Here is a 57,671-nt window from a genome sequence, read left to right on the forward strand (position 1 = left end):
GCGCACACTCATGTCATGAACGGCCCCCCAACATCCCGCCCGTCTCCCGCCGCCGCCCCGCCGGACGGGTCTTCGGCCCGCAGCCGTTTTGCCGCGCGCGCCCAGCGGTACTTCGCGCCGAGTACGGCCACCGGCTTCTCGGTCGTGTACGGGTAGGCCACGACCCCCCGCTCGTACAGGTACTGGCAGGCCTCCTCGACCTCGACGTCGCCCGCGAGCGACGCCACCACGGGCTTCTCGATGCCGCGTTCGCGGAACTCGGCCACCACGCGCGCGGTGAGTTCGGCGAAGACCATGGGAGGGGTCACGACGGTGTGCCAGTAGCCGAGGACGAGCGCGTGGACGCGCGGGTCCTGAAGGCCGAGCCGGATCGTCGCCTCGTACGTCGACGGCGGCTCGCCACCCGTGATGTCCACCGGGTTGCCCGCGGCCCCGAACGGCGGGATGAATTTCCGGAAGGACGCGTCGAGGTCCGGCGGGATCTCCATCAGGGACAGCCCGTTGTCGGTCACAGCGTCGGACAGCAGCACGCCGCTGCCGCCCGCCCCCGTGATGATCACGACGTTGTCGCCCCGGGGAGTGGGAAGCACCGGCAGGGCGCGCGCGTACTCCAGCATGTCGTTCAGCCCGGGAGCCCTGACGACACCGGCCTGCCGCAGGATGTCGTCGTAGACGGCGTCGTCGCCCGCCAGAGCGCCGGTGTGCGAGCCCGCGGCCCGCGCGCCGGCGGCCGTACGGCCGGCCTTGAGGACGACGACCGGCTTCCTCGGGACCGTGGCGCGGGCCGCCTCCACGAAGGCTCGGCCGTCCTTCAGGTCCTCCAGGTGCATCGCGACGCACGTCGTGTGCGGGTCCTCGCCGAACCAGGTGAGCAGGTCGTCCTCGTCCAGGTCCGCCTTGTTCCCGAGCCCGACGATCGCCGAGACACCCGTCTTCGTGGTGCGCGCGAACCCCAGGACGGCCATGCCGATGCCACCGGACTGAGAGGTGAGCGCGACACCGCCCTTCACGTCGTACGGTGTGCAGAACGTGGCGCACACGTCCTGCCAGGTCGAGTAGTAGCCGTAGATGTTCGGGCCCAGCAGCCGGACGCCGTACCGCTCGCCGATGGCCACGATCTCGTCCTGGAGCCCGTGTTCGCCGGTCTCCGCGAACCCGGACGGGATCAGGACCGCGTTGGGGATGTTCTTGCGCCCGACCCCCTCCAGGACCCGGGCCACCGCGGGGGCGGGGACCGCGAAGACCGCGACGTCCACCTCTCCGGGGATGTCCGCGACACTCGCGTAGGCCTTGCGGCCCTGGACGTCGTCGGCCCGTGGGTTCACCGGATGGATCTCGCCCGCGAAGCCCCCGTCGATGAGGTTGCGCAGCACCGCGTGGCCGATCTTGCCCGGAACGTCGGAGGCGCCGATCACGGCGATCGACGAGGGTCGCATCAGCCGGTCCATGGACGTGAGGATCTCCGCCCGGGTGTGGCGGCGCCGCCCGGCCGGAGCGCTCGGGCCGAGGAGCACGCGGATGTCGGCCGCGACCGCGCCCCGCGGGGTGGTGATCACCGGGTTGAGGTCCACCTCGGTGATCTCGGGGAAGTCCGTGACGAGTTCGGAGACCCGCCGGATCTGCTCGGCGATCGCCGGCCGGTCCACCGGCGGCGCGCCACGCACCCCGCGCAGGATCTCCGCCGCGCGGATCGAGTCCAGCATCGACAGCGCCTCGTCGGCGTTCACCGGCGCGAGCCGGAAGGTGACGTCCTTGAGGACCTCGACGAGCACACCGCCCAGTCCGAAGGCGACGACCTTGCCGAAGGCGGGGTCGGTGACCGCGCCGACGATGACCTCCTGCCCCGGCGGAAGCAGTTCCTGGACCTGCACGCCGTCGATCCGGGCGCGGGCGTCGTACGCCCGCGCGTTCTCGACGATCGTGCGGAAGGCGGCCCGTACGTCCGCCGCCCCCTCGACACCGACCAGCACACCGCCGGCCTCGGTCTTGTGCGGGATGTCGGGGGAGACGATCTTCATCACCACGGGGCCGCCGAAGCGCTCCGCGTGGGCCACCGCCTCGTCCTGGTCGTGGGCGATCTCCTCGCCGGGCACGGCGATCCCGTAGGCGTCGGCGAGCAGCTTGCCCTCGGGCGCCGTCAGCGCGGTCCGCCCCTCGCCCCGTATGCCGTCGAGGAGCGCCCGCACCCTCGCCACCCGGTCCTGGTCCGCCACGTCCTGGTCCGTCACCTCAGATCACCCCGCCCGACCTGAGCAACCGCAATTCCGCGTCGCCGAGGCCGAGTTCGCCGATGTAGATCTCCTCGTTGTGCTCACCCAGCAGCGGAGAGGCGGTGATGTCGACGGGGGAGTCGGAGAGTTTGAGCGGACTGCCGACGGTGACATAGGAGCCGCGTTCGGGGTGCTGGACCTCGACGACCATGTCGTTGGCGGCGAGCGAGGCGTCCTCGATGATCTCCTTGGTGGACAGGATCGGTCCGCACGGGATGTTCTGGGCGTTGAGTTTCTCCAGCACCCGCCATTTGGGCAAGGTGCTGGTCCATTCCTCGATGAGCTGGAACATCTTGGCGAGCTTGGGCAGCCGGGCCTGCGGGGTGGCCCACTCGGGGTCGTCGGCGAGCTCGGGGCGGCCGATCAGCCCGGTGAGCGGTGTCCAGCCGGTGGGCTGGACGATGACGTACACGTAGTCGTTGGGGCCGCCGGGCGCGCACTTGACGGCCCAGCCGGGCTGGCCGCCGCCGGAGGCGTTGCCGGAGCGGGGCACCTCGTCGCCGAAGTCCTCGTTGGGGTACTCGGCGAGGGGCCCGTACGCGAGGCGTTGTTGGTCGCGCAGTTTGACCCGGCAGAGGTTGAGGACGGCGTGCTGCATGGCGACGTTGACGCGCTGACCGCGTCCGGTGCGGGTGCGCTGGAGGAGGGCGGCGAGGATGGCGGCGACGGCGTGGATGCCGGTGCCGGAGTCGCCGATCTGCGCGCCGGTGGCCATCGGCGGCCCGTCCTCGAAACCGGTGGTGGCCATGGAGCCGCCCATGGCCTGCGCGACCACCTCGTACGCCTTGAAGTCGGTGTACGGACCGTCCCCGAAGCCCTTGATGGAGGCGTAGACGATCCGCGGGTTGATCTCGCGGATGCGGTCCCAGGTGAAACCCATGCGGTCGATCGCGCCGGGGCCGAAGTTCTCCACCATGACGTCCGAGCGGCGGATCAGCTCGGTCAGGAGCTGCTTGCCGCGCTCCGTCTTGGTGTTGAGGGTGATGCTGCGCTTGTTGCTGTTGAGCATGGTGAAGTAGAGGGAGTCGGCGTCCGGGATGTCCCGCAGCTGGGCGCGGGTGATGTCACCGGACGGTGCCTCGAGTTTGACCACGTCGGCGCCGAGCCATGCCATCAACTGGGTCGCCGAGGGACCGGACTGAACGTGCGTCATGTCCAGGACGCGGATGCCTTCGAGAGCCTTGGTCGTCACAGGTCACCTCACTTGTCCGTTGCCTTGAGCCGCCCCGATGCCGTCGGCGGTGGGCCAGGTTCGGCACATTGCATACAGTCGACGAATACTGTATGAAGATTGTTATCCCGCATCCGATGGGTGATGTCCAGGGGTCGTGCACCACTTTCAGGACAGGAGCCGAATCATGGACCTGTACGAGCACCAGGCGCGGCAGCTCTTCGAGGAGTACGGCATCCCGGTCCCGCGCGCCGAAGTCACGGACTCGCCCCGCGAGGCGCGCGGGATCGCCCGGGGGCTCGGCGGTCGCGTCGTCGTCAAGGCACAGGTCAGGACCGGCGGACGCGGCAAGGCGGGCGGCGTCAGGTTCGCCGAGGGCCCCGCCGCCGCCGAGCGGACGGCACGTCAGATCCTCGGCACGGACATCAAGGGTCACCCGGTCCGCACGGTGATGCTGGCCCAACCCGCGGACATCGAGAGCGAGTTCTACGTCTCGTACGTCCTCGACCGCGCCGCCGGACACTTCCTCGCGATCGCTTCGGCCGAGGGCGGCACGGAGATCGAGGAACTGGCCGCGACCAGGCCGGAGTCGGTGGCGCGCATCCCCGTGGACCCGGCCGAGGGCGTCACCTCGGCGAAGGCGAACGAGATCGTACGGGCTGCCGGGCTGCCGCCGCGGACCGCCGACATCCTGATGCGGCTCTGGCAGGTCCTCACCCGCGAGGACGCTCTCCTCGTCGAGGTGAACCCGCTCGTCCGTACCGCCCAGGGACACCTCCTGGCTCTCGACGGCAAGGTGACGCTCGACGACAACGCCCGTTTCCGCCAGCCGCGTTGGGGCGAGCAGGACGAACGGCACGACGACCCGCTGGAGGCGGCGGCCGCGGCCAAGGGCCTCACCTACGTGAAACTGGACGGCGAGGTCGGCGTCATCGGCAACGGCGCGGGCCTCGTCATGTCGACCCTCGACGTGATCGCCGGCTGCGGCGCCCGCCCCGCCAACTTCCTCGACATCGGCGGCGGAGCCTCCGCGCGGGTCATGTCCGACGGCCTGTCCGTCGTCCTCTCCGACCCGGACGTCAAGTCCGTCCTCGTCAATGTCTTCGGCGGCATCACCGCCTGCGACGCGGTCGCCGACGGCATCGTGCGGGCCCTGGACGCCGTACGCCCGACCAAACCGCTGTCGTCCGGCTCGACGGCAACAACGCCGTACGGGGCCGGGCCGTCGTCGACGACCGGGCTCACCCCCTGGTGCGGCAGACCACCACGATGGACGCCGCCGCCCGCCTCGCCGCCCGACTCGCCGACGCCGGCTGAAGGAGCAGGACATGGCCGTCTTTCTCACCAAGGAGTCCAAGGTCCTCGTCCAGGGCATGACCGGCGGCGAGGGCATGAGGCACACCCGGCGCATGCTCACGGCCGGCACGAACGTCGTCGGCGGGGTCAACCCGCGCAAGGCCGGCCGGACCGTCGGCTTCGACGTCCCGCAGAGCCCCGAGGGCCTGGGAAGCGCCCCCAGGGCCCTCCCTGTCTTCGGGTCGGTGCGCGAAGGGATCGAGGCGACCGGCGCGGACGTGAGCGTCGTCTTCGTCCCGCCCGCCTTCGCGCGGGCGGCCGTGTTGGAGGCCGCCGACGCCGGGATCGGTCTCGCCGTCGTCATCACCGAGGGCATCCCCGTCCACGACACCGTCGCCTTCCGCGCCCATGCCGCGGCCCGGGGCACCCGCGTCATCGGCCCCAACTGCCCCGGCCTCATCTCCCCCGGACAGTCCAACGCCGGCATCATCCCCGCCGACATCACCCGGCAGGGACGCATCGGCCTGGTTTCCAAGTCCGGCACTCTCACCTACCAACTGATGCACGAACTACGGCACATCGGCTTCTCGACCTGCGTGGGCATCGGCGGAGACCCCGTCGTCGGCACCACCCACATCGACTGCCTGGCGGCCTTCCAGGACGACCCCGACACCGAGCTGATCGTTCTCATCGGGGAGATCGGCGGCGACGCCGAGGAGCGGGCGGCCGCGTACGTCCGCGACCACGTCACCAAGCCCGTCGTCGGCTACATCGCCGGTTTCACCGCCCCCGAGGGCCGGACCATGGGCCACGCCGGCGCCATCGTCTCCGGCTCCTCGGGCACCGCCCGGGCCAAGAAGGCGGCCCTGGAGGCGGCCGGGGTGAGCGTGGGCGGCACCCCGACCGAGACCGCCCGGCTGGTCCTGGCCCGGCTGGCCGAGCCGGACACCCGGAGTGACGTCACTCATAGTTAATGTGAGGTGACTGCCGGAAACCGTACGACCTCACTACGTTCCCCCTACGTACGCGACGACTGTTCGCGCGGGCCCGTACGACCTGCCGCTCGGCAGAACCCGGGCCCCCCGCCCCCGACTGTGCACCGAGAGCGGAGACACCCATGACCACCCTCGACGCCAACCCGCTGGACCCCACCCCGCACCACCCCACCCCTCAGCACCCCGCCCCCCGCGACCCCACCCCTCTTGTCCTCAAGGCGGGTACGTCCTGGACCGACGCCTGGCGGCGGTGCCTCGCCGTCGCCCCCGAGGCGTTCCGCGACGACCGGGTCCTCAACCTCTGGAACTCCGGCTGGCAGGCGGACGGCCGGGCACTGCCCGCCACCAGCCCCGTCGACGGCAGCCCCATCGCGGGACCGCCACGGCTCGACGGCGCCACCGCCCGGCAGGCCGTCCGGGCCTCGCTGGACCAGCACCGGGCCTGGCGCCATGTGCCCATCGCGGAACGCCGGGCCCGCGTGGCGGCGACCCTCGACGCGCTCACCGAACACCGGGAACTGCTCGCCCTCCTGCTGGTCTGGGAGATCGGCAAGCCCTGGCGGCTCGCCCAGGCCGACGTGGACCGCGCGATCGACGGCGTGCGCTGGTACGTCGACGGTATCGAGCCCATGGTGGAGGGCCGGGCCCCGCTGGACGGACCCGTCTCCAACATCGCCAGCTGGAACTACCCGATGAGCGTGCTCGTCCACGCGATGCTGGTGCAGGCACTGGTGGGCAACGCGGTCATCGCCAAGACCCCGACCGACGGCGGCGTCGCCTGCCTCACCCTGGCCTGCGCGCTCGCCGTGCGCGAAGGCATCCCCGTCACCCTCGTCAGCGGCAGCGGGGGCGAGTTGTCGGAGGCGCTCGTGCGCGCGCCCGAGATCGGCTGCGTCTCCTTCGTCGGCGGCCGGGACACCGGAGCCGCGGTGGCCACCGCCGTCGCCGACCTCGGCAAGCGGCATGTCCTCGAACAGGAGGGGCTCAACACCTGGGGCATCTGGAACCACACCGACTGGGACGCGCTGACGGCCGTCGTCCCCAAGCTCTTCGACTACGGCAAGCAGCGCTGCACGGCCTACCCGCGCTTCGTCGTCCAGCGTGCCCTGTTCGACGACTTCCTCGCCGCGTACCTCCCGGCCGTCCGCACCCTGCGGATCGGCCACCCCCTCGCCGTCGAGCACCCCGACGACCCCTACCCCTCGCTGGACTTCGGCCCGGTCATCAACGCGGCCAAGGCCAAGGAACTCCACGACCAGGTCGCCGAGGCCATCGACCGGGGCGCCGTCCCGCTGCACCGCGGCAGGCTGTCCGACGCCCGCTTCCTGCCCGGCCAGGACACGGCCGCGTACGTCCAGCCCGTCACACTCCTCAACCCGCCCCCGTCCTCACCGCTGCACCACGCGGAACCCTTCGGCCCGGTCGACACGATCGTCCTGGTCGACACCGAGGCCGAGCTGCTCGCCGCGATGAACGCGTCGAACGGCGCGCTGGTCGCCACGCTGTCCACGGACGACGAGGCGACGTACACCCGACTCGCCCCGCAGATCCGCGCGTTCAAGGTCGGCCGCGGAAAGCCCCGCTCCCGGGGCGACCGCGACGAACTCTTCGGCGGCTTCGGCGCGTCGTGGCGCGGTGCGTTCGTGGGCGGGGAACTCCTGGTGCGCGCGGTGACCCGGGGGCCGGAGGGGGAGCGGTTGCCGGGGAACTTCCCGGAGTATCACTTGATGCCGTGAGCACGTGAGCACGTGAGCACGTGAGCACGTGAGCACGTGAGCACGTGGGCACGTGGGCACGTGAGTGCGTGAGCTCGTGAGGTCCGAGGGCGTCGGCCGGGATTCCCGCCGGTGCCGGGAACTCCGTGGATGAGTGCGGGCGGCGTCCGTAACAGGGCGCCGCCCTGCTGGGGTGGCCAGGCGCGCCGTGCCCCACCGGGTGGCCAGGTGCGCCGAGTCCGACCGGGGCGGGACGGCGTGCCGCGCTCCACCGGGGCGGCACGGCCGACCGATGCACCCGGCCGGCTATCCGATGCCCTGCCGGTCCGGGCGCAGGGCGAAGGCGCGGTCCGACGCCTCGGACACCGTGAGCTCCACGGCCTCGACGAGCAGCGCGCGGTGCCGCAGCAGCGGCTCGCGGCGGTCCGCGGGAGCGGTCATGGCCAGGTCGTCGAGCCCGGCGATGATGCGCCGGGTGACCTGCGGACTGCCCACCGCGCACCCCCGGATCTCGGCGAACCCGAGATCGACCAGCTCGGTCCACCCGGGCACGGGCTGCACCAGCCGCACGTTCCCGCGCCGGTCGCGATGGAGCGCCGCGTCGAGGGGGCGGCCGGCGACGGCGGAGAGGAACTGCACGATGCGGTCGATCGCCTGCACGGCCGTGGTCGGGTCGTTCACGGCGGCCGACAGGGCCCGCAGCCCGATGTCGGACAACTGGCGCAGCCCGAACGCGAAGTCCTGGTGGAAGGTGCGCTCGACACCGACGGACACGGTGTAGCTCAGGGACCGCCCCGAGGGAGCGGGACCTCCGTGCACGGCGAGCAGGGGCGTGCCCGGCACGACGAAGTCCCCGATCCGCGGGATCAGCCGCAGGACGACCCCCTGCTGCCGGGCCGCCTTCACCAGCCGGGCGATGTTCACGTCCCGCAGGACGCCGGCCCGCCCGTGATGGGCGACCCGGGCGGTCTCGGGGCCGAGCGCCTCCTCCTCGCCGGACGAACGGGCCACGGGCATCCGCGCGACGACCTTGAACGCCTCCCGGGTGATGCGGTCGATGACATGGCTGATGCGCATGAGCCGCAGGGTCTGGTTCACGTACATCACGAAGAGCAGGAGGCTCAGCCCCAGCATCAAGAGCGTCAGAACCGACTGCACCAGGGGGACCGAGGTCACCAGCCTGGCCTCGGCCTGCCCCTCGTACGAGGTCAGCACGAGGAGCGACAGCAGGAAGGTCGCGAGGAAGACGGCGAAGGTGGCCTTGGTGATCCGGCTGCGCACGAAGATCCGCACCACCCGCGGACTGAACTGTCCGCTCGCCATCTGCACGGCGACGAGCGAGATGCTGAAGACCACACCGATGAAGGTCATCATGGCCGAGCTGACCACGGTCACCACGGTCTTCGCGTCGTCGGCCAGGCGCAGCAGATCGTCGAGGGTGTCGTACTCTTCCGCCTTCTGCAGTGCCTCGACGATCGCGGTGTCGAGCTCGGACGCCACCGCCCACACCACGAAGACCAGCACCATGGCCGCGGTGGGCGCGAACCAGAACGTGTCCCGCAGATGCTCCCGCAACGGCGACAACGCCCTCGGCCGCCGCCCCTCCCGCAAACTCCCGGTATCCATCCAGTCACCCATGGTGAGACTGTATGTGCACCCCCACCTCGCGCCGCGGACCCGCTCCGGGGGCCCGGATATGCAGGTGAAGGGCACTCCGAAACCTTGGTATTGTTGTCCATGTCGCCGCGGGGAACACCCCCGGCCGGGCGGCAGACACCTAGTCCGGGTGGCGGAATGGCAGACGCGCTAGCTTGAGGTGCTAGTGCCCTTTAACGGGCGTGGGGGTTCAAGTCCCCCCTCGGACACTCTTACTCTTTGTAGCGATACACGAACGAGGATCACGACCGTCAGGTCGAGGTCCTCGTTGCGTTTTCCTGGCTCGAGGACTCCCCGGGGAGGCCGTCCGAGCGTCCCGGGCACCGGGGGCGGCGGCCGGTGGTGTGTCGGCCGCCGCCTGGCGGAAGGGACTCAGGCTCGCGTGCGCGAGTGGCGTGGCGTCAGTTCGAGGCGCTGCCCGAGACCCACTCGCTCCACGGCATGTTCCAGTCGCTGAGGCCGTTGTCCGGGGACACTGTGGCCTTGTCCGCGGAGTTCTTGACGATCACGACGTCACCGGTCATCGAGTTGTCGAAGAACCACGCGGCGGGCTGCTTGCCGTCGCCGGCGTTCCTGACGTCCTTCAGGCCCACGCAGCCGTGGCTGGTGTTGACCTTGCCGAAGACCGAGTCGCCGCCCCAGTAGTTGCCGTGGATGAACGTGCCCGAGGCGGTCAGGCGCATGGCGTGCGGTACGGCCTTGATGTCGTACGAGGGCTTGCCGTTCTTCTCCGTGAGGCCGACGGTCGCACCGTTCATGTGGATCTGCCGGTACTTCTCGGAGATGACCATCCGGCCGTTGTACGTCGGGTGCTCGGCGCTGCCGGACGAGATCGGGATGGTCTTGATCGTCTTGCCGTCCCGTACGACGGACATCTGCTTCGTTCTGGCGTCGACGGTGCTGATCTGGCTCCGGCCGATCTTGAACGTGACCGTCTCCTGAACGCCGTCGAGGCTCATCTTGACGGTGACGGTGGAGCCGGGCTTCCAGTAGTGCTCGGGGCGGAAGTCCAGGCGGCTGTTGTTGAGCCAGTGACCGACGACCTGCTCGCCGCTGCTGGAGCTGACCTGGATCTTCGACTCCACGGCGGCCTTGTCGCCGATCGCCTTGTCGAAGTTGAAGCTCACCGGCATGCCCACACCGACGGTCGAACCGTTCTCGGGGGAGAGGTGCCCGAGGAAGTCGTTGGCCGGGGAGACCGTGGAGATCGCGGCGTTCTCGGTGGCGGAACGGCCCTTCGCGTCCTCGGCCTCCGCGGCGACCTGATAGCGGGTGGCCTGCTTCAGCGGGCCGTTCGGCTGCCAGGACGTGCCGTCCGCGGACAGGGTGCCCGGAACCTCGGTGCCGGTCGCGATGGCGGTCATGGTCACCTTGGTGAGTCTGCCGTCGGTGACGGTGACGTTCACGGGGTCGCTGATCCCGAGGCCGTGGGCTTGGCCTGGCGTGATCTTTATTCGGGCGTCGGAAACGTCCTGGGTGTCCGCCTGATTCGCCGATGCCCGCGTGTCCGGGTGAGCCCCGGTGTCGTTGCTGGCCGCGTAGCTGGTACCGCCCAGCGCCGTGAGTGCGAGTGCGCCGACCGTAGCCGTCAGCCCGGTGCGTCGCTTGCGTACGGTGATCAAACGCTTCTCCCATGCCGCTGGTCGTTCAATCCCTCGGCTGATTGGCGGAGGGGTAATCAGCTCCAAAGAAGCATTTTTGCGCATTGGTCCGTTTTAGTGGGTGGATTGTGGTGGGTTTCACGCGTTACGCGCGTCGCTGAGACTCCGCCCGACGGCCGGATGGCGTGTGATCGATCCGCTCTCCCCGACCGGAGCGGGGCGTACGGCGACAGGGAGGCGAGAGGTCCGGCGTGACGGGCGACCGGCCCGCCACCGGCCCGCCCGGCCGTGGCCTCACCTGTCGGAGATCTCGGAGAGTCATGCCGTGTCCTCGGGGCCGGGCGCTTCGCGGCCGGATGCGGGAGCCGGCGGACCTCGCCCGTGCGCAGGGCGACCGTGGCCCGTGGCTGCATCGGCCCGTGCCCCCTGTCCATGAGCGGGGCGGGCCTCTCCGGGCCCTGCCCATGGATTCATCGACATGGCGACGTGGTCGCCGGGGGGCGCCTTCAGGTGACTGTGAGGTGGCACCTCGCGGCACCTCGCGGAGTCGAGCCATGCCCCTCGCGAAGTGGTCGGCGGGCGGCGGGAGTTCACCCATAGTCGTCGAGCTGGGGCCCCACCCTCGTACATGTGCCCGAACCCGACTCGACTCGCGACCGTCGGCTGGTAACTTCGTGTGTTCGGTCGGACACGTTCTGGTGGAGGAAGTCGCCAGGACCGGATGAACAGGTTCAACGACGGTGCATATTTCGCAGGTTCTGGACAAGGTCGACGCCGGAGACATCGCGCTTCCCGAGTTCCAGCGTGGCTATGTCTGGACGCGCGACCAGGTGCGCGGCTTCTTCCAGTCCCTCTATCGCGGATACCCCATCGGTGGCTTCCTGACCTGGAGCACCAAGGCCGACAGTGTGCAGACACGGGGCGGTGACTCGGGCCGGGACGGCTCGATCCACCTGCTGCTCGACGGTCAGCAGCGCGTCACCACTCTCTACGGAATCACCCGCGGCAGAGCTCCGAGCTTCTTCGAGGGCAATGCCTCGGCGCTGACCGGGCTGCACTTCAACCTCCAGACGGAGGCCTTCGAGTTCTACGCCCCGGCGAAGATGAAGGACAACCCGCTCTGGGTGGACGTCACCGCGCTCTTCCGGAGCGGACTGGCCGGCCAGCTCCTCGCCGTGACCCGGCTGGCGAACGGTGAGGCCGACCTCCAGGTCGCCTACATCGAACGCCTGAACCGCATCACCCAGATAAAGGATCGCAGTGTCCACATCGACGAGGTGACCGGCGAGGACAAGACCATCGACGTGGTCGTGGAGATCTTCAACCGGGTGAACTCGGGCGGTACCAAACTCTCCAAGGGTGACCTCGCCCTCGCCGCCATCTGCGCGGCCTGGCCGGCTGCCCGGCCGACCATGAACCGGGCGCTCCAGGATTGGTCGGCCGCCGGTTTCGGCTTCAAGCTCGACTGGCTGCTGCGCAATGTCAACGCCGTCATCACCGGTGAGGCACAGTTCTCCAAGCTCGCCGACGTGGATGTTCCGGCGTTCCGGTCGGGACTCGCCGAGACCATCGACTCCGTGTCGTATCTGCTCAACTCGCTCGGCGGACGGCTGGGGCTCGACCACGGCGCCGTTCTCAGCGGCCGCGGCGCCCTCCCGGTGATGAGCCGGCTGCTCCACCGCCATGGTGGATCGTTCCCCGACGCCATGACGCGCGACCGGCTCTTCTACTGGTACGTGCACAGCTTCCTCTGGGGCCGCCACGCGGGAGCCACCGAGACCGTCCTCAACCAGGACCTGCAGGCGCTCGACGACGGCGGGGTCGACCAGTTGATCAGCGTGCTGCGGCGCAGCCGCGGCGGCCATCTCGGGGTCGGCCCGGACGACTTCGTCGGATCCAGCATGGGCTCCCGCTTCTACCCGCTCCTCTACATGCTGACACGGGTGTACGGCGCCCAGGACTTCGTCAGCGGGGTCCCGCTGCGGGACGGGATGCTGGGACGTCTCAGCTCCCTCCAGGTGCACCACATTTTCCCCAAGGCGCTTCTCTACAAGCACGATCACAGCCGGGGAGAGGTGAACGCGGTCGCCAACTTCTGCTTCCTCACCCAGGACACGAACCTGAGGATCGGGGCGAAGGAGCCCGCGGACTATCTGGAGGAGATCGAGTCACGTATGCCGGGGGCGCTGGCGACGCAGTGGATCCCGATGGACCGTGACCTGTGGAAGGTGTCCAACTACCCGGACTTCCTCGCCGCCCGGCGCGCCCTGTTGGCCGGCGCCGCGAACGACTTCCTTCAGAGTCTGCACGACGGTCCGTCCCCCATGGCGTTGGCGGATGTGCGGGAGTCGCTGACCGCGGCCTCGTGCGCGGCCCCGTCCGGCACCGCGAAGGCCGACCCCGCCGACGAGGTCCCAGGTCTCCGCGCGCTGCTGTCCGACGTGCGCGAAGCCGATCTGGCCGAACCGGAGCTGGACAGCGAGGTCAGCGACCCGCGTACCGGCGCCGCCATCACCGTGGCAGCCGCCTTCTGGCCTCAGGGGCTGCGGGCGGAAGGCGGCGTGCCCGTCGTCCTGGTCCCTGACACGACCGAGGAGGAGCAGACGGCCCTCGAAGCCGGTGACTACCGCCTCTTCCACAGCGCGGACGCGCTGCGTGCGTACGTCAGGAATCTGTGCGCCGAGCAGTGAGTCCGGGACCCGCGGCCTGAACCGGGCCGCCGGTCGGATCGGTGGCGGTGCTGGACCCTGGCCGCCCGTCGGCGCGGGGCGGCCGAACCGGCTGCTGGTGTCCGCCTCCGGCCAGGGTCGAGGGCGGAGGACGAGGCCGTGCCCGGACGGACGATCCCACCCGGCCCGCGCGAGCGCGCCGTTCACGCGCCGGACGACTCGAGATCCGGCGGCGGACAGGCCCGCGCGCGGTTCGGGGGAGTGACACGACAACGCCTCGACGGAGACGGAGAGGGGTGGTCGGGGACATCAGCCTCCTCACCCCGGGATTGCATATCACATACATATCGCGGGTACGACCTTGTCCGTGATGTTCCCCAGGACCCCCAGGTGTCCCGCTCCGCGATGCGCGCCCGGGGTGTCGTCGCGTGGGGATGCTCACCGGTGCGGTCGTGTCCCCGGGGTGGCTCCGGTGGCCGCGACCGCGCGTCGGCGAGCCTGTGTTCGCGAGCCCGTGTTCGCGACGCGATGAGTGGTCCTTTCGCTGTCGACCGGAGTGAGGTAGCCCAGCATGTCGACTCCAGCACCCCGTCTCGCCCCGTCCGCCGACCCCCTTCCGGGCGGCGGGACGGTCATCGACCGGCTCGTGACGGCCAACCGCGCGTACGCCGCCGGGTTCACGGACCCGGGCATGGGTGCGCGCCCGGTCCAGCGCGTCGCCGTCGTGGCCTGCATGGACGCCCGGATCGACCTTCATGCCGCGCTCGGTCTCCAATTGGGGGACTGTCATACCGTCCGTAACGCGGGCGGTGTCGTCACCGACGACGCGATCCGCTCTCTGACGATCAGCCAACGCGCGCTCGGCACCCGCAGCGTCATACTCATCCACCACACGGGCTGCGGCCTGCAGACTCTGACCGAGGACTTCCGGCACGAGCTGGAGATGGAGGTCGGGCAGCGGCCCGCTTGGGCGGTCGAGGCCTTCAGCGACGTCGACCAGGACGTACGGCAGTCGATGCAGCGGGTGCGCACATCACCGTTCCTGCCGCACACCGACGATGTCCGAGGCTTCGTCTTCGATGTCACGACCGGGCTGTTGCGGGAGATCGACCCGCGGGCTTGAGGCGCCCCGCCCTCTCGCTGTCGGCGGGCGTCCGCGGGGAGAGGGCATCGTCCCACCCGGGCGTCGCCCTGGTCCGCCTCTTGGAATTCGTCCCGGCGGTCCTCTGGCGCATCTCAAGAGAGGACAGCATACTGTATGCAATTCCTGTGGGAGGTCGTTCCCGAGAAGGGGGTCGCCCCGTGTCGTACCGGAGTTCTCTCTCCGTCGTCCTGGCCGAAGTCGTCGCGCCCGCAGCCGAAGTGGCCGCGCGGGAAGGCAGGTTCCCCCGCTCGGCCGTGACCGCGCTCGGCCGTGCCGGACTGCTCGGGCTCACTGTCTCCCCGGAGTTCGGCGGAGGAGGGCTCGGGCTGCCGGAGGCCGCCGACGTGGTGGCGCGGACAGCGCGCGTCTGCCCCGCGACCGCCGCCGTGCTCGCGTCCCACTTCGCCGCGGTCGCCGCCGTCGAATCCTGCGGCGGTTCCTGGGTGCGCGGCGAGGTCGCCGCCGGACGGCACCTCGTCGGCCTCGCCCTGTCCGAGGGGGGATCCGGCGACCAGGAGAGGGAGGTCCCGTACGGGATACCGTCCTCGGTCGCCACGCGCTTCGCCGACGTCGTCGCCCTCCGGGGTCGAAAGCGGCAGGTGGTGGCGGCGGGCGAGGCCGACAGCTACCTCTGGTCCTCCCGGCCGCTCACCGGGCCGGACGGCCTGACGCTGTGGGTGGTTCCGGCGCAGGCCCCGGACCTGTTCGTCCCGGCCAGGCCCGGCGGGGGAGGGCCCAGCGGCAGCGCGACCTCCACGGTGTGCGCCGATCCGGTCCTGCTTCCCGCCGACGCGATGCTCGGACGGGACGGCGGAGGGCTCGACATGCTGCTGCGGACCGTGCGGCCATGGCTGCTGGAACTGAGGGCGGCTGTCGGCGCCGACGTCTTCGGCCCCGGCGCCGAGGGCTCCGGTGAGAAGGGCCCCGATGGGAAGGGCCCCGGTGCGGACGGCCCTGATGAGAAGGGGCCCGGTGACCAGGACCTCGCCCTTGGCCCCGGCCGCCGTCCCGTCGACTCTCTCGCGTCGACGTGAGGCCGGCCCGGCGGACGGCGTGACCAGGTGGGCGGCGTGATGAGTCCCGCGCGAACGCCCGTCCGGTCAGTCCTGGTTGGCCCCGGCGGCGAGCTGCTTGCCGTAGAAGCCCGTGGTGCGCTCGGTGTGCTTGCGCATGACCTCGCCGGCACGGTCCGCGTCACCCTTGGCGATGGCCCTGATCAGCTGGGCGTGCTCGTTCCAGGCCTCCTTGCCGCGGGGCCGGGCGATCGGCGTGTAGTACCAGCGGACCTTCTGGCTGACGCCCGCGATCAGTTCGGCCAGTACGGCGTTGTCGGCCACGGAGGTGATGAAGGCGTGCAGGGCGGTGTTGGCCGCGACCAGACGCTCGACATCGCTCGCGGCGAGGGCGTCGACGCCTTCCTGGTGCAACTCCCAGAGCCGTTCCACGTCCTCGGGCTTCGCGTGCTGGGCGGCGAGCTGGGCCGAGTAGGTCTCCAGGACCGCGCGGACACCGAGGAGTTGGGCGGCCTCCTGCTCGCTGGGGGAGTGGACGAAGGCGCCCTGGGCGGGGCGCAGGTCGACCCAGCCGTCGGTCTGGAGCCGTTGCAGGGCTTCGCGTACGGGCTGGCGGCTGACTCCGAGGTGCTCGGCGAGTTCCGCCTCGACCAGGTGCTGGCCGGGCTTGAGGGAGCCGCTGACGATCAGCTCGGTCAGGGCGTCGTACACGGCCTGCCGCAGTGGCGCCGGGCGGGTGACGCGCCGGGACGCGGCGGCCGTGAGTGCCTCACGCATGGGAGCCCCGTTCTGCCACCGGGCCCGCGGGGGGCCGACGGCTCTGCCGAGTGGTGGCCGCCGAGAGGGTCGCCGACGGCTGCGTCAGCATACAGGTTTTCGTATGCAGGATGGTGGCCGCTTCGGGAGTGATCCAGGTCGGCCGGAGGTATCACCGGAGTCGCCCTCCGGCCGTCTTCGAGCAGGTGGCAGGTGGCAGGTGTGTGCGGCGGCCGGTGGCGGCGGTGGACCCGGGTCCGTCCGCGCTTGAGGAGCCGTACGGGGTGCTCGCGTCGCCGGTCGCCGGCCCGGCCAAGTCCCGCCTCCGTGAAGAGGGTTGAGCCCGATTGAGTTCTGTATACAGAAGCCTGTATGGGGTAGTGTCTCAGTCTCCCCGAGCATCGCCGGGGACCCGCGTGACGGAAGGCGGAGCGATCATGACGACCAGCGCGAGTGACGTGACGGTCGAGAGCGTGGTCCGGAGGGTGGCGGCCGGTCATCGGGATCAGCGCGGTGCGCTGCTGCCCGTACTGCACGCCGTGCAGGCCGAGTTGGGCCATGTGCCGCAAGAGGCGATTCCGGTGCTCGCCGACGAGTTCAACCTCTCCCGGGCGGACGTCCACGGAGTGGTGACCTTCTACCACGACTTCCGCCGCGAACCGGCAGGACGCACCACCGTGCGCATCTGCCGGGCCGAGGCCTGCCAGGCCCTGGGCGCCGACGGTCTGGTGACCTACGTCCGTGAGGCCGGGCTGACGCCGGGGGAGACGACCGCGGACGGTGCCGTGACCGTCGAGCAGGTCTTCTGCCTCGGCAACTGCGCCCTCGGCCCGGCGGTCGAGGTGAACGGCCGGCTGTACGGACGTGTCGGGCCGGCCCGGCTGGGCTCGATCCTCGACGGGACGGTCTCGTCGTGAACGACACAGCGCACCCCGTGGCCACGGTCTACGTTCCCCGGGACTCGGCCGCCCGGTCCGTCGGCGCGGACGACATCGCGGAAGCCCTGCAGCAGGCGGCGACCCGCGGTGACTTCGCCCTCGACGTCGTACGCAACGGATCACGCGGCATGCTCTGGCTGGAACCCCTCGTCGAGGTGGTGACCCCGCACGGCCGCGTCGGATACGGCCCCGTGACGCCGTCCGACGTCGACGACCTGCTCGCGGCGGGCATGCTCGACGGCGCCGACCATCCCCTGCGGCTCGGCGTCGTGGACGAACTGCCCTGGCTGGCACGCCAGAACCGGGTCACCTTCGCCCGCGTCGGGGTCACCGACCCGCTGTCCACGGACGACTACCTGGCGCACGGCGGCCTCGCGGGACTGCGCGCCGCGCTGAAGCGACCGCCCGCCGACGTGGTCGCCGAGGTCACCGCGTCCGGACTGCGCGGCCGGGGCGGCGCGGGATTCCCCGCCGGCGTCAAATGGAAGACGGTGCTCGACTGCGCGGACGAGCTGAAGTTCGTCTGCTGCAACGCGGACGAGGGCGACAGCGGCACCTTCGCGGACCGGATGGTCATGGAGGGCGACCCGTTCATGCTCATCGAGGGCATGACGATCGCCGCGCACGCCGTCGGCGCGAGCGAGGGCTACCTCTACATCCGCTCGGAGTACCCGGACGCGGTGGCCACCCTGCGCGCCGCGATCGGCATCGCCCGCGAACACGGCTGGCTCGGCAGGGGCATCCTCGGCTCGACGCTCGACTTCGACCTGCACGTCCGCGTCGGCGCCGGGGCGTACATCTGCGGCGAGGAGACCTCCATGCTGGAGAGCCTGGAGGGCAAACGCGGCACGGTACGCGCCAAGCCGCCGATCCCCGCGATCGAGGGCCTGTTCGGCAGACCGACCGTGGTGAACAACGTCCTCACCCTCGCCACGGTCCCCGTCGTGCTGGCGTCCGGTGCGCAGGCCTACCAGGAACTCGGCGTCGACCGCTCACGCGGCACCCAGGTCTTCCAGCTCGGCGGCAACATCGCGCACGGCGGCATCGTCGAGACCGCGTTCGGCGTCACGCTGCGCGAACTCGTCGAGGACTACGGCGCCGGCACCTTCTCCGGGCGCCCGGTGCGCACGGTGCAGGTCGGCGGGCCGCTCGGCGCCTACCTCCCGACATCGATGTTCGACCTGCCGATGGACTACGAGGCCTTCGCGGCGGCGGGCGCGATGGTCGGCCACGGCGGCGTCGTGGTCTTCGACGACACCGTCGACATGGCCGCGCAGGCCCGCTTCGCGATGGAGTTCTGCGCCGCGGAGTCCTGCGGCAAGTGCACGCCGTGCAGGGTCGGTTCGGTGCGCGGCATCGAGGTGATCGACAAGATCGTGGCCGGTCGGCACCGGGACGAGAACCTGGCGCTGCTGGAAGATCTGTGCGACCTGATGACCGACGGCTCGCTGTGCGCGATGGGCGGGCTGACGCCGATGCCCGTACGGAGCGCCCTCACCCACTTTCCCGACGACTTCCTCGCCCGCGGACCGGGCCGGGAGGTCGACTCCCGGCAGCCCAGCGGCGCGAGGACGGAGGGCACGGCATGACACTGCTCAAGGAACCCGACTTCGGAACTCCGGAACGACCCGGCGAGGCCACGGTGTCGGTCGAGGTGGACGGGCTGGCGGTGACCGTGCCCGAGGGGACGTCCGTGCTGCGCGCCGCGGCACAGGCCGGTGTCGACATACCCAAACTGTGCGCCACGGACAGCCTGGAGCCGTTCGGCTCCTGCCGTCTGTGCGTGGTGGAGATCGACGGCAGGCGGGGCACCCCGGCCTCCTGCACCACCCCGGTGGCGGACGGCATGAAGGTGAGCACCCAGACGCCGAAGGTGGAGAAGCTCCGCCAGGGCGTCATGGAGCTGTACATCTCCGACCACCCGCTCGACTGTCTGACCTGCCCGGCCAACGGCGACTGCGAACTGCAGGACATGGCGGGCGTGGTGGGCCTGCGGCAGGTGCGCTACGGCTACGAGGGCGAGAACCACCTCGACGCCGAGAAGGACACGTCCAACCCCTACTTCGACTTCGACCCCTCCAAGTGCATCGCCTGCTCCCGTTGCGTGCGTGCCTGCGGCGAGGTGCAGGGCACGTTCGCGCTGACCATCGAGGGGCGTGGCTTCGACTCCAAGGTCTCGCCCGGCGCCGCCGAGTCGTTCATGGACTCCGAGTGCGTCTCCTGCGGGGCCTGCGTCCAGGCCTGCCCGACCTCCACGCTCCAGGAGAAGTCGGTGGTCGAACTCGGCATGCCGACCCGGTCGGTGGTCACCACCTGCGCCTACTGCGGGGTCGGCTGCTCCTTCAAGGCCGAGCTGCGCGGCGACGAACTCGTGCGGATGGTGCCGCACAAGGACGGCGGCGCGAACGAGGGCCACTCCTGTGTGAAGGGCCGTTTCGCCTTCGGCTACGCCACCCACCCCGACCGGATGCTCAGGCCCATGGTCCGCGACAGGATCACCGATCCCTGGCGCGAGGTCGAGTGGGACGAGGCGATCGGCACGGTCGCCCGGCGGCTGCGGGACATCCAGAGCCGGTACGGACCGAGTTCGATCGGTGCGATCTCCTCGTCGCGGTGCACCAACGAAGAGGTCTACGTCGTGCAGAAGATGGTGCGCGCCGCCTTCGGCAACAACAACGTGGACACCTGCGCCCGCGTCTGCCACTCCCCGACGGGATACGGGCTCAAGCAGACCTTCGGCGAGTCGGCCGGCACCCAGGACTTCCGTTCCGTGGCGGAGGCCGACGTCATCATGGTGATCGGGGCCAACCCCACCGACGGGCACCCGGTGTTCGCCTCGCGCATGAAGCGACGCCTGCGCGAGGGAGCGGAGTTGATCGTCGTCGACCCGCGCCGCATCGACCTGGTGCGCTCACCGCACATCGAGGCCGCGCACCACCTCCAGCTCAGGCCCAGCACCAACGTCGCCGTGGTCAACGCCATGGCGCACGTGGTCGTCACCGAGGGCCTGGTCGACCGGTCCTTCGTGGACCGCAGGTGCGAGGGGTTCGACGCCTGGGCGGAGTTCGTCGCCCTTCCCGAGAACAGCCCGGAGGCCACCGAGGAGATCAGCGGGGTACCCGCCGGTCAACTGCGGGCCGCCGCCCGGCTGTACGCGAAGGCACCGAACGGGGCCATCTACTACGGCCTCGGCGTCACCGAGCACAGCCAGGGCTCGACCATGGTCATGGGAATGGCCAACCTCGCCATGGCGTGCGGCAACATCGGCCGCGACGGTGTCGGGGTCAACCCGCTGCGCGGCCAGAACAACGTTCAGGGCTCCTGCGACATGGGTTCCTTCCCGCACGAACTGCCCGGCTACCGGCATGTCTCCGACGACGCCGTGCGCGAGGTGTTCGAGAACCTGTGGGGCCGCACACTTCTCGCCGAGCCCGGCCTGCGCATCCCCAACATGTTCGACGCCGCGATCGACGGCACCTTTCGCGGTCTGTTCGTGCACGGCGAGGACATCGCGCAGTCCGACCCCAACCTCCAGCACGTCACCGCCGCGCTCGAAGCGATGGAACTCGTCGTCGTGCAGGACCTGTTCCTCAACGAGACGGCCAAGTTCGCGCACGTCTTCCTGCCCGGCGCGTCCTTCCTGGAGAAGGACGGCACCTTCACCAACGCCGAGCGCCGGATCAACCGGGTGCGCGCGGTGATGAAGCCGAAGACGGGCAAGCACGAGTGGCAGATCGTGTGCGAGATCGCCACCGCCATGGGCTACCCGATGGCGTACGACCATCCGAGCCGGATCATGGAGGAGATCGCCTCCGTCACCCCGACGTTCACCGGTGTCTCCTTCGACGTGCTCGACAGGCTGGGCAGCGTGCAGTGGCCGTGCAACGCCTCGGCCCCCGAGGGGACCCCCGTGATGCATGTGGACGAATTCGTGCGCGGCAAGGGAAGGTTCGTCGTCACCGCGTATGTGCCGACCAACGAACGCAGCACCCGGCGCTTCCCGTTGGTGCTCACGACCGGGCGCATCCTCAGCCAGTACAACGTGGGCGCGCAGACCCGGCGTACCGGCAATGTCGCCTGGCATCCCGAGGACATCCTGGAGCTGCATCCGCACGACGCCGAGGTGCGCGGCATCACCGACGGCGCGCTCGTGACACTGGCCAGCCGGGTCGGGCGGACGACGCTGCGGGCGGAGATCTCCGACCGGATGCCGGCCGGCGTCGTCTACACCACGTTCCACCACCCCGTGACCGGCGCCAACGTGGTGACCACCGAGAACTCGGACTGGGCGACCAACTGCCCCGAGTACAAGGTGACCGCCGTACAGGTCGGTCTCGTCCATCCGCTCGGACACGGCGACGAGGTGTCGGAGCGGGCCCGGGACGGAGAGTCGGAACGGACCCGGGACGGAGAGCCGGAGCGGACCGGGGACGACGTACTCACGGCGGTGGACTGAGGTGACGGCGAGCGTGCCGCCGGAACGCCGGATGGCGAACGACATCGCCGTGCATCTCGGGCACCTGCCGGGGGAATCGGCCGCCGAGGCGATCGCGGGTCACATCGGCCGGTTCTGGGACCCCCGCATGCGCTCCCGGCTCCTCGCGCACGTCGACGCCGGAGCCGACGGGCTGCACCCGCTGGTGATCGCGGCCGTACGGCTCCTGCGCTGAGCGGGGCCGTGCGCGAAGGGAGGCGGGACACGGCCGGCTCGGTAGGCTCTGGATGATCACGGGGCAGCCGGCCGGTGCGTCCGCGGTGCCGGTGGGCGGCGCGAGCGAGAGAGGAGCCGTTCATGCTGTTCCGGCAGCTCGAGTACTTCGTGGCGGTGGCCAGGGAGCGGCACTTCGCGCGGGCCGCGGAGTCCTGCTACGTCTCGCAGCCCGCGCTCTCGGCGGCGATCGCCAAGCTGGAGCGGGAGTTGAACGTCACCCTCATCAACCGCGGGCACAACTACCAGGGCCTCACGCCCGAGGGCGAACGGCTCGTCGTGTGGGCCAAGCGGATCCTCGCCGAGCAGGACGCGTTCAAGGCCGAGGTGGCCGCCGTGCAGTCGGGTATCACCGGGACGCTCCGGCTCGGGACGGACCCGACGGCCTCGACGACGCTGGCGATGCCCGTGGCCGCGTTCTGCGCGGCGCACCCGCTGGCCAAGGTGCAGGTCCGCTCCCGGTTGTCGACGAAGGAACTCCACCGCCAGTTGCGCGACTTCGAGCTGGACGTGGCCATCGCCCACTTCGATCCGGGCGACCAAGAGGGCCTTCAGGTGGTCCCCCTGTACCAGGAGAGATACATGCTGCTGGTCTCCGACGACCAGCTGATGTCCCAGACCACCACCATGACATGGGCGGACGCGGCGCAGCTGCCGCTCGCGCTGCTCACCCCGGACATGCGGATCCGCCAGATCATCGACGGCGTCTTCGCGGACAAGGGCTTCGTGGTGACACCGCAGGTGGAGACGGACTCCATCGCCGCGCTCTACGCGCATGTCGGCGGCGGCGACTGGGCGAGCATCGTGCCGCACACCTGGCTGCGCGCGATGCCGGTGATCGGCCGGACGCGCGCGCTGCCGCTGGTCGACCCGGAGGCGGGCGCCCAGGTGTCGGTGGCGATCCACGCGGCCACACCCGGCTCCGTCGCGGCCCGGGCCTTCGTCAACGCGGCCACGGGCCTGGCGCTGGACGACTTCTTCGGGCAGCCGCTGCCGAGCGAGCATCGCGTGCGCTGAGCCGGCGGACCACGCGGGAGCCGCCGCGGTCAGCGAACGTACCGGGCCTCGACCGCGAGCCGGTCGAGACCGCCCTTGGCGGTGTGCGGCAGCGCGGCGACGAGCTCCAGCCGGTCGGGCACCTCGTAGGCGGCCAGCCGGTCGCGGCAGTACCGCACGATCTCCTCCGGTCCGACGGTCTCGCCCGCGCGGACGGCCACGGCGGCGCCGACGCGCTGCCCGTACACCGGATCGGGTACGGCGAACACGGCCGCCTCGGCGACCCCGGGACAGCCGGCGAGGACGTCCTCGACCCGCTCGGGGGAGACCTTCTCGCCGCCCCGGTTGATGATGTTGTCGATCCGTCCCGTGAGGGAGAGATAGCCGTCGGCGTCCAGGGACCCCAGATCGCCGGTGCGCAGCCAGCCGCTCGCGAAACCGCGCGCCGTCCGCTCCGGTTCGGCGAGATAGCCGCGGGCGACCGTGGGCCCGCGCAGCCACACCTCGCCCTGGACGCCGACCGGGCACGACCGCCCGTTCCGGTCGGCCACCCGCACCTCCACCCCGGTCGGCAGGCCGACCGACCCGTGCTTGAGGACGCCGTGCTGGGGCAGCGGCTCACTGGTCGCCTGGTGCGTGGACTCGGTCATGCCGTACGCCGAGAGCAGCGGCGCGCCGAACGCGCGCTCCAGGGCTCGCTGTGTGGCCGGGTTCAGCGGGGCGCTGGAACTGCGCACGAAACGCAGGGGCGGCCCGTGCGGGACCGGGTGCTCGGACTCCGCCCGGTCGAGCAGGATCTCGTGCACGGTCGGGACCGCGGTGAACCAGGTGGCGCCCGCGGCCCGCATGTCGTCCCGGAACGTCCGCGCGGAGAACCGCCCGCCCGCGGGCAGCAGCACGCAGCCCCCGCCGGCCAGGGACGCCAGCAGCGCCGCGAGCAACCCGTGACCGTGGAAGAACGGCATCACCGCCACCGTCGCGTCGCCGGGCCCGAGCGTGTAGCCGGCGCAGATGCCCCGTACGGACGCGGCGACGTTCGCGTGTGTGAGCGGGACCATCCTGGCGCGGGCCGTGGTCCCGGCGGTGTACAGGACCAGGGCGTCGCCCGGAGTCAATTCCTCTGCCGCTCCCCGTACTTGACGCGCCGGCGGGCCGGTGTCGAGGACGACCGCCGCCGTCCCGGCCCGGGAGACGTCCACGCGAAGGGGCCAGGTGGGAACCCCCACGGGTGCGACCGGCGGGGCGTCGGCCGCGGGCCGACCGACCAGGACCGCCGGTGCGCCGAGCGCGTCGAGCCGGGCGGACAGTTCCGGTCCCGGCAGCGCGGGGTCCAGCGGCGCGACCACCAGACCGGCCCGCGCCGCCCCCAGTAGCGCGACGACGAACTCAGCGGTGTTGGCGCCGATCAACCCGATCGCGGCACCCCGGCGCAGCCCGGTGGCGCCCAGCCGCGCGGCCACGTCGTCGGCCAGCGCGGCGAGGGCCCGGTACGAGAGATGCACCCGGTCGGCGGTGACGATCAGGGCCCGGGCGTACGGGCGTTCACGCACCTGCCGGTCCAGGAGACCGGCGAGTCCGGTGACTTCAGGGGGTCGGTACCCGTCGGTGCCGCGCACCGATCCCGCGGCCGGAACGGCCATGACCGCACCTCCTCACGCCAGGTCCGATGAAGCGCCGACCGCCCGAGACGGCCGTCCACCGCTTCGGCGAAGCGGTCCTCTGCGAGCCTGCGGCGCCGCCCCGCGCACGTCCAATACGTACTGGCGAACGGCCGATAGCAGCTGTCTATCAAGGGAGTCGCGAGGCCCGGACCTGCCGTCGATAGACGCTGTTTATCGGCTGGTCGCCGATGGGTCTTGGACGCGGACGAGCGGGCTCTGGATGGTGGGAGAAGCAGCCGCACCGGCAGGATCTGCCCAAGGAGGACCTCGGACCATGACCGCCCCCTCGACACTGGAGACCGCGGCGAACGCCGACGTGACCGAGCTCACCGACGGGTACCACCTGGTCGTCGACGCGCTGAGGATGAACGACGTCGACACCATCTACGGGGTCGTCGGCATTCCGATCACCGACCTGGCCCGCCTCGCGCAGGCGCGGGGCATCCGCTACATCGGCTTCCGGCACGAGAGCAACGCGGGACACGCGGCGGCGGCGGCCGGCTACCTCACCAAGAAGCCCGGCATCTGCCTGACCGTGTCCGCGCCCGGTTTCCTGAACGGGCTGGTCGCGCTGGCGAACGCCACCACCAACTGCTTCCCCATGGTCCAGATCTCCGGCTCCAGCGAACGGCACCTGGTCGACCTCAGTCAGGGCGACTACGAGGAGATGGACCAACTCGCCGCCGCGCAGCCGTTCTGCAAGGCCGCCTACCGCGTGAGCCGTGTGGAGGACATCGGCCGGGGCATCGCCCGCGCGCTGCGCACGGCGGTCTCCGGGCGCCCCGGCGGTGTGTATCTCGACATCCCCGCCGCGGTGCTCGGCTCCATCATGGACGCGGAGGCGGGCGCGAAGACTCTGAGCCGCCTCGTCGACCCCGCGCCGCGCCAGCTGCCGGGGCCCGAGGCCGTCGACCGCGCCATCGAGCTTCTCGCGGGCGCCGAACGGCCATTGGTGGTGCTCGGCAAGGGCGCCGCCTACGCGCAGGCCGACGACCGCGTCCGCGAGTTCGTCGAGTCCACCGGCATCCCCTACGTACCGATGTCGATGGCCAAGGGCCTGCTGCCCGACGACCACCCGCAGTCGGCAGCCACCGCCCGTTCGCTGGCCCTGAAGAAGGCCGACGTCGTGATGCTCGTCGGCGCCCGCCTCAACTGGCTGCTGAACCACGGAGAGGCACCGCAGTGGAACCCCGACGCCCGGTTCATCCAGGTGGACATCGAGGCCAGGGAGATGGACAGCAACCAGCCCATCGCGGCCCCGCTCGTCGGAGACATCGAATCGGTGCTCGACGCGATCGCCGAACGGGCCAAGCCCGGCCGGATCGCGGCGCCCGCCGCCTGGCGCGAGGAACTGGCCGCGCGTTCAGCGCAGAACGTGGCGAGGATGGCGGAGCGGCTCAAGGCCGACCCGCATCCCATGCAGTTCATGGGTGCGCTGAAGGCGGTGCGTGACGTCGTGCACGAGCGCCCGGAGACGTACATCGTCAACGAGGGCGCGAACGCGCTGGACATCGCGCGGAACGTGATCGACATGCGGGTGCCGCGGCATCGCCTCGACAGCGGCACCTGGGGCGTCATGGGCATCGGCATGGGCTACGCGATCGCCGCCGCCGTCGAGAGCGGCGCCCCGGTCGTGGCCGTCGAGGGCGACAGCGCCTTCGGGTTCAGCGGCATGGAGCTGGAGACGATCTGCCGCTACGACCTGCCCGTGGTCACGGTCATCATGAACAACGGCGGTGTCTACCGCGGCGACGACGTCAATCCCCTCGGTGACGCGCCCTCGCCGACCACCCTGATGCTCGCGGCCCGCCACGACCGGATGATCGAGGCGTTCGGCGGCAAGGGCTACCGCGCGACCACGCCCGCCGAGGTCACCGCCGCCCTCACCGAGGCGCTGGCCTCCGGCGGCCCGGCGCTCATCGACTGCGTGATCGACCCCTCCGCGGGGACCGAGAGCGGGCACATCGCGCACCTGAACCCGAAGGGCATCACCGGCGGTTCCATCACGCCGGCCAGGAAGTGAACTCCGAACTCCCCTCCCGTACGGCCGACTTCCGCACCGAGATCATTCACGAGAAGGAATCCACCATGAGTGAAAAGCCGCTCGCCGGAATCAAGGTGATCGACTTCACCGGCGTCCAGGCCGGTCCCGCGTGCACGCAGCTGCTCGCCTGGTTCGGCGCCGACGTCATCAAGGTCGAGCGCGTCGGCGGAGGCGATGTGACGCGCCGTCAACTCCGGGACATCCCCGACCTCGACGCCCTCTACTTCACCATGCTGAACAGCAACAAGCGGTCCCTGGCCATCGACACCAAGTCCCCCGAGGGCAAGGAGGTCATGGAGAGGCTGATCCGCGAGGCCGACGTCCTGGTGGAGAACTTCGCGCCGGGTGCCATGGACCGGATGGGTCTCGGCTGGGACCACATCCACGCGCTCAACCCACGACTGATCTTCGGCTCGGTCAAGGGCTTCAACGACGACTCCCGGTGGAACGACCTCAAGGTCTACGAGAACGTCGCCCAGGCCGCCGGTGGCGCCGCGTCCACCACCGGGTTCTGGGACGGGCCGCCCACCATCAGCGGCTCGGCGCTCGGCGACAGCAACAGCGGCATGCACCTGATGATCGGCCTGCTCACGGCGATCATCCAGCGCAACGCGACCGGGCTGGGCCAGAAGGTCTCGGTGTCCATGCAGGACGCCGTGCTCAACCTGACCCGGGTCAAGCTGCGCGACCAGCAGCGCCTGGAGCGGGTCGGCCACCTGGAGGAGTACCCGCAGTACCCGAACGGGGAGTTCGGCGACGCGGTGCCGCGCGGGGGCAACGCGGGCGGCGGCGGACAGCCCGGCTGGATCCTGAAGTGCAAGGGCTGGGAGACCGACCCCAACGCCTACATCTACTTCACGGTCCAGGAGCAGAACTGGGTCCGCACCTGCGAGGCCATCGGCCGGCCGGAGTGGGCCGAGGACCCCGAGTACGACACCGCCCTGGCCCGTCAGCCGCACATCATGGACATCTTCGGCGAGATCGAGAAGTGGCTCGCGGACAAGACCAAGTACGAGGCGGTCGACATCCTGCGCACCTTCGAGGTGCCGTGCGCGCCGGTGCTCAGCATGAAGGAGCTCGCCGAGGACCCCGACATGCGCAAGAGCGGCACGATCGTCGAGGTCGAGCAGAAGGAGCGCGGCACCTATCTGACGGTGGGCAGCCCGATCAAGTTCTCCGGATTCAAGCCCGAGATCACCGGCGCACCGCTGCTCGGCGAACACACCGACGAAGTGCTCGCGGACCTCGGCTACGACGCGGACGCCATCCGCAGTCTGCACGAGGGGAAGGTCGTCGCCTGATCCGTACGTCCGACCCGTACGACCGACCCGTACGACCGACCCCTACGACCGACCTGTACGACCAAGTGCCCTGCGAACGGCGTCCGTTCGCAGGGCACTCCGGCACTCGGGCGTCGAGCGGGCGGCGGGCGCCCTCTCTCCTGACGAGGATCAGACGGTCGCGCGGTCTGCCTCGGACCGTCGCCGCGTCCTCTCCCGCTCGCGGGCGCGTCGCGCGGTGACGTCGCGGATCACGGCCCCGACGTACGGGGCTCCGTCGCTCCCGGCCAGCAGCACCACGCTGAACTCGATGGACAGGGTCCGGCCGTCCGCCGCCAGCGCGGGAACGGTCAGGAGGTCGGCCTCGCCGTACTTGGTGGCGCCCTGCTCCACGGCGGTGCGGAAGCCGTCCCCATGACGTCGGCGGTGCTTCTCCGGGATGACGATGTCCAGGCTGCGGCCGTCCGCCTCGGCCGCGGAGAACCCGAAGATGCGCTCGGCGCCCCGGTTCCAGTAGCGGATCAGGTTGTCACCGTCGACGATCACTACTCCGTCGGGTGCCTGGGCGGCCATGCCCATGATCACTTCGGGATCGAGCTTGTCCATGTCGCCTCCGAACCGGGCAGTGGTGTCGACAGTATACAGAATCCCATTCTTGGAGATCCCCTGCGTGCGGGGGCAGTTGACGAGGGGCGGGCGACGCGACGGACTGGTGGTACCGGAGAAGGAATCCGGCGCCAGGTCACGTCACCCGCCCGCTCCGAAGTGGCTGTTCGTGGTCTGACCGTCGTCCGTGACCGCCGCGGCGACGCAGCGGAACACCCGTAGCCCCTCGGCCCATTGCGCGGCCGTCGGCGGCAGGACGTCCACGTTCCAGCGGACGCCGTCCGTGCGGCCGGTGGACGTCAGGGAGTTCCGCATGACCTGCTGCGAACACAGAGTTCGTACGTCGGGATGCTTGGCGAGGTCCCTCGCGTTGTACGTCATCCCGTCCTTGGGCAGCGGGGCGACGGCGAAGGTCTCCCACACGTGCTCGATGTGGCAGTCGGCGCGGCTGACGGTGATCGACCCCGAGATGTCGGTGATGCCGCTCCAGCACTCGGCGGTCGAGACGCAGCGGCCGCCCACCCCCTCGACTTCCGCGGCCGCGCAGCCGCGACGGGTGGTCCGCACGCCGCCGAAGGCGTCGCCGCCCGGCGAGCCCTTGTCCGTGGCCTTGGGGGACGGGGACCCGGTGGACGAGGAGCCGGGGCCGCCCGGCGAACCGTACTGCTGGATCACCAGGGTGACGGACACGCTCACGGTGACCACGGCCGCCAACACGCCGATCAGTCCGGGCCGCCACCGTGAAGACCTGCGGCCCGCCGGCTCCGCGACCGTGCTCACCCCGCCGGGGGCGGAGCCGCCGGGCTCCGCGTCCGGCCCGCCGTTCCCGGCCGCCCGACCGGGTCGGCCGTCCGGAGTCACCGGGGCCGAAGGCGGCGGGGGAACGGTGCCGGGCGGGGTGTGAGGCGTGGGCGGCGCGTTCCGGTGCGCGGGAACGGTGGTGGCCACGCGGGGCGCGGGCCCGAACGCGCCCCGATCGGTGCTGTCGACGTCGAGGGCGGCCAGGGCGTCCCGCAACGTCGTCGCGTCCGGCATCCGGGACGCCGGATCCGTCGCCAGGGCTTGTCTGAGCACCTCGTTGAGGGTGCTCGGCACGCCCGGCAGATCGGGGTAGGGCCAGGTGTGCCGGACGATGAGTTCCGCGAGGCTGAGCTGGGTGCCGTCCTCGGGATGATGCGGCGGACGGCCGCGCAGGAGGGCGTAGAGCGTCGCGGCGAGCGAGTACACGTCGCCGGTCGTCGTCGGGTCGGCCAGGTGGAAGGCCTCGGGCGGCGCGTATGCCGGAGTCAGCGCCTCGCGTGTCACCGACAGTTCCCGGCCGGGCCTGGGGATGGCCGCCAGACCGAAGTCGGTGAGGGCGGCGGCGCCGTACCGGTTGACCATGATGTTGCCCGGCTTGATGTCGCGGTGCAGGACGCCGACCGCATGCGCCGCGGTCAGCGCGTCCGCGATGCCCAGCCCGATGTCGCGGGCTTCCTTGACGGTGAGCGGTCCCTGGCGGTGCAGGCGATCGCCGAGCGAGCCGCCGGGACAGAGCTCCATGACCATGTACGGGCGGTCGTCACCGAGGACGCCCGCGTCGTAGACCGGGACCACGTGCGGATGCCCGGACAGCTGCCCCGCCGCCGTGACCTCGCGCAGGAAGCGCTGCCGGTCACGGTCCGAGGCCAGCGCCCTGCCGTCCACCTTCAGCGCCACTTCCCGGCCCACCGCCACCTGGCGTGCCCGGTAGACCGTGGCGAAGCCGCCCCGGCCCAGGACGCCCTGGATCTCGTATCCGGAGAGTTCCACGTGTTCGTACCGCATGGTGCTGTCATCCCCCAGCGCGCAACCCCCCACGGCAGAACGTCAGACCGGGGGCCGCGCCGACTCTAGCCCAGTCGTGCGAGCCGGTGGGGCCTGCCGGTCGCGCGGTCACCGGGGAGGAAGGGAGGGGAAGGCCGACCCCGGCGTCACCCCTGCCGGGCCCCTGGTCAGCGGGGTGCGTGGACCCCGTCCAGTGCCACCGACAGGACGCGGTCGCGCTGGGCGTCGTCCAGGAAGTTCGTCGCCGTGATGCCGGCGACCATGCGCAGCAGGTCGTCGAAGGTCATGTCGGCCCGCGCCTCGCCCGCCTTCTGCGCGCGCTCGAAGAGGGGGCCGCCGGCCGCGTACATCGATTCCCGGCAGGCCAGGAAGATCTCCGACTCGTCGTTGAGGGCCTCGCGGATGGCCCGCTTGGTGACCGTGTAGTCCACGAAGCGGCGCAGCCACGACGTCAGCGCCACCCACGGTTCCAGGCCGGCGACCTCCTCGGCGACCCGGCACAGGTCGTCGACCTCGCCCGCGTAGACGCTCTCGAAGAGATGGCGGCGGGTCGGGAAGTTCCGGTACAGCGTGCCGATGCCGACACCCGCGCGCCGGGCCACGTCCTCCAGGGAGGCCTCCGCGCCGCTCTCCGCGAACGCCTCGCGGGCGGCCGCCAGCAGCGCGTCGTAGTTGCGGGCCGCGTCCTTCCGGTGCGGACGCCGGGACGCGACGATCTCGCTGACGGGGAACGGCTGTGCCGTCACTGCTGCCTCCCGGCTGGATCGCGATTGAAACGGAGGTATGCCTCCGCTACAGTGGAGGGGTACCTCCACTTTACCAGTCGGGGTGCGTTCGGCGTGGACGCGTGCGGCCGCACGCGGAGCCGACGCGCTCGTGCCCCCGTCCTCGATCCCCGGCGGAGCGTGCGGTGACCGCACCGCACGGCCCCACCCACCCCTGAGCGTCCGCTCCGCGACCGCCGTCGCGGTCGTCGGTGTGCCCGACGCCGCTCCACAACCCGCCCGTCCCGTACGACCGTGGCCCGACGACCTCGGCCGCATCCTGTCCGGAGAGGCTCTTCATGCCCCGCACGTCCACCCGCCTCACCTTCGCGGTCCTCGCGACCGGTGCCGGCGTGTTCGCCATGCTGCAATCGCTGATCGCACCGGCCCTGCCGACCGTCCAGCACGCGATGCACACCTCGCAGTCCACCGCGACCTGGGTGATGACCGCGTACCTGCTGTCCGCGTCGATCTTCACGCCCATCCTCGGTCGGGTCGGCGACCTGATCGGCAAGAAACGCACCCTCGTCGCCGTTCTCCTGGCCGTCCTGGCCGGCTGTCTGCTCGCCGCGCTCGCGCCCACCATCGGCGTACTGATCGTCGCCCGGGTCGTGCAGGGCATCGGCGGAGCCCTGTTCCCGCTGTCCTTCGGCATCATCCGGGACGAGTTCGCCGCGTCCCAGGTGAGCGGCAGCATCAGCAACCTGTCCGCCGTGATCGCCGCAGGCGGGGGAGTCGGCATGGTGGCGGCCGGTCCGATCGTGACCGCGCTCGACTACCGCTGGCTGTTCTGGATACCCGTCGCCGTCGTCGCGATCACCACGCTGATCGCCCTGCGTTACGTCCCCGAGTCGCCCAACCGGGCCCAGGGACGCGTCAATTGGCTCGGCGCCGTGCTGCTCTCGGGCTGGCTCGTGGCACTGCTGCTGCCGCTCAGCCAGGCGAGCCACTGGGGCTGGGGATCGGCCAAGGTGATCGGTCTGTTCGTCACGGCCGTGCTGCTCTTCGCGCTCTGGCTGGGCTCCGAGGCCCGCTCCCGCAGCCCGCTCATCGACCTGCGCATCATGCGGCTGCCCGCCGTGTGGACCACCAACACCGCCGCGCTGCTGTTCGGCGCGGGCATGTACGCGATCTGGTCCTTCCTCCCCGGGTTCGTCCAGACTCCGAGTTCGGCCGGCTACGGCTTCGGAGCGAGCGTGACCGCGGCGGGACTGCTCATGCTGCCGATGCTGATCGCGATGTTCTGCTCGGGCGTGCTGAGCGGCCGGCTGGAGCCCGTCCTCGGCGCCAAGAAGCTGCTGGTCGCCGGTGCCGCGCTCGGCGCGGTCGCCTGCGGATTCCTCGCTCTCTGGCACGCCCGGCCGTGGCAGATCGCCTTCGCCGCGGGTGTGTTCGGCCTCGGCATCGGACTCGCCTTCGCCGCGATGGCCAACCTCATCGTCGGCAGCGTCCCGGCCGAACAGACCGGCGCGGCCACCGGGATGAACGCCAACATCCGCACCATCGGGGGTTCCATCGGCGCCGCGGTGACCAGCGTGCTGGTCACCGGCCACCTCCAGTCCTCGGGCCTGCCGTACGAGTCCGGGTACACCCACGGGTTCACCCTGCTCGCCCTGCTCTGCCTGGCCGCCGCACTGGCCGCGCTCCTCGTCCCCGTCCGGCGCACGGCACGTCTCTCCGGCGCACCCCGGGCTTCGGGGCGGACCGTGGGCGGGGCCCCCGGTGCCGATGCCGGTGCGGCGACCGAAGCGGAGGCCGTCGCACCGGGGGCGCGGAACTGACGGCACGGGGTCCGGTGCCGCGCGGGGTCCGGCGTGAGCGCCGGGTGCGCGGTGCCGGGGCCGCTCAGCCGTCGTGGCCGATGTCGGCGAACTCTTCGAGCAGGGCCGACGCGACGGTCACATCGTCCGTGAGGGGTCGGTCCCGCATGTCCGGGTCCAGAGCCGCCGCCGCGCGCAGGTAGGCACGCCCCGCCGGGGTGTCCGGAGCGGGCGGGGTGCCGCGCAGCCGCAGCGCCCTTACGGCGGTGACGAGTTCGCAGGCCAGGACCAGCCGGTACGCCTGTGCCAGCCGCAGGGACTTGCGGGCCGCCTGGGTCGCGAAGGTCGCCGCCTCCTCCATGCCCTGGGACAGCACCACGTGCCCGAGCGCGGCCGGGGTGGCGCAGGCCTGTATCTCGGCGAGGGCGGACGCCGCGCTGTACTCCAGGATCATCATTCCCGACCCGGCGGAGGACGTGTCGGCCAAGTAGGAGCGCAGCCCGGTCAGTTCGGGGCGGCCGAGAGCGGACAGCCGCGCCGCCGAGAGCCGGGCCGTGCCGAGCACGGCGAGGCCCAGCTGGTCGAGCGCGAGGGTGAGCGGCGCGGCGAAGAAGCCGCCGTGATGCTGTGCGAGGGGGGCGCCCGTGGTCTCGTCCCAGCCGATGAGGGGGTTCTCGGTGGCGGAGTTGAGATCGATCGACAGCACCCGCTCCAGGCCCGACCACGCCTCCGTCGCGGGGCCGTGGACCTGCGGGAAGCAGCGGAAGCCGAAGGGGTCCTGTACCCGTGCCGCCACTCCGCCCGGCGGCTGCGGTACGACCGTTCCGTTCCCGGCCGCCCCACCGAGCAGTCCTCTGACCTGGGCCGCGGCCCGCCCGATCGCCGGGTGCGGATGGGCCCGGTGGACCTCGGGCGCGTACGCCTCTAGCGAGCCTCCCACCGCGTGCAGCGAGAGCGCGGCGACCAGGTGCGCGGCGCGGAGCGGGACACCGAGATCGTGCCAGGCGAGCGCGGACTGGCCGAGAGTGAGGGCGTTGCTGCTCAACAGGGCCAGCGCGTCGCCTCGTTGAAGGGAAAGACTCACCGGGAACGGACTCTCCGCGAACGGACCCTCCAGGAACGGACTCTCCGCGAACGGACCCTCCGGGAACGGACTCTCCGCGAACGGGCTCCGCGGAAGCGGGCTCCGCGGGAGCGTGAACGCGGAGAGGGGTCGCTCGGCCGGATGGCCCCCGGAGCCCGCCCGGTCCCGTGTCCAGGTGCCGTGGCCGAAGAGGGCAAGGCCCAGTTGGGCCAGCGCCGTCAGATCGCCGGTACCCACGGACCCGTACTCGGGGACCAGGGGATGCACTCCCGCGCGGAGCGCGTCCGTGACGGCCACCGCGATCTCGGGTCCCAACCCCGATCCGCCGGCGAGGAGTTGGTTCGCGCGCACCACCATCATCGCCCGGACCTGGCGTGCGGGCAGGGGCTCGCCCACGCCGCCCGCGTGACTGAGCAACAGCCGCAGATCATGGCCCGCGCCGTCGTGTTCCTCGACGGTCAGGCCCCGATGCGCGCCCACACCGGTACTGCGCCCGTAGACCCGGGCGCCCTCCGCCGCGAGCCGGCGCGCGGCACGGCGGGTGCGTTCCATCGCCTCGAGTGCCGCGGGATGCGGGGGAGGAGGTGTCGCTCCGTCGGCGATCCGGGCCACCGCGGCGGCATCGAGGCCCCGGCCGCGGAGTGCCGCACCGCGCGACGCGGTCCCGCCGGTGGGCTCGTCGATCGCGGAGCCGGTGGCCGCGTCGGCCGTGCGCTCGAGCATGACGGACGTTCACTCCTCAGCCGTACGTCGACAGAAGACAGCAGGGCGGGCCGGGGAAGGCTTCTCCCCGGCCCGCGGGCACCCGTCAGCCGGCTGCCGGTCCCGACGTCAGCTGAGTCCCGCCGAGGACAGCCACGTCTTCGCCACGTCCAGCGGGTCCTTGCTGCCCTCCTGCACCTCGCTGTTGAGCTTCACGAGGGTTTCGGTGTCGAGCTTCGCCGAGACGGCATTGAGGACGGAAACTCCGGCCGCCGGCAGTTCGCTCTTGTATGTCAGCGGAGTTACATTCTCGAATCCGAAGAGATTCTTCGGGTCCTGCAGCACGACGAACTTGTTCTTGCTGATTGTGGGGTCGGTCGAGAAGATATCCGCGGCCTGGATGTTGTTGTCCTTGAGGGCTGTCACGGTGATCTTGCCGCCCGCGTCCAGTGCCTTGAAGTTCTTGAAATTGAGACCGTAAACCGACTTCAGTCCCTTCAGGCCCTGCTGCCGGGTCTGGAACTCGGGGGAGCCGCCGATGACCAGGTCCTTCGCCACGTCGGCGAGGTCGGCGATGGTCGACTTGTCCGTGAGGCTGTACTTCTTGGCCGTGGCCTCGTTCAGGGCGATCGCGTCCTTGTCCTGGGCCTCGGACGGAGTCAGCAGGGCAAGCTTGGGGTCGAGTTTGGCCGAAATGGCCTTGCTCGTCTCCTCGACGGTGGTCGGGGTGGCCTTGGCGTCCAGGTAGGCGAGCAGTGCGCCGTTGTACTCCGGCAGGACCGTGATCGTGCCGTTCTTGATCAGGCCGTACGTGGTCTCGCGACTGCCGATGTTCAGCTTGTAACTGACCTTGACGCCCTTGGACTTGAGGGCCTCGCCGTAGATGTCGGCGAGCAGGATGCTCTCGGGGAAGTTGTTGGAACCGACAACGACCGTACCGCCCTTGGCGGCGTCACCCTGCAACGGGTCGTCCTTGCCGGAGTCGTCGGAGGAACCGCAGCCCGTCAGTGCGGCCGCGGCCACAACCAGCAGGGAAACGGCGTAAGTTGTAGAGGTTCGAGTGCTTCTGGCGATGGTCACGTTGGTCATCCAGACTTGGCAATGAGTGGGGCATCGGTGGCCGGTGGGCGCGGGTGTGACGGTCCTGACGATCCAATCGAGCCGCCTCAACTGCCGTCAAGGCACGAATAGATCACTGATGGGGACCGTACAGCTTCAGCCCGTAGGCACAACGTGACCAAAATCCGATCGAACCAGGCGCCTCCGCGTGCCACTTCTCGGTTGATCATGGCCGTACTCTTACGGCAACCGCTAGTGTTGGCCGCGTCGAGGGCCCCCTTCCACTTGTCGGCCCGACCGCGCTGTTCGTGACCATTGATCCATGCAGGCCTGCCTATGGGCTTCCAACGGGAAATGAAGTCAAGGAGGTTGGGTGCCCGCGCACAGAAAAGCCGCCTCGGGGCAGCCGTCCACGGCTCTTCGGACCGGCCGGACACCATCTCTGCTGGACCGTTGGCCTTTCCGCCGGAAACTCAATGTTCTGGTGACCGTGCCGCTCGCGGTGATATCCGTGATGCTCTCCTATGTCGTCTACGGAGAGATCGACCGGGCCCGGTCCGCCGCCGACACCGCCCAACTCGTGCGGGACAGCGCGCAGGTGACCAAGCTCATCGACGCCGTGCAGACCGAGCACCGGCAGGCGCTCCTGGTCTCCCTGCGCTACGAGGCGGCCCGCTCGGGAGAGCGGTCGCCCGACACCTCCGCCTACCTGGACGCGCAGGACCAGGTCGGCACCCACATCGAAGCCGTCCGGGCCGCCTACAGCGACCGGCTGCCCGACGGTGAGGCCCAGGCACTGAAGGAACTCGAGGGCCTGGACAGCCTCCGCAAGACCGTCGAGGAGGGGCCGATCCCCGCCGACAACATCGACCCGGCGTACGGAGCGGTGATCGAGGGCCTCATCAACGGCCTCGGTCTCGGCCAGTCCGGCAGCGACTCCTCCTCGTCCGCGGGCAATCTGCTCGACGCACTGCTGCGCGCCGACGCCGCCCACGCCTCCTTCGAGACCAGCGTCTTCGCGTCCCGCACCCGCGACTCCAACGCGCTCATCGAGTTCACCGGCGCGGTCGGCGACTACAACCAGTACACCTACCAGGCCGAGCGGTTCACCCGGTTCGCCAGCCAGGAACAGGGCACCGAGCTCGCCGGGATCGAGCACAGCCCGTTCCAGAGCGTCATCGCCCAGCACTGGGCCGCGCTCCAGGTCGACCCCGGCGGTCTGGTCGCCGAGAACGCGACGCAGCTGCGCGCGGCGCTCGACGACGCGCTGCGCGCCGACCCCACCTATGAACGGCAGGCCGAGAACCGCCTGAAGATCGTCCAGTCACTGATCGGCGAGATCGCCGCGGACGCCCAGTCCGCGTCGAACGGCGCCTGGTGGCGGGTGGCCTGGCTGGTCGTCGGCAACCTGCTCGCCTTCGCCGCCTGGCTGCTGTTCTCCGTGCTGACCCGCCGCTCGGTGGTGCGGACCGTGCGCACCCTCACGGCGGCGGCCCAGCACGTGGCCGGTGCCGCCGAGACCGAGCTCGCCCGCGTCGCCGACGACGACGCCGACGATGCGAGTCCGCCGCGGCTGGAAGCCGTGCCCGTGCCGGTGCGCGACGAGATCGGTGAACTGGCCGAAGCCTTCAACCAGGTTCAGGTCACCGCGAGCGCCCTGCTGGCACGCCAGGTCGTCAGCCGGCGCAACATCGCCGAGATGTTCGGCAACGTCGGACGCCGCGTCAGTAACCTGACGGCTCGTCAACTCGCCCTGATCGACTCCGTGGAGCGCGGCGAGACCGACCCCGAGGTGCTGGACCGGCTCTACCGCATCGACCACATCGCCGTCCGGCTCCAGCGCAACGCCGACAGCCTCATGCTGCTCGCCGGGATCAGCGAGACCGGCCTGAACACCGAACCGATGCGGCTCAGCAACATCGTCCGCGCCGCGCTCGGCCAGATCGAGGGCTACCAGCGCGTCACCCCGCACGCCGAGGGCGACGTCACCGTCGTCCCCGACATCGTCGGCGATCTGACGCTGATGCTCGCCGAACTGCTGGAGAACGCCGTGATGTTCTCCCCGGCGACCAGCGGCGTGGAAGTGGTCCTGCGGCCCCGGCACCAAGGGGGCGGAGCGCTCGTCGAGATCATCGACCACGGGCTCGGCATGAGCCCGGAGCGGCTGGCGCAGGAGAACGCCCGGCTGATCCGGCGCGAGCGCCTGGACCTGGCGCCGACGGAGGTCCTCGGTCTGTTCGTGGTCGGTGGCCTGTCCCGGCGCTGGGGCATCGAGGTCGTCCTGTCCCGCACGCCGGGCGGCGGTGTCACCGCCACCGTGGCGGTGCCCACGTCCCACCTCGTGCTCGCCGACCCCGGCCGTCCGGTGACCAGGGCCCCGCACATCCAGCCGCCCGCGCGCCGCTCCGGCCCGAGCGAGCCGCGGCCGGCACAGGTCGAGTCGCCGCCCGGACCCGCGGGCCTGCCCCGCAGGGTGCCCGCCCGCTCCCAGGACATCGAGTCCGCCGGCCACGCCCGCCGCGCGGAACCCAGGACGGACCCCGGCGCCGAGCGCGCCATGACACACGGCGGCGCCCGGCCCGGCACCGGAATCGACCCGGGCCAGGGCCCCACCGCCCCGGCGCGGCCCGGCGACGCCGGTCCCCTGCGCCGTCGGGTGCGCGGCGCGACGCTGTCGGCCGGCACGGCGTCGAGCCGGCTGCCCCGGCCCAAGGAACCCGTCACCCACCGTCGGCCGCCCTCCTGGGCGCCCACCGACGCCGAGGCGGCGCGTGACGAACTCGACGAGTTCGAGGCCGCCGTCCTGCGGGCCGAGCGCGAGAGCGCGGCCGAGGACGCCCCGGCCGGGGCGATCCTGCCGGGCGGCAGGCCCGGCGGCCCGGCCGTACCCGACACCCAGAACACGAGACCCTCTTCCCCGGAAGGCATGAGCACGTGACCATGTGGACAGGCGAGCCGGAGTCCCGAGCCGCGCAACCCGCGACGGACGTGAAGACCGCCGCTGCCGACTTCAACTGGCTGCTCAATCGATTCGCCACCGAGACAGCCGGGGTCGTCGACGTGATCGGTGTCTCCTCCGACGGACTGCTGATCGCGGTCTCCCAACTGCGCGGTCAGGCCGACTCCGAACGGCTCGCGGCGATCGTCTCCGGTATCACCAGCCTCGCCATGGGCGCCTCCGGCAACTACGGCCTCGGCAGCCTCAACAAGGTCATCATCGACCTGGAGGAAGGGCACGTCCTGGTGTCCGCCCTCGGTGCCGGAGCGGTGCTCGGAGTGGTGGCCTCGAAGGAGGCCAAGCTCGGCAACATCGCCTACGAGATGACCCTGTTCGCCAACCGGGCCGGTGCGGTGCTGAGTCCGCAACTGGTCATGGAGCTGAAGAACACCGTGGGCATCGCACCGACCGGTTGACGTCCGTCGGGGCGTCACATGACCGGTGACGCCCCGCGAGGTGAAGGGGGAGGACGTGATGACGTCCGGCGAGCCATTGGCCGGTGACGACGCCGAGTGGGGAGTGGAACGCCCCGCCTCGGTGGTCCGGCCGTTCCTGCTGACCGCGGGGCGGATCGCCGGAGGCGACAGCCTCGTACCGCCGATCCCGATCGAGACACAGGTGGTGGCCACCCGGGTGGGGCTGGCGGCGCTGGACGCGTTCGTCTTCGACCAGCACCGCGACATCATCTCGGTCTGCCGTGAGCCGCAGTCGCTCGCGGAGATCGCGGCGAAACTCCGGATGCACCTGAATGTGATCCGGGTCCTCGCCGACGATCTGCGCGCCGACGGTCAACTGGCCCTGTACGCACCGCAGGCCCACTCCAACCGCGATGTCACCGTTCTGCGAAGGGTTATCGATGGTCTTCGAGCTATCCCCGACTCCCGGGGCGCGGTCCGTGAGGGCTGACGAAGAGACGGCCCGGCCGCCGCTGCCCGTGAAGATGGTGATCGCGGGCGGCTTCGGCGTGGGCAAGACCACCACGGTGGGCGCCATCTCGGAGATCGAGCCGCTGACCACCGAGGCGTCCATCACCTCGGTCGCCGCGGGAGTCGACGACCTCACCCACACTCCGGAGAAGGTGACGACGACCGTCGCCATGGACTTCGGCTGCGTGACCCTCGACCCGACCCTGAAGCTCTACCTGTTCGGCACCCCCGGACAGGAGCGGTTCGGGTTCATGTGGGACGACCTCGTCGAGGGCGCGCTCGGCGGGCTCGTCATCGTCGACACCCGGCGGCTCGACGACTGCTACGCGGCGGTCGACTACTTCGAGCACCGCGAGATCCCGTTCGCCGTGGCCGTCAACGCCTTCGACGGCAGGATCGAACACGATCTGGACGACGTACGGTGGGCTCTCGACGTCGGCGACCATGTGCCGCTGACCGTGTTCGACGCACGTGACCGAGGGTCCGTGCGGGACGCGTTGCTCGTCGTCCTCGAACACGCCCTCGCCACGGCCGAACGCTGAGACGGGGACGGCCCGAAGGCCGTCCCCGCCGTGCTGGTAGCGCTCCTAGGCGGCCCGGCGTCTGCGCACGCCGGGAGAGACCGCCACCCGGCCCACGGCCCAGAACAGGCCGAGGACGAACAGCGCGAGGACGGCCGTGAGGGCCGCCCCGCCCGCCACCTTCTCGTAGTTGTGCTGGTACAGGCCGTCCAGGATGTACCGGCCGACCCCGCCGAGGGACACATAGGCCGCGATGGTCGCCGTCGAGACGATCTGGACCGTCGCCGAGCGCAGTCCGCTGAGGATCAGCGGCAGCGCCGCCGGGACCTCGACCTGGAACAGGATCCGGGTCGCCGGCATGCCCATGCCTCGGGCGGCATCGACGGGGGACGGGTCCACGGTGCGGATCGCCTCGTAGGTGGTGATGAGGATCGGGGGGACCGCCAGCACCACGAGCGGGATCATCACGGGCACGATGCCGAGCCCGAGCCAGACGAACATCAGGACCAGGAGTCCGAAGGTCGGCAGCGCGCGGGCGCCGGCGGACAGGAAGGCCAGCGTGTTGCCGCCGCGCCCGGTGTGTCCGGTGATCAGACCGACCGGCAGACCGATGGCGGCGGCGATCGCCAGGGCCCCGGCGGTGTACTGGAGGTGCTCCCACACGCGTTGCGGGATGCCGTCGTAGCCGTGCCAGTGGGCGCTGTCGCTGAAGAAGGACCGCATGAAGTCGAGTACGTTCACGACACGCCCCCCGGGGTGCGGGCGGCGACGTCCGCGGTCGTGGCCCCGGAGCGCCGCGCCGCGCGGGCGGACGGCGGTTCCCAGGGGGTGAGGACCCGCCGCAGCAGGACCAGCAGGGCGTCGATCACGATCGCGAGGACGGCGGTGGTGACCACCGACGTCACGGCGAGGCGGGGGCGGTCGTACAACTGCGCGGTGGTCAGCAGATTGCCGAGCCCTCCTTGGTTGCCGATCAGCGCGCCGATGCTCACCAGGCTGATGCTGGAGGCGACGGCCACCCGGAGTCCGGCCATGATCGCCGGTACGGCGATGGGCAGTTGGACCTGGAAGTAGCGGCGTGCGAGGCCGATGCCCATGGCCGAGGCGGCGGCGTTCGTTTCCTCGGGGACCGAGCGGATGCCGTCGACGACCGCCGGTACGAGCACGACCAGGCTGTACAGGCACAGCGGGATCATCACCGTCAGCTGGGTCAGCCCGGTGTAGTCGATGAGCACCACGAAGAAGGCGATCGACGGGATGGCGTAGAGCACCGTGGAGGTCCACAGCACCGGCGGGTAGAGCCAGTCGTAGTGGACGCACAGCAGGCCGACCGGCAGCGCCAGCAGCAGACCGACCAGCACCGGGACCAGTGCCTCCTGCATATGGATGGCGATCAGGCCGCCATAGCTGTGCTGGAGGTCGCTCGGTATGTCGAAGTACCCGTTCATCGCAGCGCCTTCGCCGCCGACGTCTCCCGCGGGGCGTCCTCGGCCCGTCGTCGCCGGGCCAGCCGGATCGCCGCGGCGACCGTCTCCTGCCCGGCGACCCCGAGCACCTTCCCACCGCCGTCGACGGCGACCGCCTGCCCGGTCGGCGACAGCACGGCCCGGTCCAGGGCGATCCGCAGCGAGTCGCGGCCCACCTCGAAGCTCTGCCCGTACGGTTCGAGCGTCTCCACGTCACCGCTCCAGGCGCCGGGATCGGCCCAGCCGAGCGGTTTGCCGCCCGCGTCGGTCACCAGCACCGGCGCCCCGCCCGTCTCGCGTCCGGTGATCTCCTGCCAGTCGGAGCCGACGGGGAAGACCCGGGAGCGGTCGAGTTCGAGATCGCGGGTGGACAGGAACGACAGACCGCGGATGCCCCGGTCGGCGCCGAGGAACTGCTCCACGAACGCGTCGGCCGGCGACGACAGGATCTCGTCCGGCGCGGCGAACTGGGCGAGCTTGCCGCCGGTGCGCAGGACGGCGATGCGGTCGCCGATGGTGATCGCCTCGTCCATGTCGTGGGTGACGAAGACGATGGCCTTGCCCAGCTCGCCCTGGATGCGCAGCAACTCCTCCTGCAGGCCACGGCGGACGACCGGGTCGACCGCGGAGAACGGCTCGTCCATGAGCAGGACGGGCGGGTCCGAGGCCAACGCGCGGGCCACGCCCACGCGTTGTTGCTGGCCGCCGGAGAGCTGGTACGGATAGCGGCGGGCCATGGCCGGGTCGAGGCCGACCCGTTCCATCAGTTCCGCCGCGCGGTCCCGGGCGCGCTGCTTGGACCAGCCGAGCAGCCGGGGCACCGTGGCGATGTTGTCGAGGATCGTCCGGTGCTGGAAGAGACCGGCGTTCTGGATGACGTAACCCATGGAGCGGCGCAGGGCGTTGACCGGCCGGCTCCGGATGTCCTCGCCGTTGACCCGGATCGTGCCGCTGCTCGGCTCGACCATGCGGTTGATCATGCGGAGCGTGGTGGTCTTGCCGCAGCCCGAAGGTCCGACGAGAACGGTGATGGAGTGGTTCGGTATCTGCAGGGACAGGCGATCGACGGCCACCGTGCCGTCGGCGTATCGCTTGCTGACATCTTCGATGGCTATCAAGCGTCGAAACCCTTCGGAACGGCTTTGCTCGCGCGTGGCGCGATCGCGTGCACGAGGGTGCGTAGTCTAGCCAGTTGATGTTCGTTCCCGGTCATGACTGGTCGTGAATGTCGTGCGGACGTCCGATTTCAGGGGGCGGGGCGGGCGTGCTTCATCGCGTGGGTGTCCGCGTCCCGCGCGCCCTTTGAGCGCCCGTGCGTTCACCGTGCAGGATCCGCAGATGGAGCGCGGCCCAGGTGCGGTACGGACGCCAGTTCCCGGAGATGTGGGTCAGGTCGTGGTCCGGTCCGTACTGTTCGGTGATCTCCGCGGCGAGTCTGCGTTCCTGGGTCGGCAGGACGTCGGGGTGGCCCGCGCCGCGGACGACGACCAGTTCGGCGGCGAAGGCGCCCAGCCCCTTGACCTGTTGAACCTGCCGCATCGCGTCCCGCGGTTCCAGGGAACGCAGTTGCGCGCCGTCGAGCAGTCCGTCGAGGGCCGCCCGGGCGACGGCGTGCAGGTATTCGGTCTTGCGCCAGGGCAGTTCGGTGTCCATCCGGAGCAGGGCCTCGGGCGCCGGGAACGCGCCGCCGGTTCCATGGCGGTCGACGAGGTCGTCGCGCAGGCCACGGGCGGCCGTCGTCCCGGTGCGCTGGGTCAGCACCGCCCAGCAGGCGGCCTCGTACGGAGAATGGAAGCCGCACGGACGAAGTCCCGGCCGGCGCGCCTGGATCCGGCCGATCACGGGGTCGCGGTCGCCCACCGCGGGCCAGCCGCGGGCGTCGACGTCCAGGGACAGGAAGCGGCGCACCTGCTCCGCGGCGGCGTCCAGATCGCCGTCCCCCGTGACCAGGACGTGGGCGGTGGACCCGTTCTGCGCCACCTCCGCGGCGACCCGCCGCCAGTCGGCGTCGGCGTGGAACACCGTACGCAGCGACGTTCCCGCGCCCGCAGCCCCGGCCGGTGGCACGGGTGCCATCTCCTCCCAGAACTCCCTGCTGTTCTCCAGGGACCAGGGACCGGCCACCTCGAACGCGACCGTGTGCCGTGCCATGTCCAACCTCCCGCTCGGGACACGTCCACCGCGTCCGTGCGGACCACTGTGGAGGCAATACCTGACAGATTCCGTCAGGTATTCCGGCAGCTTCGTGCATAGGGTGACCGGCGTGCACGGGGCTGCGGGAAGCGCCCCGTGGCGGGCGTTCCCACCCGGTCGGCGACTCTCCCGCGCGGCGTCACCCGGTCCGCGGCTGTGCCGCGCGACGTCCTTGGTCCATCGGGGTGAACCATGCCCGGCCGGCCTTCCGGGATCGTATGAATATCGGGCCGCCTCCTTGACCATGATCGCCGGCGGGACCTGCCGGTCTCCGCCCTCGCGCACTCATGCACCGAGGTGGAGACATGCTCAGCACGCGCGCACGGCGGACCACGAACCGGTTGCTCTCGCTGCTGACGGGCTGTCTGCTGCTCGGCACCGGAGGCACGTTGCCCGCGCCGGCGGCGGACCGTGCCCGGACCGACGCGCCGACGGTCTCGGTCGACGACCTGCGGACCGGCTGGGACCGCGACGAGCCCGGTCTCGCTCCCTCCGAGGTCTCCAGTTCCGACTTCGGCCGGCAGTTCTCCACCGCCGTGGACGGCCAGGTGTACGCGCAGCCCCTGGTGGCGGGCAGGACGGTCGTCGCGGCCACCGAGAACGCCAAGGTGTACGGACTCGACTCGGCGTCCGGCACGATCAACTGGACGAAGGACCTGGGTGCGCCCTGGCCCGCCTCGGCGATCGGCTGCGGCGACCTGGTCCCCAACTTCGGTGTCACCTCGACGCCCGTGTACGACCCGGCCACCAAGACCGTCTACCTCACCGCGAAGATCAACGACGGCGCCGACACCCAGCACCCCAACTGGTACGTGCACGCACTCGACGCGACGACCGGCACCGAGCGCACCGGCTGGCCGGTCAAGGTGCAGGGGGCACCGGTCAACGACCCGAGCCACTCCTTCAACGCCTTCACCGCCGCCCAGCGCCCGGGCCTGCTCCTGATGGGCGGATCGGTCTACGCGGCCTTCGCGTCGCACTGCGACGTCGGCCCCTACGTCGGCTACGTCCTCGGTGTGAACACCACGAGCCGGGCCACCACGCTGTGGGCCACCGAGGACTCCTCCGCCAACGGCATGGCGGGCATCTGGATGAGCGGTGGCGGTCTGGTCTCCGACGGCCCCGGCCGGATGTTCCTGTCCACCGGGAACGGCATCTCCCCGGCGCCCGGCCCGGGTTCGCAGCCACCGGGCCGGCTCGCCGAGTCGGTGGTCCGCCTGGGCGTCAACAGTGACGGCACCATGTCCGCGCAGGACTTCTTCAGCCCCAGCAACGCCCCGACCCTCGACACCAACGACACCGACCTCGGCTCCGGCGGGCCGACGGCGCTGCCCGGACCCGCCTTCGGCACCGCCCAGCACCCCCATCTGCTGGTGGAGATCGGCAAGGACGGCCGCCTGTTCCTCCTCGACCGCGACAACCTGGGCGGTCGTTCCCAGGGCCCCGGCGGAACCGACGGCGTGCTCGGCACCTTCGGCCCGTACGAGGGCGTCTGGGGGCACCCGGCCGCGTACGGCGGTGAGGGCGGTTACGTCTACACGATCGGGAGCAAGGGTCCGCTGCGCGCCTTCGCCTACGGCACGAACGGCGCGGGCCTGCCCACCCTGACCAACACCGGCACCAGTACCGGCACCTTCGGCTACACCTCGGGGTCACCCGTGGTGACCTCCACCGGCACCACCCCGGGCTCCGCCCTCGTCTGGGCGGTCTACTCGGACGGCTCCAACGGGGCCAACGGCCAGCTGCGCGCGTACGACGCCGTGCCGGTCAAGGGAACCCTGAACCTGCGCTATTCGGCGCCGATCGGCACCGTGTCCAAGTTCTCCGTCCCCGCCACCGACGGGGGGAGGGTCTACGTCGGCACCCGCGACGGCCATGTGCTCGGCTTCGGCCGGCCGTCCACCGGCGCGCTGAGCGGCGGTCCGGTGGACTTCGGCAAGGTCGCCGTGGGCGGCACCGGCCAGGGCACCGCGAAGGTGACCGCCACCGAGGACGTCACGATCTCGGCGGTCGCAGCGGCGCCGGGCGGCCAGTTCTCCGCCGCACCCACCGGCCTGCCGGTCACCCTGCACGCGGGTGACAGCTACACGGTTCCGGTGTCGTTCTCGCCGACCTCGCCGGGAGCGGACAGTTCGGTGCTGACGCTCACCACGGACACCGGCGCGGTGGGGCTCGGGCTGACCGGCTACGGCACCCGCCCCGGCCTCACCGCCTTCCCATCCGAGCTGGCGTTCGGCACGGTGGCCACCGGAACCGTCAAGACCCTGGGCGTGAGCTTCACCAACACCGGCACCGAGGCCGAGACGGTCTCGGCGAGCACGTCACCGGACGCGCCCTTCGGCGTCGAGGGACTGCCTGCCGACGGCGCCCTCGTCCAGCCCCAGCAGTCCGTCACCGTCCAGGTGAGGTACGCCCCGACGGCGGCGGGAGAACACTCCGGCACGCTGTCCGTCACCGGAACGAACGGCACCGCCGCCGTCCGGCTCACCGGCGGCGCGGTGGTCGGCGAGGCGCGTCTGACCGTCACCCCGACGTCGACCGGCTTCGGCAGTGTGGCCGTCGGGAAATCGGTCACCAAGACCTTCGACATCAGCAACACCGGCAACATTCCGCTCACCGTCACCAAGGCGGCCCCGCCCGCGGCCCCGTTCCAGGTGACGAACCCGCTCAGCGAAGGCCAGGTCATCGGCCCGGAGGACGTGATCCACCAGGCGGTCACCTTCTCCCCGACCGCCGTGGGCGCGGCTTCCGGTACCTACCAGCTGACCTCCGACGACGGCCGCGGACCGCAGAACGAATCACTGACCGGCACCGGAACCGCGCCCGGCCGGGTCACCGTCCCGGCACCCGGGGACGGCGGCTGGAAGCTCAACGGTTCCGCCCTGCTGTCCGGCGCCGACCTGCAGCTCACCCGGACCGCGGCCCACCAGGCGGGCTCGGCCGTCTTCCCGGTCCCGGTGGTCACCGATGGTCTCAAGGCCGCGTTCTCCACGGTCATCGGCGGTGGCAGCGGCGGCGACGGCCTCACCTTCGGCCTGCTGGACCCGGCCGGAGCCACCCCCACCGCGCTGGGCACCGACGGCGGCGGCCTCGGCTGGGCGGGCAAGCCCGGCGTGGCCCTCACCTTCGACACCTACCGCAACACCGGTGAGCCGTCCGCGAACTTCGTCGGCATCACCGCCGCCACGAGCAACGGGGCCCTCACCTACGCGGCGACCACCACCAGCGTTCCGAACCTCCGCTCGGGCCCGCACACCGTCTCCGTGTCCGTCTCAGGGAAGACCCTCACCGTCTCGATGGACGGCATCCGGCTGCTGAACACCACGGTCAACTCGCTGCCGCCGACGGCGCTGCTCGCCTTCACCGGCGCCAACGGCGACAAGACCGACATCCACTCCGTACGGGACGCGGTCATCACCGCGACCTCGTACGCGGTGCCGCCGCCCGGACCCAACCGCTGGACCTACAACGGTTCCGCGGCGCTGTCCGGCACCGACCTGGTACTCACCCAGGCCGTGCAGAGCGCCAGGGGGTCCGCCGTCCAGGGCACCGCCGTACCGTCGGCCCGCCTCAAGGCGACCTTCACCGCCGCGATCGGCGGCGGCAGTGGCGCCGACGGTCTCGCCCTGCTGCTGCTCGACGCGGCCAAGGCGACTCCGACGGCACTGGGCGCGGGAGGCGGTGGCCTCGGCTACGCGGGTCTGCCGGGCATCGCCGTCACCCTGGACACCCATCGCAACACCGGTGACCCGTCGGCCAACTTCGTCGGGGTGGCCGTCGGCGGAACCGGTTCGCCGTTCACCTATGCCGCCACCTCGACCGCCGTGCCCGCCCTGCGGACCGGCACCCATGTCGTCGACGTGACCGTGACGACCGCCGGACACCTCCTGGTCGCCGTGGACGGCACCCAGGTCATCGACACGGCCGTCGCCCTGCCGCAGAACGTCCTGGTCGGTTTCGCCGCTGCCACCGGTAGTACTACGGACAACCACACGGTCCGCGGCGTGAAGATCACTTACTGAACATCCCCGCGGACACCCGTGACCTGCACCGTGCCACCCGCGCGGGCAGGTGACTCAGCGCTCGGAACGGGCCGCGGCCGCGCCGACCAGCTCCCGCGGCCGCTCGTCCCCGGCCCCGTCCTCCCGGACCGGCTCGACGGGTCCACGGCGGCTCTGCCGCCACAGCCACCCGATGTCACGGCCGAACGACCACACGAGCAGCCCGAGGGCCAGCAGGACGGCCCCCAGCGTCACCGCGTACGGCAGGACATCGGCACCCGCGACCAGCAGGATGACGCCCTGCATGGCCGCCACCGTCTTGCGCGCCATGCTCGGCGGCAGCGCCGCGTTCAGCCACGGCATCACCCGGGCCGCCGCGACGAACGCGTACCGCATGGTGCCGATCAGCAGCACCCACGGGCCGAACGACATCCCGACGTACACGCTCAGCACGAGGATGAGGAAAGCGTCCACCTCCATGTCGAAGCGCGCGCCCAGGGCGGAGGACGTGCCGGTCCGCCGGGCGACCTTGCCGTCGACGCCGTCGAGGATCAGGGCCACCGCCGTCAGACCGACCAGCAGACTCACCGGCGGCGAGCTCTGGAAGGAGTCCGCGACCAGGGCGGTGACGCCGCCCACCAGGATCGCGCGGCCGAGGGTGACACGGTTGGCGGGTCCGAAGGAGCGGGGCTGTGTGCGCCGCAGGGCACGGGTGAGCACCGCCCAGGTGGCGATCCCGAACGCGAGACCGGTCAGCCAGCCCGCGGGCCCCATCCCGATCGCCGTGCCCAGCAGGGCGAGCACCAGGAGCTGCACACCGGCTCCCACCATGGTCTCCTGCTGGGGAAGCCTCGCGCCGTACGTGTTGTTCAGGGCCACCGCACATCCTCCGGCCGTATGACAGATTCGATCAACGCCGCGTACCGTGTGCGCGACTTGTCACTGGTCCGTACGTGAAGATCTGCTCCAACGTTCAGGGGGACGCTCATGGAACTCACAGCTCGCGCCTTCTGGCTCGCGTCGCCGGGCCACGGTGAGATCCGGGACGTCGCCCTGTCCGCGCCCGCCGAGGGGGAGGTGCTCGTACGCACGCTCTACTCAGGAGTGAGCAGGGGCACCGAGACCCTCGTCTTTCGCGGGGGAGTCCCGGAGAACCAGCACGCCGCGATGCGCGCGCCGTTCCAGGACGGGGATTTCCCCGCGCCCGTGAAATACGGCTATCTGAGTGTCGGCCAAGTGGAGGAAGGTCCCGACCATCTGCTCGGGCGCACGGTCTTCTGCCTCTACCCGCACCAGACGCGGTACGTCGTCCCGGTGAGCGCCGTGACCGTCGTACCCGAGTCGGTGCCCGCCGCACGCGCCATCCTCGCCGGCACCGTCGAGACCGCGGTCAACGCCCTGTGGGACGCCGCCCCACTGATCGGCGACCGGATCGCCGTGGTCGGCGGCGGCATGGTCGGCTGCTCGGTCGCCGCGCTGCTCGCCCGCTTCCCGGGCGTACGGGTCCAGCTCGTCGACGCCGACCCGGCACGCGGTGCCGTCGCCCGGGCGCTCGGCATCGACTTCGCGCTCCCCGAGGACGCCACCGGTGGACTCGACCTCGTCGTGCACGCCAGCGCCACCGAGGCCGGACTCACCCGTGCCCTCGACCTGCTCGCCCCGGAGGGGACCGTCATCGAGCTGAGCTGGTACGGCGACCGCCGCGTCAGCCTGCCGCTCGGGGAGGCCTTCCACTCCCGCCGCCTGACCCTGCGCAGCAGCCAGGTGGGTTCCGTTTCCCCCTCCGGCCGGGCCGGACGGACCTACGCCGACCGTCTCGCGCTCGCCCTGGAACTCCTCGCCGAACCGGCCTTCGACGCCCTGATCACCGGCGAGTCCGCCTTCGGAGAACTACCCGACGTGATGGGGAAACTGGCCTCCGGATCGATACCCGCCCTGTGTCACCGCGTGGCCTACGAAGAGGTTTGAGCCGACGAGAACCGGCCTGACCTCAGGCGATCCGAAGAAAGGCGGACAAGCGGCTGAACAAGGTGAACCGGACAGCCGTACTACACGACGTGATCCCGGCAGAGGATCAGACGCACCGCACCTGGAGGGTCGTCCGTTGTTCAGCATCACCGTCCGCGATCACCTGATGATCGCCCACAGCTTCCGTGGCGAGGTCTTCGGACCCGCGCAGCGCCTGCACGGGGCGACGTTCCTGGTGGACGCCACCTTCCGCCGCACCGAGCTGGACGACGACAACATCGTCGTCGACATCGGACTGGCCACGCAGGAGCTCGGCGCCGTCGTCAGCGACTTGAACTATCGCAATCTCGACAGCGAGCCGGACTTCAAGGACACCAACACCTCGACCGAGTTCCTGGCGAAGGTCATCGCCGACCGGCTCGCCGACCGCGTGCACGCCGGAGCCCTCGGCGAAGGTGCCCACGGACTCGCCGGCATCACCGTCACCCTGCACGAGTCGCACATCGCCTGGGCGAGTTACGAGCGTGCCCTGTGACCGACGTGAGCCTCGACCAGGCGTCCGCACGGTCCGGCCAGACCTCCGCGACCGTCGGCCCGGGCGCCCTGAACTACGTGCCCGTGCAGCACACGGCTCTCAAGAACGCCGAGATCATCCCCATGTCCCTGCGCTCCGTGCACTTCGTGATGCCGGGCGGCGTCGACGACGCGACCGCCCCGAGCGGCGGCAACGCCTACGACCGCCGCCTCTGCCTGGACCTGCCCGGCTTCGGCTGGCAGGTCCACCGGCACGCCGTCCCCGGCGAATGGCCCCGCCCCGGGATCTCCGCCCGTACGGAACTCGCCAGAACACTGGCCGACCTGCCCGACGGCACGGTCGTCCTCCTCGACGGGATCGTCGCCTGCGGCGTCCCCGAGATCGTCGTCCCCGAGGCCGACCGGCTGCGTCTGGTCGTGCTCGTGCACCTGCCGCTCGGCGACGAGACCGGACTCCAGCCCGCCGTGGCCGCCGACCTGGACGCCCGGGAACGTACGACACTGCGGGCCGTGTCGGCCGTCGTGGCCACCAGCGACTGGGCCGTCCGCCGGCTCGTCGCCCACCACGGCCTCGCCCCCGACCGCGTCCACGTCGCCGCGCCCGGCGCCGACATCGCACCGCTCGCCTCCGGCACCGACGGTGTCTCGCGGCTGCTGTGCGTCGCCGCCGTCACCCCGCGCAAGGGGCAGCACCGCCTCATCGAGGCCCTCGCGACCGTCACCGAACTGCCCTGGAGCTGCGTCTGCGTCGGCGGACTCGGCCAGGACCCGGCCTACGTCGCCCAACTGCGCGCCCTGATCGCGAAGTACGGCCTCGGTGACCGGCTGCACCTCGCCGGACCGCAGGCCGGCGCCGAACTCGACGCCAGCTACGCCGCCGCCGACCTCATGGTCCTCACCTCGTACGCGGAGACCTACGGCATGGCCGTCACCGAGGCCCTGGCACGCGGCATCCCGGTGCTCGCCACGGACGTCGGCGGTCTGCCCGAGGCGGTCGGACGCGCCCCCGACGGCGGAGTGCCCGGCATCCTCGTACCGCCGGAGGACCCGGCGGCGCTCGCCGCCGAACTGCGCGGCTGGTTCGGCGAGGCCGACGTACGCCGACGGCTGAAGGCCGCCGCCCGCGGACGGCGCGCCGCGCTCGACGGCTGGGCGACCACCGCGCGCAGCCTGGCCGGTGTGCTCGGCCGGCTGCCCAACGAACCCCGGAGGGCCGCGTGAGTACCGCGACGACTCCCGCGAGCGGGCCGGACTCCGGCATCCCCGAGGAGAAGGTGAGGACGGGCGTGCCCAGTCAGCGAGTCGGGGATCCGGACACCGACGAGGTGCCGCGCTTCGCGCCCCAGTGGCTCCAGCTGCGCGAACCCGCCGACGCCGCCGCGCGGGCGGCCGATCTGCTCGACCCGCTGCGCATCCGGCTGGCCAACCGGCCGGTGCGCGGCGGCGACCTGGTCATCCACGACCTGGGATGCGGCACCGGCTCCATGGGGCGCTGGCTGGCGCCCCGGCTCGACGGCGCCCAGCACTGGGTCCTGCACGACCGGGACCCGTACCTGCTGCACTTCGCCACCGTCGGAGCGCCCAAGGCGGCGGCCGACGGCAGCCACGTCGGCGTCACCACCCAGCGCGGTGACATCGGCCGGCTGACCGCGGACGCCCTGGCCGGCGCCTCCCTGGTGACCGCGTCGGCGCTGCTCGACGTGCTCACCGGCGAGGAGATCGACCGGCTCGCGGCGACCTGTGCGGGCGCCGGTGTGCCGGCCCTGCTGACGCTGTCCGTCGTCGGACGCGTCGAACTCACCCCGGCCGACCCGATGGACGACGAGATCGCCGAGGCGTTCAACACCCACCAGCGGCGCGGCGAACTGCTCGGCCCGGAGGCCATCACGGCCGCCTGCGAGGCGTTCGGCCGCCACGGCGCGACGGTGCGGGTGCATCCGAGCCCCTGGCGGCTCGGCCCCGACGAGGCCGCCCTCACCGCGGAGTGGCTGCGCGGCTGGGTCGGCGCGGCGGTGGACCAGCGCCCCGACCTGGCGGCACGGGCCGAGGCGTATCTGAACTCCCGCCTGGCGGCGTGCGCCGCGGGCGAGCTGCGCGTCGTCGTCCACCACAGCGATGTGCTGGCCCTGCCGCACCCGGCCGGGGGTGCGGTGTGAGCGCGGGCCTTGAGACGGTGGGCGTGGCCTCCGCCCCGGCGGCCGCGACTCCGGACCTCGACGGCCCGCCCCTGAACACGAGCCTGCCCCGGGCTCTCGCGGCGCCGGGTGCGACCGCGGGCCCGGCCCAGGCTCTCGCCGAGCCCGGCGCGGATGCCGCGCACGAGCCCGCCGCCGAGGGCACCCGACCGGAGCCCGGCCCGGCCGGGGACGCCGGGAGCCCCGCGGCGGCCGGAACGGCGCGGGGTCCGCGGGCCCGGCTCGGTGACCGTCGCGTCCGTACGCACCTCGGCACCGTCGCCGGCGTCCTCATCCTCGGCGTGCTGCTCTGGCGGCTCGGCACGGGGGTGTTCCTGGACGGCCTCCGGCGGATCGACGCCACGACACTGTGGGCGGCGATCGGGATCGGACTGCTCACCACGGTGCTCAGCGCCTGGCGTTGGTGCCTGGTCGCGCGCGAGCTGCGCATCCGGCTCCCGCTGGGCGCGGCCGTCGCTGACTACTACCGTGCGCTGTTCCTGAACGCCGCGCTGCCCGGCGGAGTCCTCGGCGATGTGCACCGGGCCGTCCGGCACGGGCAGAGCGCCGGTGACATCGGCCGGGGCGTACGCGCGGTGGTGCTCGAACGCACCGCGGGACAGGCCGTGTTGGTGGCCGTCGGCGCGGTCGTGCTGCTCACCCAGCCGTCACCGGTGCTCGCCGAGTCCCGCGAGGCCGCGCTGATCCTCGCGATCGTCTCGGTGTGCGGAGTGGTGACCGTGGGTGCCGTGCGCAAGGGCCGGGCCCCCGCGGGCGCCGTCCGGTACGGCGCCGTCCGCGGCGCGCTCGCCGAGGCGCGGGGCGCTTTGCTGGCCCGCGGCAGCTGGCCCGGTGTGACGCTCTCGTCGGTGCTGGTGCTCGCCGGTCACCTGACGATGTTCGTGCTCGCCGCCCGGGTCGCCGGATCCACCGCTTCCGTCGCCCAGTTGATGCCGCTGGCGCTGCTCGCGCTGCTCGCCATGGGGCTGCCGCTGAACATCGGCGGCTGGGGCCCCCGCGAGGGCGTCACCGCCTGGGCGTTCGGCGCCGCCGGGCTCGGCGCGGGCATGGGTCTCACCGTCGCGGTGATCTACGGAGTGCTCAGCTTCGCGGCGAGCCTGCCCGGCGCCGCGGTCCTGGTCGTCCGCTGGGGTGCCGCGCTCCGGCGCCCTCGCGAGGAGAGCGCGGGAGGGCCCGATCAGTGCAGCGTCTCGGACGTCACCAGCGAGAAATACGCTCCGAAGGCCTCGGCCAGCCCGGCGAGGAGTTCCTTCCCCTTCTCGGCGCGGGCCATCGAGGGACGGCCGATGACCCCGGACTCGGTGTAGGCCGACATGCCGAGGGTGAGCAGATGCCGACGGTCGTCGGCGACGAAATCGGAGGTCTCATAACCGTCTTTGACGCATTCCGGATGGGCATGCAGGAGAATGGACGTCTCGATTTCTCCCGCGTGCATATCGGTGAGCAACGACGTCTGCACACCGGCCCGTTCACACGCGCCTTCCCAGTCCTCCATGGCCGGGAAAAGCGCCATGCGCGTACCGGTGCCCGCGGATTCCTGGACTACATTGCCCAACACGTAATTACCGCCGTGCCCGTTGACCACCACCAGGGTGTCGACGCCGGAGCGGCGCAGCGAGGCGGCGATGTCCCGGACGACCGCGTACAGGGTGACGGAGGAGATGCTGACGGTACCCGGCCAGCCGGCGTGCTCGTGGGAGCAGGAGATCGTCACCGGAGGAAGCAGATGCACCGGATAGGCGGCCGCGATCTCCCGCGCGATGGCGCACGCCACGAGTGTGTCGGTCGTCAGGGGCAGGTAGGCGCCGTGCTGTTCGAGACTGCCGACGGGAAGCACGGCGACCTGACGGGCGACACCGGCCCCCCGCTCGCGGACGTCCTCCGTGGTGTCCAGCGGCAGCACACCGGACACCGTCGCGCGCGTTCCCGAACTACTCATGTTTTTCACGGCCCTTTCGACTCTGCTTAGGAACCAGATCATGACAGATAACTTTGGCGTACTCGGCGGGAATGCCCACCTCACAGGTGTCGAACGAGTCGTGATTGCCCCACTGCCCACCGAGTACGGCGATTTCCATGCCGTCGGCTACCTCGACCACGACCGCGGCGAGGAACAAGTCGTCCTCGTCCACGGCGACTTGGACACGCTGCGGGAAGGGGACGTGCTCACCCGGCTGCATTCCGAATGCCTCACCGGCGACGCCTTCGGATCGCAGCACTGCGAGTGCGGCCCCCAGCTCGTCGCCTCGCTGCGCGCCATCGCGGCCGAGGGCCGCGGCATCCTCGTCTACCTCCGGGGTCACGAGGGCCGGGGCATCGGACTGCTCGCCAAGCTGAAGGCGATGAAGCTCCAGGCGGAGGGTCTCGACACCGTCGAGGCGAACGTCGCCCTCGGGCTGCCGGTGGACGCCCGCGACTACCGGGTGGCGGCGGAGATGCTGCACGATCTCGGCGTACGGTCCGTACGACTGCTGTCGAACAACCCGCGCAAGCGTGAGTCGCTGCTGCGCCACGGCATCAAGGTCGCCGAGCAGGTGCCGCTGCTGATACCGCCGTGCGAGGACAACCTCAGCTATCTGCTGACCAAGCGGGAGCGCCTCGACCACTACCTGCCCCACCTGGACAGCGAGGAGTGGACCAAGGCGATCTTCTGCGAATCGGCGAAGACGGTCGTCACCGAGGAATGACCCAGGACGACACCGGCCCGCTGTTCGTCTCGCGGCGTCGATCCCGGCAGCGCGGTGGCCCCGCCCAGAACGCCGCGGAGTGGGCCGTCGGCCGCGCGGCCGGGGAGGCGGGGCTCCGCGCGTGACTTCGGCGCGGTCCGGACGTCGTGATCGTCGCCGCCACGGTGCCCGACCGGTGCCTGCGGCGTGTACCGGATCAACCGGGTGACGCCGAAGCCGAGTCGAGCGGGGCGGAGATCAGGACCGCACCGCCTCGTGCACCAGCCGCTTGAGCTCGGGGAAGACCGAGTGGGAGGCCGTCGGGCGGAGCTGGCTCAGGAACTGCACGGTCAGGTCGCGCCGGGGGTCGACCCAGAAGGTCGTGGTGGCCACCCCGCTCCAGCCGAACGCGCCCTCGCTCGACGGGGCCCGGGTGAGCGCCGGGTCCACCACGACGGAGACGCCGAGGCCGAATCCGAGGCCCGCGTTGCCGGGTTCCTGGTGGACGGGGCTGCCGAAGGAGCGGCGGTCCGCGTTGCCGGGCAGCTGGTTGGCCGCCATCATGTCGACGGTCCCGGGGCGCAGCAGCCGGGCTCCGTCGAGTTCGCCGCGGCGCCGGAGCATCTCCATGAAGCGGTGGTAGTCGTGGGCGGTGGCGACCATCCCGCCGCTGCCGGACAGGAACCGGGGCCGGCCGCGCAGCGGGAGCCCGCGGATCGGAGTGATCCCTCCCTCGTCGTCTTCGCCGTACAACTCGGCCAGTCTGTCCGCCTGTTCGTCCGTGACGTGGAAACCGGCGTCGGCCATTCCGAGCGGGCCGAAGATCCGCTCGTGGAGGAAGACGTCGAGGTCCTGGCCGGACACCACCTCGATGACCCGGCCGAGGACGTTGGTGGCGACCGAGTAGTTCCACTGGGTGCCGGGCTCGAACTGGAGCGGCAGCCCGGCGTACACGTCGCAGGTCCCGGCGAGGTCCGCGCCGGGTGCCACCGACGACTCCAGACCGGCGTCCCGGTAGAGCCCGTCGACAGGGTGCGCGTGGTAGAAGCCGAAGGTCAGACCCGCGGTGTGGGTGAGCAAGTGGCGGATGCGGATGGGCTGTTCGGCCGGACGTGTCGTCGTGTCGGGCCCCTTCCCGCCGACGTGGACGCGCGGCTCGGCGAAGGCGGGAAGGAAGTCGGCGACGCGGTCGTCGAGTCCGAGGCGGCCCTCTTCGAGGAGCATCAGCGCGGCGACCGAGGTGACCGGCTTGGTCATCGAGTAGATCCGCCACAGCGTGTCGCTCTCCACCGGGAGTCCGGCCTCGCGGTCGCGTCTGCCGTAGGTGGTGAGATGGGCGACCCGGCCGTGCCGGGAGACGGCGACCAGGTATCCGGGCAGCCGCCCGTCGTCGACCAGTCGGGCGAAGTGCCGGTCGAGCCGGTCAAGCGCCTCGGCGTCGAGGCCGACCGATCCCGGCTCGACTTCCTGTCGCAGGTGTCCCATGGCTCTCCTCCGGGCTGCGGCTCGTGTTCTTCATCGTCCCGTACGCGCTGGTGACCCCGTCGTCCGGGCTCCCCCGGTCGGCTCTCACGTGTTCTTGTGCCCCGGAAGCCGCAGGGCGAGCAGTGTCCCCGTCGCGGAGATCGCCGCGAGCGTGATCAGCGGGGGACCGATGGCGGTGCCCGGTGTGACCGTCATCAGCGTGGCCGCCACCGCGATCCCCAGGGTGGGCCCGATGTTCATCGCCGTCTGCTGCAGCCCGCCCGCCACACCGGCCGACGCCGCGGAGGCCTGCCGTACGACGACCGCCGTCGCGGTCACCATGACGGTGGCGAAACCGGCGCCCAGCAGCAGGAACCCCAGTCCGATGGGTACGGCCGCCGACGCCTCGTCGAGCCGGGCCAGGAGCAGGACGCCGAGCGTGAGGACGAGCGTTCCGGCCAGGGTGGTCCGCCGCGGGCCGAGCCGGCGCAGGAGCACGGCGGCGACGGGGGCGCCGAGCACCATCGTCACGCCGCCCGGCAGGGCCCGCAGGCTGGTCCGCAGCGGGTCCAGTCCCAGGGTCCCCTGAAGGAAGTAGCTGGCGACGAACAGGGTGCCGAGCATGGCGGCGGAGGCGGCCACCAGAATGCCGAGCGCCGCGCCGATGGTCGCCGAGCCGAGGACGTCGGACGGCACCAGAGGGCTCGCGGCGCGGCGCTCCCGACGTACGAACGCGGCGCCGGAGGCGGCCGCCACGGCGAGTCCGGCCACGGTCGCGGCCGTCCACCCGGCGTCGGGCACGGCGACCAGTGTGTGCACCAAGGCGCCCAGCGCCACGGTGAGCAGACAGGCACCCGGGACATCGAGGCCACCCGCCGCGGCCGGGCGGTCGGTCCCGCTCTCCGCGTCGGCCGGCGCCCGGACGGTGAGCGCGAGCACGCCCATCACCAGCGCGGGCCCCACGTTCAGGAAGAAGACGGACCGCCATCCGAAGTGGCTGACCAGAGCGCCGCCGAGCAGCGGGCCGGCGGCAGCGGCGAGACCG

The 57,671-nt window shown here is 71.3% G+C and carries 43 protein-coding genes, 1 tRNA gene and 2 pseudogenes (1 of these 46 running past the window's edge); 27 read left to right on the forward strand and 19 right to left on the reverse strand.

Translation table 11 applies throughout. The features are described 5' to 3' along the window. Positions 1-8: 8 nt before the first annotated feature. Positions 9-2,228, reverse strand: coding sequence for an acetate--CoA ligase family protein (locus tag ACFWBT_RS04300; protein ID WP_385695694.1), 2,220 nt, complete (start codon positions 2,226-2,228; stop codon positions 9-11). A gap of 1 nt (position 2,229) precedes the next feature. Then, positions 2,230-3,462, reverse strand: coding sequence for a formyl-CoA transferase (frc, locus tag ACFWBT_RS04305; protein ID WP_385695696.1), 1,233 nt, complete (start codon positions 3,460-3,462; stop codon positions 2,230-2,232). 166 nt (positions 3,463-3,628) lie between these two features. Between frc (ACFWBT_RS04305) and sucC the strand changes: the two are divergent. The 3 genes and pseudogenes from sucC (at position 3,629) to ACFWBT_RS04320 (ending at position 7,468) form a co-directional block, all read left to right on the forward strand. After that, positions 3,629-4,758 (forward strand): annotated as a pseudogene (gene sucC, locus ACFWBT_RS04310) (ADP-forming succinate--CoA ligase subunit beta). Between the two features lie 11 nt (positions 4,759-4,769). Continuing rightward, a complete protein-coding gene (sucD, locus tag ACFWBT_RS04315; RefSeq protein ID WP_385695699.1) occupies positions 4,770-5,711 on the forward strand; it encodes a succinate--CoA ligase subunit alpha in 942 nt (313 codons plus the stop codon). Between the two features lie 143 nt (positions 5,712-5,854). Then, complete coding sequence (locus ACFWBT_RS04320; protein ID WP_385695701.1) at positions 5,855-7,468, forward strand: aldehyde dehydrogenase family protein; 1,614 nt, start codon at positions 5,855-5,857, stop codon at positions 7,466-7,468. A gap of 285 nt (positions 7,469-7,753) precedes the next feature. Here ACFWBT_RS04320 and ACFWBT_RS04325 read toward each other — a convergent pair whose 3' ends face one another. Next, entirely contained in the window at positions 7,754-9,085 is a 1,332-nt protein-coding gene (locus tag ACFWBT_RS04325) for a DUF2254 domain-containing protein (protein WP_385695703.1), read from the reverse strand. A gap of 142 nt (positions 9,086-9,227) precedes the next feature. Between ACFWBT_RS04325 and ACFWBT_RS04330 the strand changes: the two genes are divergently transcribed. After that, a tRNA-Leu gene (locus tag ACFWBT_RS04330) sits at positions 9,228-9,312 on the forward strand. Positions 9,313-9,504: 192 nt separating this feature from the next. Here ACFWBT_RS04330 and ACFWBT_RS04335 read toward each other — a convergent pair. Next, entirely contained in the window at positions 9,505-10,725 is a 1,221-nt protein-coding gene (locus tag ACFWBT_RS04335; RefSeq protein ID WP_385695706.1) for an Ig-like domain-containing protein, read from the reverse strand. A 719-nt stretch (positions 10,726-11,444) separates the two neighbouring features. Between ACFWBT_RS04335 and ACFWBT_RS04340 the strand changes: the two genes are divergently transcribed. The 3 genes from ACFWBT_RS04340 (at position 11,445) to ACFWBT_RS04350 (ending at position 15,551) form a co-directional block, all read left to right on the forward strand. Further along, positions 11,445-13,394: a DUF262 domain-containing protein gene (locus ACFWBT_RS04340; RefSeq protein ID WP_385695707.1), complete on the forward strand. Its 1,950-nt coding sequence runs from the start codon at positions 11,445-11,447 to the stop codon at positions 13,392-13,394. A gap of 550 nt (positions 13,395-13,944) precedes the next feature. Then, on the forward strand, positions 13,945-14,496 hold the full coding sequence (locus tag ACFWBT_RS04345) for a beta-class carbonic anhydrase (protein ID WP_385695710.1): 552 nt from the start codon (positions 13,945-13,947) through the stop codon (positions 14,494-14,496). A 179-nt stretch (positions 14,497-14,675) separates the two neighbouring features. Continuing rightward, a complete protein-coding gene (locus tag ACFWBT_RS04350; protein WP_385695713.1) occupies positions 14,676-15,551 on the forward strand; it encodes an acyl-CoA dehydrogenase family protein in 876 nt (291 codons plus the stop codon). A gap of 66 nt (positions 15,552-15,617) precedes the next feature. Here the strand turns inward: ACFWBT_RS04350 and ACFWBT_RS04355 are convergent, their stop codons facing one another. Then, positions 15,618-16,307 (reverse strand): GntR family transcriptional regulator, encoded by a 690-nt coding sequence (locus ACFWBT_RS04355; RefSeq protein ID WP_385695715.1) that lies wholly within the window; start codon positions 16,305-16,307, stop codon positions 15,618-15,620. A gap of 416 nt (positions 16,308-16,723) precedes the next feature. Here ACFWBT_RS04355 and ACFWBT_RS04360 point away from each other — a divergent pair, with 416 nt between their 5' ends. The 5 genes from ACFWBT_RS04360 to ACFWBT_RS04380 all read left to right on the forward strand — a co-directional run bounded on the left by ACFWBT_RS04360 (position 16,724) and on the right by ACFWBT_RS04380 (position 22,949). Next, the gene (locus ACFWBT_RS04360; RefSeq protein WP_385695718.1) at positions 16,724-17,203 is read left to right on the forward strand and encodes an NAD(P)H-dependent oxidoreductase subunit E; all 480 of its coding nucleotides are present in this window, start codon (positions 16,724-16,726) and stop codon (positions 17,201-17,203) included. After that, positions 17,200-18,813: a formate dehydrogenase beta subunit gene (locus ACFWBT_RS04365; protein ID WP_385695720.1), complete on the forward strand. Its 1,614-nt coding sequence runs from the start codon at positions 17,200-17,202 to the stop codon at positions 18,811-18,813. Before ACFWBT_RS04360 ends, ACFWBT_RS04365 begins: the two co-directional genes overlap by 4 nt. Beyond that, complete coding sequence (gene fdhF / locus ACFWBT_RS04370) at positions 18,810-21,680, forward strand: formate dehydrogenase subunit alpha (RefSeq protein WP_385695721.1); 2,871 nt, start codon at positions 18,810-18,812, stop codon at positions 21,678-21,680. The genes ACFWBT_RS04365 and fdhF overlap by 4 nt, the downstream gene beginning before the upstream one ends. 31 nt (positions 21,681-21,711) lie before the next feature. Next, complete coding sequence (locus ACFWBT_RS04375) at positions 21,712-21,894, forward strand: formate dehydrogenase subunit delta (RefSeq protein WP_385695724.1); 183 nt, start codon at positions 21,712-21,714, stop codon at positions 21,892-21,894. Positions 21,895-22,016: 122 nt separating this feature from the next. Next, positions 22,017-22,949, forward strand: coding sequence for a LysR family transcriptional regulator (locus tag ACFWBT_RS04380; protein ID WP_385695726.1), 933 nt, complete (start codon positions 22,017-22,019; stop codon positions 22,947-22,949). A 29-nt stretch (positions 22,950-22,978) separates the two neighbouring features. Here the strand turns inward: ACFWBT_RS04380 and ACFWBT_RS04385 are convergent, their stop codons facing one another. After that, entirely contained in the window at positions 22,979-24,568 is a 1,590-nt protein-coding gene (locus tag ACFWBT_RS04385) for a FadD7 family fatty acid--CoA ligase (protein ID WP_385695728.1), read from the reverse strand. A 295-nt stretch (positions 24,569-24,863) separates the two neighbouring features. Between ACFWBT_RS04385 and oxc the strand changes: the two genes are divergently transcribed. Continuing rightward, positions 24,864-26,612, forward strand: a complete 1,749-nt coding sequence (oxc, locus tag ACFWBT_RS04390) for an oxalyl-CoA decarboxylase (protein WP_385695731.1) — start codon at positions 24,864-24,866, stop codon at positions 26,610-26,612. Positions 26,613-26,677: 65 nt separating this feature from the next. After that, positions 26,678-27,934, forward strand: a complete 1,257-nt coding sequence (gene frc / locus ACFWBT_RS04395) for a formyl-CoA transferase (protein ID WP_385695733.1) — start codon at positions 26,678-26,680, stop codon at positions 27,932-27,934. A gap of 150 nt (positions 27,935-28,084) precedes the next feature. On the opposite strand, the gene ACFWBT_RS04400 is transcribed toward frc (ACFWBT_RS04395), so the two are convergent. The 3 genes from ACFWBT_RS04400 to ACFWBT_RS04410 all read right to left on the reverse strand — a co-directional run bounded on the left by ACFWBT_RS04400 (position 28,085) and on the right by ACFWBT_RS04410 (position 31,071). After that, on the reverse strand, positions 28,085-28,519 hold the full coding sequence (locus ACFWBT_RS04400; RefSeq protein WP_385695734.1) for a PAS domain S-box protein: 435 nt from the start codon (positions 28,517-28,519) through the stop codon (positions 28,085-28,087). Between the two features lie 141 nt (positions 28,520-28,660). Next, a complete protein-coding gene (locus ACFWBT_RS04405; protein ID WP_385695737.1) occupies positions 28,661-30,325 on the reverse strand; it encodes a serine/threonine-protein kinase in 1,665 nt (554 codons plus the stop codon). A 167-nt stretch (positions 30,326-30,492) separates the two neighbouring features. Further along, entirely contained in the window at positions 30,493-31,071 is a 579-nt protein-coding gene (locus tag ACFWBT_RS04410; RefSeq protein ID WP_266763922.1) for a TetR/AcrR family transcriptional regulator, read from the reverse strand. A 317-nt stretch (positions 31,072-31,388) separates the two neighbouring features. Here ACFWBT_RS04410 and ACFWBT_RS04415 point away from each other — a divergent pair, with 317 nt between their 5' ends. Next, on the forward strand, positions 31,389-32,870 hold the full coding sequence (locus tag ACFWBT_RS04415; RefSeq protein WP_385695740.1) for an MFS transporter: 1,482 nt from the start codon (positions 31,389-31,391) through the stop codon (positions 32,868-32,870). 64 nt (positions 32,871-32,934) lie between these two features. Here the strand turns inward: ACFWBT_RS04415 and ACFWBT_RS04420 are convergent, their stop codons facing one another. Beyond that, positions 32,935-34,656, reverse strand: a complete 1,722-nt coding sequence (locus ACFWBT_RS04420) for an aromatic amino acid lyase (RefSeq protein ID WP_385695743.1) — start codon at positions 34,654-34,656, stop codon at positions 32,935-32,937. A 108-nt stretch (positions 34,657-34,764) separates the two neighbouring features. Then, a complete protein-coding gene (locus ACFWBT_RS04425; RefSeq protein WP_385695745.1) occupies positions 34,765-35,724 on the reverse strand; it encodes a glycine betaine ABC transporter substrate-binding protein in 960 nt (319 codons plus the stop codon). 454 nt (positions 35,725-36,178) lie between these two features. Here ACFWBT_RS04425 and ACFWBT_RS04430 point away from each other — a divergent pair, with 454 nt between their 5' ends. The 4 genes from ACFWBT_RS04430 to ACFWBT_RS04445 are packed head-to-tail and all read left to right on the forward strand — an operon-like array spanning position 36,179 to position 40,160. Next, the gene (locus ACFWBT_RS04430; protein WP_385695748.1) at positions 36,179-38,632 is read left to right on the forward strand and encodes an ATP-binding protein; all 2,454 of its coding nucleotides are present in this window, start codon (positions 36,179-36,181) and stop codon (positions 38,630-38,632) included. Positions 38,633-38,634: 2 nt separating this feature from the next. Further along, on the forward strand, positions 38,635-39,108 hold the full coding sequence (locus ACFWBT_RS04435; RefSeq protein WP_385695840.1) for a roadblock/LC7 domain-containing protein: 474 nt from the start codon (positions 38,635-38,637) through the stop codon (positions 39,106-39,108). A 58-nt stretch (positions 39,109-39,166) separates the two neighbouring features. Continuing rightward, positions 39,167-39,598: a DUF742 domain-containing protein gene (locus tag ACFWBT_RS04440; RefSeq protein WP_385695751.1), complete on the forward strand. Its 432-nt coding sequence runs from the start codon at positions 39,167-39,169 to the stop codon at positions 39,596-39,598. After that, complete coding sequence (locus tag ACFWBT_RS04445; RefSeq protein ID WP_385695754.1) at positions 39,549-40,160, forward strand: ATP/GTP-binding protein; 612 nt, start codon at positions 39,549-39,551, stop codon at positions 40,158-40,160. The genes ACFWBT_RS04440 and ACFWBT_RS04445 overlap by 50 nt, the downstream gene beginning before the upstream one ends. 45 nt (positions 40,161-40,205) lie before the next feature. Here the strand turns inward: ACFWBT_RS04445 and ACFWBT_RS04450 are convergent, their stop codons facing one another. The 4 genes from ACFWBT_RS04450 to ACFWBT_RS04465 form a co-directional block, all read right to left on the reverse strand. Further along, a complete protein-coding gene (locus ACFWBT_RS04450) occupies positions 40,206-40,880 on the reverse strand; it encodes an ABC transporter permease (protein ID WP_385695757.1) in 675 nt (224 codons plus the stop codon). Further along, positions 40,877-41,587, reverse strand: coding sequence for an ABC transporter permease (locus ACFWBT_RS04455; protein ID WP_385695758.1), 711 nt, complete (start codon positions 41,585-41,587; stop codon positions 40,877-40,879). Before ACFWBT_RS04455 ends, ACFWBT_RS04450 begins: the two co-directional genes overlap by 4 nt. Then, positions 41,584-42,723, reverse strand: coding sequence for an ABC transporter ATP-binding protein (locus tag ACFWBT_RS04460; RefSeq protein WP_385695760.1), 1,140 nt, complete (start codon positions 42,721-42,723; stop codon positions 41,584-41,586). Before ACFWBT_RS04460 ends, ACFWBT_RS04455 begins: the two co-directional genes overlap by 4 nt. Positions 42,724-42,874: 151 nt before the next feature. Next, positions 42,875-43,756, reverse strand: a complete 882-nt coding sequence (locus ACFWBT_RS04465; protein ID WP_385695763.1) for a DNA-3-methyladenine glycosylase family protein — start codon at positions 43,754-43,756, stop codon at positions 42,875-42,877. Positions 43,757-44,103: 347 nt separating this feature from the next. Between ACFWBT_RS04465 and ACFWBT_RS04470 the strand changes: the two genes are divergently transcribed. Further along, a complete protein-coding gene (locus tag ACFWBT_RS04470; RefSeq protein ID WP_385695766.1) occupies positions 44,104-47,820 on the forward strand; it encodes a choice-of-anchor D domain-containing protein in 3,717 nt (1,238 codons plus the stop codon). A gap of 54 nt (positions 47,821-47,874) precedes the next feature. On the opposite strand, the gene ACFWBT_RS04475 is transcribed toward ACFWBT_RS04470, so the two are convergent. Beyond that, the gene (locus ACFWBT_RS04475; protein WP_385695769.1) at positions 47,875-48,678 is read right to left on the reverse strand and encodes a CDP-alcohol phosphatidyltransferase family protein; all 804 of its coding nucleotides are present in this window, start codon (positions 48,676-48,678) and stop codon (positions 47,875-47,877) included. 108 nt (positions 48,679-48,786) lie between these two features. Between ACFWBT_RS04475 and ACFWBT_RS04480 the strand changes: the two genes are divergently transcribed. The 5 genes and pseudogenes from ACFWBT_RS04480 to ACFWBT_RS04500 all read left to right on the forward strand — a co-directional run. Beyond that, a complete protein-coding gene (locus ACFWBT_RS04480; protein ID WP_385695772.1) occupies positions 48,787-49,767 on the forward strand; it encodes a dehydrogenase in 981 nt (326 codons plus the stop codon). A 136-nt stretch (positions 49,768-49,903) separates the two neighbouring features. Beyond that, on the forward strand, positions 49,904-50,302 hold the full coding sequence (locus ACFWBT_RS04485; RefSeq protein WP_385695775.1) for a 6-pyruvoyl tetrahydropterin synthase family protein: 399 nt from the start codon (positions 49,904-49,906) through the stop codon (positions 50,300-50,302). Further along, positions 50,299-51,522 (forward strand): glycosyltransferase family 4 protein, encoded by a 1,224-nt coding sequence (locus ACFWBT_RS04490; RefSeq protein ID WP_385695777.1) that lies wholly within the window; start codon positions 50,299-50,301, stop codon positions 51,520-51,522. The genes ACFWBT_RS04485 and ACFWBT_RS04490 overlap by 4 nt, the downstream gene beginning before the upstream one ends. Then, the gene (locus tag ACFWBT_RS04495) at positions 51,519-52,457 is read left to right on the forward strand and encodes a class I SAM-dependent methyltransferase (protein WP_385695778.1); all 939 of its coding nucleotides are present in this window, start codon (positions 51,519-51,521) and stop codon (positions 52,455-52,457) included. The genes ACFWBT_RS04490 and ACFWBT_RS04495 overlap by 4 nt, the downstream gene beginning before the upstream one ends. Before the next feature lie 347 nt (positions 52,458-52,804). Continuing rightward, positions 52,805-53,536 (forward strand): annotated as a pseudogene (locus tag ACFWBT_RS04500) (lysylphosphatidylglycerol synthase transmembrane domain-containing protein); the annotation flags it as partial. A gap of 137 nt (positions 53,537-53,673) precedes the next feature. On the opposite strand, the gene ACFWBT_RS04505 reads toward ACFWBT_RS04500, so the two are convergent. Beyond that, positions 53,674-54,435: a creatininase family protein gene (locus ACFWBT_RS04505; RefSeq protein WP_351545601.1), complete on the reverse strand. Its 762-nt coding sequence runs from the start codon at positions 54,433-54,435 to the stop codon at positions 53,674-53,676. Positions 54,436-54,475: 40 nt separating this feature from the next. Here ACFWBT_RS04505 and ribA point away from each other — a divergent pair, with 40 nt between their 5' ends. Together ribA and ACFWBT_RS04515 are read left to right on the forward strand one after the other, a co-directional pair. Beyond that, entirely contained in the window at positions 54,476-55,183 is a 708-nt protein-coding gene (ribA, locus tag ACFWBT_RS04510) for a GTP cyclohydrolase II (RefSeq protein ID WP_385695781.1), read from the forward strand. After that, positions 55,180-55,308, forward strand: a complete 129-nt coding sequence (locus tag ACFWBT_RS04515) for a hypothetical protein (RefSeq protein ID WP_385695782.1) — start codon at positions 55,180-55,182, stop codon at positions 55,306-55,308. The genes ribA and ACFWBT_RS04515 overlap by 4 nt, the downstream gene beginning before the upstream one ends. Positions 55,309-55,420: 112 nt before the next feature. Here the strand turns inward: ACFWBT_RS04515 and ACFWBT_RS04520 are convergent, their stop codons facing one another. Continuing rightward, positions 55,421-56,647 carry a serine hydrolase domain-containing protein gene (locus tag ACFWBT_RS04520; protein ID WP_385695785.1) on the reverse strand — a complete coding sequence of 409 codons (1,227 nt, stop codon included), beginning with the start codon at positions 56,645-56,647 and terminating at the stop codon, positions 55,421-55,423. 84 nt (positions 56,648-56,731) lie between these two features. Next, on the reverse strand, positions 56,732-57,671 hold the 3' portion of the coding sequence (locus ACFWBT_RS04525) for an MFS transporter (protein ID WP_385695788.1). 470 nt of this gene lie beyond the right edge of the window; 940 of the gene's 1,410 nt are visible here — the last part of the coding sequence; the start codon falls outside the window, past its right edge; the stop codon is at positions 56,732-56,734.

The organism is Streptomyces sp. NPDC060027, assembly GCF_042737005.1.
Taxonomy (GTDB): Bacteria; Actinomycetota; Actinomycetes; order Streptomycetales; family Streptomycetaceae; genus Streptomyces.

Excerpts from the sequence above, each read along its gene's own strand:
- sucD (WP_385695699.1), top strand. The coding sequence starts at position 4,770 with ATGGCCGTCTTTCTCACCAAGGAGTCCAAGGTCCTCGTCCAGGGCATG.
- ACFWBT_RS04320 (WP_385695701.1), top strand. The coding sequence starts at position 5,855 with ATGACCACCCTCGACGCCAACCCGCTGGACCCCACCCCGCACCACCCC.
- ACFWBT_RS04325 (WP_385695703.1), bottom strand. The coding sequence starts at position 9,085 with ATGGGTGACTGGATGGATACCGGGAGTTTGCGGGAGGGGCGGCGGCCG.
- ACFWBT_RS04345 (WP_385695710.1), top strand. The coding sequence starts at position 13,945 with ATGTCGACTCCAGCACCCCGTCTCGCCCCGTCCGCCGACCCCCTTCCG.
- ACFWBT_RS04355 (WP_385695715.1), bottom strand. The coding sequence starts at position 16,307 with ATGCGTGAGGCACTCACGGCCGCCGCGTCCCGGCGCGTCACCCGCCCG.
- ACFWBT_RS04360 (WP_385695718.1), top strand. The coding sequence starts at position 16,724 with ATGACGACCAGCGCGAGTGACGTGACGGTCGAGAGCGTGGTCCGGAGG.
- fdhF (WP_385695721.1), top strand. The coding sequence starts at position 18,810 with ATGACACTGCTCAAGGAACCCGACTTCGGAACTCCGGAACGACCCGGC.
- ACFWBT_RS04375 (WP_385695724.1), top strand. The coding sequence starts at position 21,712 with ATGGCGAACGACATCGCCGTGCATCTCGGGCACCTGCCGGGGGAATCG.
- ACFWBT_RS04380 (WP_385695726.1), top strand. The coding sequence starts at position 22,017 with ATGCTGTTCCGGCAGCTCGAGTACTTCGTGGCGGTGGCCAGGGAGCGG.
- ACFWBT_RS04385 (WP_385695728.1), bottom strand. The coding sequence starts at position 24,568 with ATGGCCGTTCCGGCCGCGGGATCGGTGCGCGGCACCGACGGGTACCGA.
- oxc (WP_385695731.1), top strand. The coding sequence starts at position 24,864 with ATGACCGCCCCCTCGACACTGGAGACCGCGGCGAACGCCGACGTGACC.
- frc (WP_385695733.1), top strand. The coding sequence starts at position 26,678 with ATGAGTGAAAAGCCGCTCGCCGGAATCAAGGTGATCGACTTCACCGGC.
- ACFWBT_RS04400 (WP_385695734.1), bottom strand. The coding sequence starts at position 28,519 with ATGGACAAGCTCGATCCCGAAGTGATCATGGGCATGGCCGCCCAGGCA.
- ACFWBT_RS04405 (WP_385695737.1), bottom strand. The coding sequence starts at position 30,325 with ATGCGGTACGAACACGTGGAACTCTCCGGATACGAGATCCAGGGCGTC.
- ACFWBT_RS04415 (WP_385695740.1), top strand. The coding sequence starts at position 31,389 with ATGCCCCGCACGTCCACCCGCCTCACCTTCGCGGTCCTCGCGACCGGT.
- ACFWBT_RS04420 (WP_385695743.1), bottom strand. The coding sequence starts at position 34,656 with ATGCTCGAGCGCACGGCCGACGCGGCCACCGGCTCCGCGATCGACGAG.
- ACFWBT_RS04425 (WP_385695745.1), bottom strand. The coding sequence starts at position 35,724 with ATGACCAACGTGACCATCGCCAGAAGCACTCGAACCTCTACAACTTAC.
- ACFWBT_RS04435 (WP_385695840.1), top strand. The coding sequence starts at position 38,635 with ATGTGGACAGGCGAGCCGGAGTCCCGAGCCGCGCAACCCGCGACGGAC.
- ACFWBT_RS04440 (WP_385695751.1), top strand. The coding sequence starts at position 39,167 with ATGACGTCCGGCGAGCCATTGGCCGGTGACGACGCCGAGTGGGGAGTG.
- ACFWBT_RS04445 (WP_385695754.1), top strand. The coding sequence starts at position 39,549 with ATGGTCTTCGAGCTATCCCCGACTCCCGGGGCGCGGTCCGTGAGGGCT.
- ACFWBT_RS04455 (WP_385695758.1), bottom strand. The coding sequence starts at position 41,587 with ATGAACGGGTACTTCGACATACCGAGCGACCTCCAGCACAGCTATGGC.
- ACFWBT_RS04465 (WP_385695763.1), bottom strand. The coding sequence starts at position 43,756 with ATGGCACGGCACACGGTCGCGTTCGAGGTGGCCGGTCCCTGGTCCCTG.
- ACFWBT_RS04470 (WP_385695766.1), top strand. The coding sequence starts at position 44,104 with ATGCTCAGCACGCGCGCACGGCGGACCACGAACCGGTTGCTCTCGCTG.
- ACFWBT_RS04480 (WP_385695772.1), top strand. The coding sequence starts at position 48,787 with ATGGAACTCACAGCTCGCGCCTTCTGGCTCGCGTCGCCGGGCCACGGT.
- ACFWBT_RS04505 (WP_351545601.1), bottom strand. The coding sequence starts at position 54,435 with ATGAGTAGTTCGGGAACGCGCGCGACGGTGTCCGGTGTGCTGCCGCTG.
- ribA (WP_385695781.1), top strand. The coding sequence starts at position 54,476 with ATGACAGATAACTTTGGCGTACTCGGCGGGAATGCCCACCTCACAGGT.
- ACFWBT_RS04515 (WP_385695782.1), top strand. The coding sequence starts at position 55,180 with ATGACCCAGGACGACACCGGCCCGCTGTTCGTCTCGCGGCGTCGATCC.
- ACFWBT_RS04520 (WP_385695785.1), bottom strand. The coding sequence starts at position 56,647 with ATGGGACACCTGCGACAGGAAGTCGAGCCGGGATCGGTCGGCCTCGAC.